Source organism: Cellulomonas sp. NPDC057328 (assembly GCF_042667215.1).
GTDB lineage: Bacteria > Actinomycetota > Actinomycetes > Actinomycetales > Cellulomonadaceae > Cellulomonas.
In genome coordinates, this window is the sequence record NZ_JBHUZW010000018.1 from 1 (window position 1) to 51,518 (window position 51,518).

The 51,518-nt window shown below is 76.2% G+C and carries 49 protein-coding genes and 1 rRNA gene; 17 read left to right on the plus strand and 33 right to left on the minus strand.

What is annotated here, in order from left to right:
- Positions 1 to 46: 46 nt before the first annotated feature.
- Positions 47 to 346 (minus strand): DUF4193 domain-containing protein, encoded by a 300-nt coding sequence (locus ACFUMH_RS05460; RefSeq protein WP_135973448.1) that lies wholly within the window; start codon positions 344 to 346, stop codon positions 47 to 49.
- 205 nt (positions 347 to 551) lie between these two features.
- A complete protein-coding gene (locus ACFUMH_RS05465) occupies positions 552 to 1,424 on the minus strand; it encodes an inositol monophosphatase family protein (protein ID WP_378201595.1) in 873 nt (290 codons plus the stop codon).
- A 164-nt stretch (positions 1,425 to 1,588) separates the two neighbouring features.
- Here ACFUMH_RS05465 and sepH point away from each other — a divergent pair, with 164 nt between their 5' ends.
- Positions 1,589 to 2,779, plus strand: a complete 1,191-nt coding sequence (gene sepH / locus ACFUMH_RS05470; protein WP_378201599.1) for a septation protein SepH — start codon at positions 1,589 to 1,591, stop codon at positions 2,777 to 2,779.
- Positions 2,780 to 2,852: 73 nt separating this feature from the next.
- On the opposite strand, the gene ACFUMH_RS05475 is transcribed toward sepH, so the two are convergent.
- From ACFUMH_RS05475 to ACFUMH_RS05490, 4 genes are read right to left on the minus strand one after another with little or no spacing between them, the layout of a single operon-like run.
- Positions 2,853 to 3,536: a thymidine kinase gene (locus ACFUMH_RS05475; protein ID WP_378201602.1), complete on the minus strand. Its 684-nt coding sequence runs from the start codon at positions 3,534 to 3,536 to the stop codon at positions 2,853 to 2,855.
- Between the two features lie 35 nt (positions 3,537 to 3,571).
- Positions 3,572 to 4,732: an alkaline phosphatase family protein gene (locus ACFUMH_RS05480; RefSeq protein ID WP_378201605.1), complete on the minus strand. Its 1,161-nt coding sequence runs from the start codon at positions 4,730 to 4,732 to the stop codon at positions 3,572 to 3,574.
- On the minus strand, positions 4,729 to 5,301 hold the full coding sequence (locus ACFUMH_RS05485; protein WP_378201608.1) for a DUF5998 family protein: 573 nt from the start codon (positions 5,299 to 5,301) through the stop codon (positions 4,729 to 4,731). Before ACFUMH_RS05485 ends, ACFUMH_RS05480 begins: the two co-directional genes overlap by 4 nt.
- 32 nt (positions 5,302 to 5,333) lie before the next feature.
- Positions 5,334 to 8,159, minus strand: a complete 2,826-nt coding sequence (locus tag ACFUMH_RS05490) for a GNAT family N-acetyltransferase (protein WP_378201611.1) — start codon at positions 8,157 to 8,159, stop codon at positions 5,334 to 5,336.
- Between the two features lie 131 nt (positions 8,160 to 8,290).
- Between ACFUMH_RS05490 and ACFUMH_RS05495 the strand changes: the two genes are divergently transcribed.
- The 4 genes from ACFUMH_RS05495 to ACFUMH_RS05510 all read left to right on the plus strand — a co-directional run bounded on the left by ACFUMH_RS05495 (position 8,291) and on the right by ACFUMH_RS05510 (position 12,661).
- The gene (locus ACFUMH_RS05495) at positions 8,291 to 10,777 is read left to right on the plus strand and encodes a DNA topoisomerase (ATP-hydrolyzing) subunit A (RefSeq protein WP_378201614.1); all 2,487 of its coding nucleotides are present in this window, start codon (positions 8,291 to 8,293) and stop codon (positions 10,775 to 10,777) included.
- Between the two features lie 32 nt (positions 10,778 to 10,809).
- Positions 10,810 to 11,271: a hypothetical protein gene (locus ACFUMH_RS05500; protein WP_378201616.1), complete on the plus strand. Its 462-nt coding sequence runs from the start codon at positions 10,810 to 10,812 to the stop codon at positions 11,269 to 11,271.
- Positions 11,272 to 11,354: 83 nt separating this feature from the next.
- Positions 11,355 to 11,816: a GatB/YqeY domain-containing protein gene (locus tag ACFUMH_RS05505; RefSeq protein ID WP_378201619.1), complete on the plus strand. Its 462-nt coding sequence runs from the start codon at positions 11,355 to 11,357 to the stop codon at positions 11,814 to 11,816.
- Between the two features lie 86 nt (positions 11,817 to 11,902).
- Positions 11,903 to 12,661, plus strand: coding sequence for a hypothetical protein (locus ACFUMH_RS05510; RefSeq protein WP_378201622.1), 759 nt, complete (start codon positions 11,903 to 11,905; stop codon positions 12,659 to 12,661).
- Between the two features lie 24 nt (positions 12,662 to 12,685).
- Here the strand turns inward: ACFUMH_RS05510 and glgA are convergent, their stop codons facing one another.
- Complete coding sequence (gene glgA / locus ACFUMH_RS05515; RefSeq protein WP_378201625.1) at positions 12,686 to 13,909, minus strand: glycogen synthase; 1,224 nt, start codon at positions 13,907 to 13,909, stop codon at positions 12,686 to 12,688.
- Between the two features lie 108 nt (positions 13,910 to 14,017).
- Here glgA and ACFUMH_RS05520 point away from each other — a divergent pair, with 108 nt between their 5' ends.
- Positions 14,018 to 15,259: a glucose-1-phosphate adenylyltransferase gene (locus ACFUMH_RS05520; protein WP_378201628.1), complete on the plus strand. Its 1,242-nt coding sequence runs from the start codon at positions 14,018 to 14,020 to the stop codon at positions 15,257 to 15,259.
- 78 nt (positions 15,260 to 15,337) lie between these two features.
- The gene (gene serB / locus ACFUMH_RS05525) at positions 15,338 to 16,009 is read left to right on the plus strand and encodes a phosphoserine phosphatase SerB (protein ID WP_378201631.1); all 672 of its coding nucleotides are present in this window, start codon (positions 15,338 to 15,340) and stop codon (positions 16,007 to 16,009) included.
- A gap of 46 nt (positions 16,010 to 16,055) precedes the next feature.
- On the opposite strand, the gene ACFUMH_RS05530 is transcribed toward serB, so the two are convergent.
- The 3 genes from ACFUMH_RS05530 to fabG all read right to left on the minus strand — a co-directional run bounded on the left by ACFUMH_RS05530 (position 16,056) and on the right by fabG (position 18,248).
- Entirely contained in the window at positions 16,056 to 16,574 is a 519-nt protein-coding gene (locus ACFUMH_RS05530) for a SixA phosphatase family protein (protein ID WP_378201634.1), read from the minus strand.
- A gap of 79 nt (positions 16,575 to 16,653) precedes the next feature.
- Positions 16,654 to 17,421 carry an enoyl-ACP reductase FabI gene (gene fabI, locus ACFUMH_RS05535; protein WP_378201637.1) on the minus strand — a complete coding sequence of 256 codons (768 nt, stop codon included), beginning with the start codon at positions 17,419 to 17,421 and terminating at the stop codon, positions 16,654 to 16,656.
- Positions 17,422 to 17,486: 65 nt separating this feature from the next.
- Entirely contained in the window at positions 17,487 to 18,248 is a 762-nt protein-coding gene (gene fabG / locus ACFUMH_RS05540; RefSeq protein WP_378201640.1) for a 3-oxoacyl-ACP reductase FabG, read from the minus strand.
- A gap of 112 nt (positions 18,249 to 18,360) precedes the next feature.
- On the opposite strand from fabG, the gene ACFUMH_RS05545 reads away from it, so the two are divergent.
- Genes ACFUMH_RS05545 through ACFUMH_RS05555 form a run of 3 tightly spaced genes read left to right on the plus strand, consistent with a single transcriptional unit; the run spans position 18,361 to position 19,948 of the window.
- On the plus strand, positions 18,361 to 18,696 hold the full coding sequence (locus ACFUMH_RS05545; RefSeq protein WP_378201643.1) for a DUF3099 domain-containing protein: 336 nt from the start codon (positions 18,361 to 18,363) through the stop codon (positions 18,694 to 18,696).
- Positions 18,696 to 18,929, plus strand: coding sequence for a hypothetical protein (locus tag ACFUMH_RS05550; protein ID WP_378201646.1), 234 nt, complete (start codon positions 18,696 to 18,698; stop codon positions 18,927 to 18,929). Before ACFUMH_RS05545 ends, ACFUMH_RS05550 begins: the two co-directional genes overlap by 1 nt.
- Positions 18,926 to 19,948: an SURF1 family protein gene (locus ACFUMH_RS05555; RefSeq protein WP_378201649.1), complete on the plus strand. Its 1,023-nt coding sequence runs from the start codon at positions 18,926 to 18,928 to the stop codon at positions 19,946 to 19,948. The genes ACFUMH_RS05550 and ACFUMH_RS05555 overlap by 4 nt, the downstream gene beginning before the upstream one ends.
- 18 nt (positions 19,949 to 19,966) lie before the next feature.
- Here ACFUMH_RS05555 and ACFUMH_RS05560 read toward each other — a convergent pair whose 3' ends face one another.
- Positions 19,967 to 21,565 carry an ABC-F family ATP-binding cassette domain-containing protein gene (locus ACFUMH_RS05560; protein WP_378201652.1) on the minus strand — a complete coding sequence of 533 codons (1,599 nt, stop codon included), beginning with the start codon at positions 21,563 to 21,565 and terminating at the stop codon, positions 19,967 to 19,969.
- Positions 21,566 to 21,726: 161 nt separating this feature from the next.
- On the opposite strand from ACFUMH_RS05560, the gene ACFUMH_RS05565 reads away from it, so the two are divergent.
- The 4 genes from ACFUMH_RS05565 to ACFUMH_RS05580 all read left to right on the plus strand — a co-directional run bounded on the left by ACFUMH_RS05565 (position 21,727) and on the right by ACFUMH_RS05580 (position 24,754).
- Positions 21,727 to 22,401: a biotin transporter BioY gene (locus tag ACFUMH_RS05565; RefSeq protein WP_378201655.1), complete on the plus strand. Its 675-nt coding sequence runs from the start codon at positions 21,727 to 21,729 to the stop codon at positions 22,399 to 22,401.
- A complete protein-coding gene (locus ACFUMH_RS05570) occupies positions 22,398 to 23,153 on the plus strand; it encodes an energy-coupling factor ABC transporter ATP-binding protein (protein ID WP_378201658.1) in 756 nt (251 codons plus the stop codon). Before ACFUMH_RS05565 ends, ACFUMH_RS05570 begins: the two co-directional genes overlap by 4 nt.
- Positions 23,150 to 23,806: an energy-coupling factor transporter transmembrane component T family protein gene (locus ACFUMH_RS05575; protein ID WP_378201660.1), complete on the plus strand. Its 657-nt coding sequence runs from the start codon at positions 23,150 to 23,152 to the stop codon at positions 23,804 to 23,806. The genes ACFUMH_RS05570 and ACFUMH_RS05575 overlap by 4 nt, the downstream gene beginning before the upstream one ends.
- A 72-nt stretch (positions 23,807 to 23,878) precedes the next feature.
- Complete coding sequence (locus ACFUMH_RS05580) at positions 23,879 to 24,754, plus strand: neutral zinc metallopeptidase (RefSeq protein WP_378201663.1); 876 nt, start codon at positions 23,879 to 23,881, stop codon at positions 24,752 to 24,754.
- 88 nt (positions 24,755 to 24,842) lie between these two features.
- Here ACFUMH_RS05580 and ACFUMH_RS05585 read toward each other — a convergent pair whose 3' ends face one another.
- From ACFUMH_RS05585 to ACFUMH_RS05625, 9 genes are all read right to left on the minus strand, one after another.
- Positions 24,843 to 25,208 (minus strand): metal-sulfur cluster assembly factor, encoded by a 366-nt coding sequence (locus ACFUMH_RS05585; protein WP_378201666.1) that lies wholly within the window; start codon positions 25,206 to 25,208, stop codon positions 24,843 to 24,845.
- Positions 25,205 to 25,693 carry a Fe-S cluster assembly sulfur transfer protein SufU gene (gene sufU, locus ACFUMH_RS05590; protein ID WP_378201669.1) on the minus strand — a complete coding sequence of 163 codons (489 nt, stop codon included), beginning with the start codon at positions 25,691 to 25,693 and terminating at the stop codon, positions 25,205 to 25,207. The genes ACFUMH_RS05585 and sufU overlap by 4 nt, the downstream gene beginning before the upstream one ends.
- Positions 25,693 to 27,012, minus strand: coding sequence for a SufS family cysteine desulfurase (locus ACFUMH_RS05595; RefSeq protein WP_378201672.1), 1,320 nt, complete (start codon positions 27,010 to 27,012; stop codon positions 25,693 to 25,695). The genes sufU and ACFUMH_RS05595 overlap by 1 nt, the downstream gene beginning before the upstream one ends.
- A 118-nt stretch (positions 27,013 to 27,130) precedes the next feature.
- Entirely contained in the window at positions 27,131 to 27,892 is a 762-nt protein-coding gene (gene sufC / locus ACFUMH_RS05600) for a Fe-S cluster assembly ATPase SufC (protein WP_378201675.1), read from the minus strand.
- A 20-nt stretch (positions 27,893 to 27,912) separates the two neighbouring features.
- A complete protein-coding gene (locus ACFUMH_RS05605) occupies positions 27,913 to 28,245 on the minus strand; it encodes a non-heme iron oxygenase ferredoxin subunit (RefSeq protein WP_378201678.1) in 333 nt (110 codons plus the stop codon).
- Entirely contained in the window at positions 28,242 to 29,537 is a 1,296-nt protein-coding gene (gene sufD, locus ACFUMH_RS05610) for a Fe-S cluster assembly protein SufD (RefSeq protein ID WP_378201681.1), read from the minus strand. Before sufD ends, ACFUMH_RS05605 begins: the two co-directional genes overlap by 4 nt.
- Positions 29,537 to 30,994: a Fe-S cluster assembly protein SufB gene (sufB, locus tag ACFUMH_RS05615; RefSeq protein WP_378201683.1), complete on the minus strand. Its 1,458-nt coding sequence runs from the start codon at positions 30,992 to 30,994 to the stop codon at positions 29,537 to 29,539. Before sufB ends, sufD begins: the two co-directional genes overlap by 1 nt.
- 71 nt (positions 30,995 to 31,065) lie before the next feature.
- Positions 31,066 to 31,821, minus strand: coding sequence for a helix-turn-helix transcriptional regulator (locus ACFUMH_RS05620; protein ID WP_378201687.1), 756 nt, complete (start codon positions 31,819 to 31,821; stop codon positions 31,066 to 31,068).
- A 234-nt stretch (positions 31,822 to 32,055) separates the two neighbouring features.
- Positions 32,056 to 32,658, minus strand: a complete 603-nt coding sequence (locus ACFUMH_RS05625; protein WP_378201690.1) for a hypothetical protein — start codon at positions 32,656 to 32,658, stop codon at positions 32,056 to 32,058.
- A gap of 235 nt (positions 32,659 to 32,893) precedes the next feature.
- Here ACFUMH_RS05625 and ACFUMH_RS05630 point away from each other — a divergent pair, with 235 nt between their 5' ends.
- From ACFUMH_RS05630 to ACFUMH_RS05640, 3 genes are all read left to right on the plus strand, one after another.
- Positions 32,894 to 33,841 (plus strand): ABC transporter ATP-binding protein, encoded by a 948-nt coding sequence (locus ACFUMH_RS05630; protein ID WP_378201693.1) that lies wholly within the window; start codon positions 32,894 to 32,896, stop codon positions 33,839 to 33,841.
- Entirely contained in the window at positions 33,838 to 34,623 is a 786-nt protein-coding gene (locus ACFUMH_RS05635) for an ABC transporter permease (protein WP_378201696.1), read from the plus strand. The genes ACFUMH_RS05630 and ACFUMH_RS05635 overlap by 4 nt, the downstream gene beginning before the upstream one ends.
- Before the next feature lie 129 nt (positions 34,624 to 34,752).
- Complete coding sequence (locus tag ACFUMH_RS05640; protein WP_378201699.1) at positions 34,753 to 35,826, plus strand: heme A synthase; 1,074 nt, start codon at positions 34,753 to 34,755, stop codon at positions 35,824 to 35,826.
- A gap of 125 nt (positions 35,827 to 35,951) precedes the next feature.
- On the opposite strand, the gene ACFUMH_RS05645 is transcribed toward ACFUMH_RS05640, so the two are convergent.
- From ACFUMH_RS05645 to rrf, 13 genes are all read right to left on the minus strand, one after another.
- Positions 35,952 to 36,572, minus strand: a complete 621-nt coding sequence (locus tag ACFUMH_RS05645) for an NUDIX domain-containing protein (protein ID WP_378201702.1) — start codon at positions 36,570 to 36,572, stop codon at positions 35,952 to 35,954.
- Positions 36,569 to 38,236: a CTP synthase gene (locus ACFUMH_RS05650; RefSeq protein WP_378201705.1), complete on the minus strand. Its 1,668-nt coding sequence runs from the start codon at positions 38,234 to 38,236 to the stop codon at positions 36,569 to 36,571. Before ACFUMH_RS05650 ends, ACFUMH_RS05645 begins: the two co-directional genes overlap by 4 nt.
- 111 nt (positions 38,237 to 38,347) lie before the next feature.
- Positions 38,348 to 40,090, minus strand: coding sequence for a murein biosynthesis integral membrane protein MurJ (gene murJ, locus ACFUMH_RS05655; RefSeq protein ID WP_378201708.1), 1,743 nt, complete (start codon positions 40,088 to 40,090; stop codon positions 38,348 to 38,350).
- Complete coding sequence (locus ACFUMH_RS05660; protein WP_378201711.1) at positions 40,087 to 40,998, minus strand: hypothetical protein; 912 nt, start codon at positions 40,996 to 40,998, stop codon at positions 40,087 to 40,089. Before ACFUMH_RS05660 ends, murJ begins: the two co-directional genes overlap by 4 nt.
- Complete coding sequence (locus tag ACFUMH_RS05665) at positions 40,995 to 42,041, minus strand: copper transporter (RefSeq protein ID WP_378201714.1); 1,047 nt, start codon at positions 42,039 to 42,041, stop codon at positions 40,995 to 40,997. The genes ACFUMH_RS05660 and ACFUMH_RS05665 overlap by 4 nt, the downstream gene beginning before the upstream one ends.
- A 154-nt stretch (positions 42,042 to 42,195) precedes the next feature.
- A complete protein-coding gene (gene steA, locus ACFUMH_RS05670) occupies positions 42,196 to 43,383 on the minus strand; it encodes a putative cytokinetic ring protein SteA (protein ID WP_378201717.1) in 1,188 nt (395 codons plus the stop codon).
- Positions 43,384 to 43,389: 6 nt separating this feature from the next.
- On the minus strand, positions 43,390 to 45,126 hold the full coding sequence (recN, locus tag ACFUMH_RS05675) for a DNA repair protein RecN (protein ID WP_378201720.1): 1,737 nt from the start codon (positions 45,124 to 45,126) through the stop codon (positions 43,390 to 43,392).
- Positions 45,123 to 45,986 (minus strand): NAD kinase, encoded by an 864-nt coding sequence (locus ACFUMH_RS05680; protein ID WP_378201722.1) that lies wholly within the window; start codon positions 45,984 to 45,986, stop codon positions 45,123 to 45,125. The genes recN and ACFUMH_RS05680 overlap by 4 nt, the downstream gene beginning before the upstream one ends.
- A complete protein-coding gene (locus ACFUMH_RS05685; protein WP_378201725.1) occupies positions 45,983 to 46,864 on the minus strand; it encodes a TlyA family RNA methyltransferase in 882 nt (293 codons plus the stop codon). The genes ACFUMH_RS05680 and ACFUMH_RS05685 overlap by 4 nt, the downstream gene beginning before the upstream one ends.
- Positions 46,861 to 47,205, minus strand: coding sequence for a hypothetical protein (locus ACFUMH_RS05690; RefSeq protein ID WP_378201728.1), 345 nt, complete (start codon positions 47,203 to 47,205; stop codon positions 46,861 to 46,863). The genes ACFUMH_RS05685 and ACFUMH_RS05690 overlap by 4 nt, the downstream gene beginning before the upstream one ends.
- Before the next feature lie 213 nt (positions 47,206 to 47,418).
- Positions 47,419 to 48,432: an HAD-IIA family hydrolase gene (locus tag ACFUMH_RS05695; RefSeq protein ID WP_378201731.1), complete on the minus strand. Its 1,014-nt coding sequence runs from the start codon at positions 48,430 to 48,432 to the stop codon at positions 47,419 to 47,421.
- Positions 48,429 to 49,484, minus strand: coding sequence for a hypothetical protein (locus ACFUMH_RS05700; protein ID WP_378201734.1), 1,056 nt, complete (start codon positions 49,482 to 49,484; stop codon positions 48,429 to 48,431). Before ACFUMH_RS05700 ends, ACFUMH_RS05695 begins: the two co-directional genes overlap by 4 nt.
- 1,738 nt (positions 49,485 to 51,222) lie before the next feature.
- Positions 51,223 to 51,339: ribosomal RNA gene (gene rrf, locus ACFUMH_RS05705) — 5S ribosomal RNA — on the minus strand.
- Between the last annotated feature and the right edge of the window lie 179 nt (positions 51,340 to 51,518).

A 51,518-nucleotide genomic window follows, 5' to 3' on the forward strand; every position in this document is an offset into this window, starting at 1 on the left:
GCCACCCCCTGCGGGGTGACCGGCCGTCGGTGGGTCGGGGTGCGGCTCAGGCGGCGCACTCCGAGCAGACGGGCTGGCCGTCACGCTCGTAGGCGAGCTGGCTGCGGTGGTGCACCAGGAAGCACTTGGAGCACGTGAACTCGTCGGCCTGGCGGGGCAGGACGCGGACGGAGAGCTCCTCGCCGGACAGATCGGCACCGGGCAGCTCGAAGCCCTCGGCGGCCTCCGTCTCGTCCTCGTCCACCACGCCCGAGTTCTTGTCGGAGCGCCGGGCCTGGAGCTCCTGCAGCGAGTCCTCGCTCAGGTCCTCCTCGGTCTTGCGCGGGGCGTCGTAGTCGGTTGCCATGTGCGGCGTCACACTCCGTCTTCTGCCGTGGGGTCGTGTACGGGGGATCAATGCCTCACGGCCGTTTTTTGTTCCCCGCGCGGACGGATTGTGCCCCACCCGGCGGGCCGACGCGAACACGGACACGTGACCATGTCGTCGCAGGTGACACGGGCCACAGCCGGGAGCGCGCCCACGGCGCCCGGCGGCGCGCGCCGCGCCGTCGTCAGGCGGTGTCGTCGCGGTCGGCGTCCAGCTCGGTGAGCAGGGCGACGAGGTCCGCGACGCGCTCCGCCGGGCCCGCGACGGTCATGTCCGGACCCGCCGGGCGGCCGCGCAGCCCGCGCACGTCGCCGCCCGCCTCGAGCACCACGAGCGACGCCGCCGCCATGTCCCACGGCTGCAGCCCGCGCTCGTAGTGCAGGTCCAGGCGACCGGCCGCCACGTCGCACAGGTCGAGCGCGGCGGAGCCCGCCCGGCGGATGTCGCGGACGCGCGGCAGGAGCTCGACGAGGACCCGTGCCTGCGTGCGCCGGCGCACGGCCACGTACCCGAAGCCCGTGCCCACGAGGCACTCCGCGAGGGGCGCCGGCGGGCCCAGCCGCAGCGGGCGGCCGTCCGCGTGGGCGCCGCGGCCGCGACCGGCGGTGTACGTGCGGTCCTGCGCCGGGGCGTGCACGCACCCGGCCAGGACGGTCCACGTCGCGGGGTCCGGCGCGGTCCCGGCGGCGTCCGCGGCGGGGTCGACGACGGCGGCGAGGCTCACCGCGTACGCCGGGATCCCGTACAGGTAGTTGACGGTGCCGTCGATGGGGTCGACCACCCACGTGACGCCCGACGTCCCCGCGCGGTACCCGTCCTCCTCGCCGAGCACGCCGTCGTCCGGCCGCAGCCGGGCGAGCGCGGTGCGCACCAGCTCCTCGCTCGCGAGGTCCATCGCCGTGACGACGTCGACGGCGCTCGACTTCGTCGCCGCCACGCGGACGTCGCCCGGCCGGCCCTCGTGCACGAGCGCGCCCGCCCGCAGCGCGACGTCCTGCGCGACCCGCACCAGCGCGTCGACCTGCTCGGGCGTGGCCGCCGTGCTCGCTGCGCTCATGCGTCCATCCTGCCGCAGCGGGCCGGCCCGGCCGCGCGGCACGAAAGGTGCGACGAGGGGTGTGACGCACGCCGTGCCGCGCCGGGTGGCGGCGCACCGGGCCGAGGTGCGCGCTCCCGCGCCGGATCGGTGGCAGGCTCGTCCCCGGAGCCCCGGGAGGTCGGATGGGTGAGCTGGAGCTGGTCGGTCTGCACGAGGACGGGGAGCACCTCGTCCTCGTCGCGCCCGACGGGCAGCGCTACCGCCTGCGCATCGACGAGCCGCTGCGTGCGGCGGTCCGCCGCGACCGCCCGCAGCTCGAGCAGCTGCGCGCGGAGCGGGCGGGGACGCTGAGCCCGCGCGAGATCCAGGCGCGGATCCGCGCCGGCGCGACCGCGCAGGAGGTCGCGGACGCCTCGGGCGTCCCCGTCGAGTCCGTGCGCCGCTACGAGGGTCCGGTGCTCGCCGAGCGCGAGTGGGTCGCCGAGCAGGCGCGCGCCACGCGCGTCGGCCGGGACGCCGGCGCGCCCGTGCTGGGCGACCTCGTCACGGACCGCCTCGCCGCGCGCGGGGTGGACCCGACGTCGCTGGCGTGGGACGCCGCGCGCGAGGGCACCGGCCCGTGGACGGTCGTCGCCCGGTTCGTCGTCGCGGACGCGCCGCGCGAGGCCCGGTGGACGTACGACCCCGTGGGACGCGCCGTCGTGGCGGTCGAGGACGAGGCGCGGTGGCTGTCGGAGACCGAGCTCGACGAGCCCGTGTCCCGACGTCACCTCGCCGCCGTGCGCGACGTCGTGTTCGACATCGACGCGATGTCCGCCGCCGCCGAGCCGCAGCCGGTGCCCGAGCAGCCGGAGCCGACGCACGTGCTGCTCGACGAGCTGCGCTCCCGCCGCGGCGTGCGGCAGCCGCTCGACGAGGTCGAGGACGACGAGGAGTTCGAGGGCTTCGGGCCGCAGCACGCCTTCGACTTCTCCGCCGTGGGCGTCGACGACGCGTCCGTGCCCGGCGCGCACCCGCTGGACGCCGACCCGGAGCGCGAGGCGGTCGTGCTGCCGCCGCCGCCCGCCGACCTGCCGGCGGAGCCGGCCGAGCCCGCGCCGCCGGTGCGAGCGGTGCCGGCGCCCTCCGAGCGGACGGCGCGGCAGCGGCCCACCCAGGCGGAGCAGCCCGCGCCGCAGCAGGCCGGCCCGGGCCCGGCAGGCGGCCCGGCAGGCGGCCCGGCAGGGCCGGCGCAGCCCGCCGCCCGGACGGGCGCCGAGCCGGCGTCCGGCACCGAGCCGACGGACCGCCCCGCGCCCGAGCGCCGCGCCCGGCGGACGCGGGCCAAGGTGCCGAGCTGGGACGAGATCGTCTTCGGCGCGAAGCCGGAGTAGCCGGCGGCCGCGCGGCGCCCGTCGGCCGGCGGCGCCCGTCAGCCGTCGGTACGCCGTCAGCCGTCGGCGCCCCTCAGCCGTCGGTACGCCCCGGCGCCGCCTCCTCGAAGAGCGCCTGCTCACCCGGACCCGCGACGGCGCGGGCGGTCGCCGCGGTCATCCGCCGCACGTGGTGCCGCCGGCAGAGCACCTCGTAGGCGACCTCCGCGGCGTGCTCGCGGTCGTCGGCCTCGACGTCCCCCACGACCACCTGCTCGCCCTCGACGACCATGACGCCGCCGACCGTGCGCGCGTTGTGGGTGGCCCGGGCACCGCACCAGCACAGCGCGCGGACCTGCAGCACCTCGACGCGGTCCGCCAGCTCGACGAGCCGCGCGGACCCGGGGAACAGCCGCGCCCGGAAGTCGGTGGTGATGCCGAAGGCGAAGACGTCGGCCGACAGCTCGTCGACCACGCGCGCGAGCTGCTCGACCTGCGCGGCGGTGTAGAACTGCGCCTCGTCGGCGATGAGGTAGTCCACCGGGCGGCCGCGCGTGCGGCGCGTGACGACCTCGGCCCAGAAGTCGGTGCGGTCGTCGACCTCCTCGGCCGCGCGGCGCAGGCCCAGGCGCGACGAGATGGTCGCGGTGCCCGCGCGGTCCTGCCGCGTGAACAGCACGCCGTCACGGCCCCGCGCGGCGTGGTTGTGGTGCATCTGGAGCGCGAGCGTCGACTTGCCGCAGTCCATCGTCCCGGAGAAGAAGACCAGCTCGGCCACGCGTCAGGCCCCTCCCGTCGTCGGTGCGTCCCCGCTCACGCGTGCACCAGCAGCGGCACGAGCATCTCGCGGGCGGTCAGCGAGCCGTGCACCCCCAGGAGCGCGATCGAGGCGGGCGTCTGCGTGCGCGAGTCGACGACGGTCGCGGCGCCGGTCATCGCGACGACGACGTCGCCGACGACGGGGCGCACGTGCTCCGCGACGGGCCCGAACCAGCCGTCCGCGACCGCGGCGTCGCGGGTCGTCACGACCGCGTCGGTACCGAGCGCGGTGCGCCACCGGTCGGCCACGCGGTCGGGGTCGGCGCCGGGGTCGAGGTGCAGGTGCAGGGCGCGCGGCTCCCCCGCGGTCAGGGCGACGTCGGCACCGAGCACGGGGTCGGTCGCGACGTCCCGGCGCAGCGCCGGGTCGACGTCGACCATGCCGTGGTCGGCGGTCACGACGAGGAGGGTGCCGCGCGGCAGCGACCGCGCCAGCCGGGCGAGCGCGGCGTCGAGCTCCGACAGCGCGTCGCCCCACTGCCACGAGCCCCAGCCGTGGTGGTGGCCGGCCTTGTCGACCTCGCCCCAGTACAGGTACGTCAGGCCCGGGGCCCGCAGCGACCGCACGGTCGCGTCGACGCGGTCGTCGAGCCGCTCCGCCGCGACGTACGCGGGCCCCCGCAGGGCGGCGTTCGTCAGACCGGAGCCGGCGAACCGCGCGGGCCCGACGCTCGCGACGGGCAGGCCGGCGGCGACGGCACCCTCGAGCACGGTGGGCTCCCGCTGCCAGGTGCGTGCGTCGGGCAGGTCGGTCCAGGAGACGAGGTTGCCGAGCCCGCCCGTCGCGGGGACGCGCACGGTGTACCCGAGCATGCCGGTGGCGCCGGGCGACGCGGCCGTGCCGAACGTGCCGAGCGCCGTCGCGGTGGTGGACGGGAACGTCGTGACCAGCGGCTCCGCGCCCGGGAGCAGCGACCGCAGGAACGGCGCGTGCCCGCCGCGCTCGACGAGGTTGAGGTGCCCGAGGCCGTCCACGAGGACGACGCACGCCCGCTCGACGGCCGGCAGGGCCAGCGCCTCGCGCGCGGCCGCTCCCCCGGCGACGTCGGTGCCGAGCGCCGCCACGACGGCGGGCAGGACGTGCGCGAGCGACCGCGTCCCCGACCCGGGGAGCACGAGCTCCTCGGCGTCGCGCGTGACGGGTCCGGCGCTCACCGGCGCGCCGACGCGGCCGACAGCGTGCGCCCGAAGGCGAGCGCGGCGCGCACGGCGTCGCGCCCCTCGGCCGCGGCGCTGACCCGGACGACGACGTCGTCGGGCGTGAGCGTGCCGGTCAGGCCGTGGTCGGCGTCGCACGACGGGTCCGGGCAGCTCGCGGGCTCGAGGTCGACGCGCTGGACGGCGCCCCAGCCGACGGCGAGCGTCAGCTCGGTCGGGCCGTCGCCCCGGCGGTGCTCCTGCGGGTTCGGCACGACGTGCGTGACGGCGACCGACCGCAGCTCGGAGAGCGGCACCGCCTCCGTGGTCGCGGACGCGCTGGCGGACGGGTGCTCCGAGTCGGCCGGGTGGTCGTCCACGTGCGCGACCACGAGCCGCGTCGGCGTCAGCGCCAGCACGGTGACGTGCCGCCGGACCTCCGAGGCGTCGAACGTGGTCTCGGGGTGCACGAGGTGGGCCACGACCTCCTCGCCGGCGAGCGCGAGGTCGAGGACGTCGCTCACGAGCTCGGGGTAGTAGCCGGCGCGGTGCAGGTCGTGCTGGAGGGTCGTCGACGGTGCGGGCACGGTCCCATCCTCCCACCCCCGGCGACGCCGTCTCACGTCCGGGCCAGCCGGCGCAGCGCGTCCGCACGGTCGGCGGGGGCCACCGACGCCGACGCGCCGAGCACCACGACGCCCGACGTCGACACGACGACGGGCGCGAGCTCCAGCGCGCGCAGGTCCGGCAGCGCGTCCGCGAGGACGGAGACGCGCGCGACGAGGTCCTCGACGGCGGCGACGTCGAGGCGCGGCAGCCCCCGGTAGCCGAACAGGCGCGGGGCCGCGCGCGGCGTGCGCACGATCTCCGTGACGTCGACGTCCGTGAGCGGCGGGACGCCGTACGCCACGTCGCCGAGCAGGTCGGTCGCGTCGCCCGACAGGCCGAAGCTGATGACGGGCCCGAACAGCGGGTCCTCGGCGGACCGCACGACGCACGGCACGCCGTGCGGCGCCATCGCCTGGACCTCGAGCGGCGGCACGCCCGGGCCGGGGTCGTGGTCGGCCGCGAGCGCGAGGATCCCCGCGACGTCGGCGCGCATCTCGGCGGCGTCGGCGACGTCGAGGCGGACGCCGCCGAGGTCCGCGCGGTGCCGCAGCGCCGGCACGGTCGTCTTGACGGCCACCGGCCAGCCCAGCCGCTCCGCCGCGGCGACGGCCTCGTCGGCGTCGTGCACGCGCACCGACGGCAGCACGTGCACGCCGACCGTGCCGAGCAGCTCCGCGACCGCCGCCGGCGACAGCGGCACGGGCCGGCCGTCCGTCGCGCGCCCGGCCGCGAGGTGCGCCGCGACGAGCCGCTCGGCGGCGCGCGTGTCGACGCCCTCGGGGCGCACGGGCCGCCCCCGGTCGGTGCCGCGCCACGCGGCGTACCGGGTCGCGTGGCCCAGCGCGAGCACGGCGTCCTCGGGGGCGCTGTACGCGGGCACGGTCCGCACGCGTCCGCTCGGGTCCGTGGCCGTGAGCTCCGGCGTGATGCCGTGCAGGTCCACCATGCACGCGACCGTCGTGCGGCCCGTCGCGGCGGCCGCACGGGCCACCTCGCGCGGCACCACGGGGTCGGGCGTGCCGAGCGTCGGCAGGCGCACGGCGACGACGACGTCGGTCTGCTCGTCCGCGTACAGCCGGTCGACGGTCGCGCGGACGTCGTCCGCGGGGGCGTCCTCGGCCAGCAGCTCCACGCGGCCCGTCACGACGAGCCCGGCGGCGGCGGCCGCCTCGGCGACGAGCGCGGCGACGCTGGCCGAGCTCGCGAGGATCGACGTGCGTCGCCCGCTCGGCAGCGGCTGGTGCGCCAGCACCTGCACGACGTCGAGCAGCTGGTGCTGGTTCTCGACGCGGATCACGCCCGACTGGCGCATCACCTCCTCGAGCGTGCGCCGCGGCGCCCGGGTGGGACGCACGGCGTGCCCGGGCGGCACCACCTGGCCGGAGCGCCCCGCGGTGACGACGACCACGGGCTTGTGCGTCGCGAGCCGGCGCGCGACGCGGGAGAACTTGCGCGGGTTCCCGATCGACTCCAGGTAGAGACCGACGACGTCCGTGCTGTCGTCCTCGCCCCAGAACTGCATGAGGTCGTTGCCGGACACGTCGGCGCGGTGGCCGGCCGAGACGAACTGCGCGAGGCCGAGCCCCCGGCGGTCCACGGCCGCCAGCAGCGGGACGGCCATGGGCGCGGACTGGCAGAACAGCCCGATGCGGCCCGCCCGCGGCGGGCGCTCGGCGAGCGACACGTCGAGCGTCGTCCCGTCGAGCCGGCTGACGATGCCGAACGACGCCGGCCCGACGAGCCGCATCCCCGCGCCGTGCACCACGCCGAGCAGCAGGCGCAGCCGGGCGAGCCCCTCGGGGCCGGCCTCGGCGAACCCCGACGACAGCAGCACCAGGCCGCGCACGCCGAGCGCGCCCAGGCGCCGCGCGACGTCGAGCACCTGCTCCGCCGGCAGCACGACGACCGCCAGCTCGACGGGCCCGGGCACGTCGTCGACCCGCCGGTGGAGGTGCACGCCGTCGCCGCTCCCGTCGTCCTCCCCCGGCCCGCCGTCGCCCACACCGACGGCGTGCACGACGACCGTGCCCTCGCGCGCGGCCGGCAGCAGGCCCGTCAGCACCCGCCGGGCGTGGGCCCCGTGCAGCCCCCGCGCCGGGTCGGGCCCCGGGCCCACGACGAGCACGGACCGCGCCGACAGCAGCGCGCGCATCGACCGCGCCTCGGCGCGGTGCTCCCGGTCCGCCATGACGGCGAGCGAGCGCTCGGTCGGGTCGATGTCGAACGTCACCTGCACGACGCCGTCCTCGGTGCGCTGCCGCACCTCGTACCCGGCGTCGCGGAACACGTGCAGCATGCGCCCGTTCTGCGGCAGCACCTCGGCGACGAACCGCCGCACACCGCGCTCGCGGGCCGCGGCGGCGAGGTGCTCGAGCAGCACGGAGGCGAGCCCCTTGCCCTGGTGGGCGTCGGCGATGTTGAACGCGACCTCGGCGGACTCGCCGTCGACGCGGTCGTAGCGCGCGACGCCGATGATCCGCTCGGGCGGGTCGCCCGCCGACGCCTCCTCGTCGGGCGCCACGTCCCCCGCACCGACGGCACCGGGCGCCGCCGTGACCGCGACGAGCGCGACGCGGTCGACGTGGTCGACCCGCACCAGCCGCTGCAGGTCGCGCTCCGGCAGCCGCTCGAGCGCGGCGAAGAAGCGCAGGAACGTCGACCGCTCCGACTGGGCGACGTGGAAGGCCTGCAGCGCGTCGGCGTCCTCCGGCCGGATCGGCCGCAGCCGCGTCGTCGACCCGTCGTGCAGGACGACGTCCGCCTCCCACGTGGCGGGGTACGGGCCGGTGCCCGGCTCCGCGGGCGCGTGGGGCGGACGGGGGACGACGTCGGCCATGCCGCCAGGCTAGCGGGGCGCCGGGCCCGCGCGCCGTCCGGGCGTGCCGTGGCCACGACGACCCCGCGTGCGCGCGAGAATGGGCGCCGCGGCGCCCGCCGCGTCCCCGCACCCGAGGAGCAGACCACCCCATGGCGCGTCGTCCCGCGACCCCCGACCTGCCGCCCGAGGACCTCGTCGAGAAGATCGTCGACATCGACGTCTCCACCGAGATGGAGGGGTCGTTCCTCGAGTACGCGTACTCGGTCATCTACTCGCGGGCGCTGCCGGACGCGCGGGACGGACTCAAGCCCGTGCAGCGGCGGATCGTCTACCAGATGGCCGACATGGGCCTGCGGCCCGACCGCCCGTACGTGAAGTCGGCGCGCGTCGTCGGCGAGGTCATGGGCAAGCTCCACCCCCACGGCGACGCGCCGATCTACGACGCGATGGTCCGCCTCGCGCAGGCGTTCTCGCTGCGCCTGCCGCTGGTCGACGGCCACGGCAACTTCGGCTCGCTCGACGACGGCCCGGCGGCCTCCCGGTACACCGAGGCGCGCATGGCACCGTCGGCGATGGCGATGACGCAGGGCCTCGACGAGGACGTCGTCGACCTCGTCCCCAACTACGACAGCAAGCTCACGCAGCCGGCCGTGCTGCCGGCGGCGATCCCGAACCTGCTGGTCAACGGCGCGACGGGCATCGCGGTCGGCATGGCCACCAACATGGCGCCGCACAACCTCGTCGAGGTCGTCGCGGCGGCCCGGCACCTCGTGCTGCACCCGGACGCCACGCTCGAGGACCTCATGCGGTTCGTCCCGGGGCCGGACCTGCCGACGGGCGGCAAGATCGTCGGCCTCGACGGCGTGCGCGACGCCTACCGCACGGGCCGCGGCGCGTTCCGCACCCGCGCGACGGCGCGCATCGAGAACGTGACGCCCAAGCGCAAGGGCATCGTGGTCACCGAGCTGCCCTACCTGGTCGGCCCCGAGAAGGTCATCGAGAAGATCAAGGAGGGCGTGCAGTCCAAGAAGCTCTCGGGCATCGCGGACGCCGTCGACCTCACCGACCGCCAGCACGGCCTGCGCCTCGTCATCGAGGTCAAGACCGGGTTCCTGCCGGAGGCCGTGCTCGAGCAGCTCTACCGCTACACGCCGATGGAGGACTCGTTCTCCATCAACAACGTCGCGCTCGTCGACGGGCAGCCGCGCACCCTCGGTCTGCGCGAGCTGCTGCAGGTCTGGGTCGGCCACCGCATCGACGTCGTGCGCCGCCGCTCGCGCTACCGGCTGCGCAAGCGGCAGGAGCGCCTGCACCTCGTCGAGGGCCTCCTCGTCGCGATCCTCGACATCGACGAGGTCATCCAGGTCATCCGCTCCTCGGACGACTCCGACGAGGCGCGCACCCGCCTGCGCTCGGTCTTCGACCTCTCCGAGCCGCAGGCCGAGTACATCCTCGAGCTGCGCCTGCGCCGCCTGACGCGGTTCTCGCGCATCGAGCTCGAGCGCGAGCAGCAGGAGCTCAAGGACGAGATCGCCCGGCTCGAGGCGCTGCTCGCCGACGACGCGCTGCTGCGCGGACTCGTCTCCGACGAGATGGCCGAGGTGGCCGCGACGTACGGCACGCCGCGCCGCACGATCCTGCTCGAGCACGCGGGCGGCGCGAGCGTCGCCGGCGCGGCGGCCTCCGCGCCCACGGGACGCGGCAAGGGCGCGGCACCGCTCGAGATCCCCGACTCGCCGTGCTGGGCGCTGCTGTCGGCGACCGGGCTGCTCGCCCGCACCGCCGACCACGGCGAGCCCGGCCGCGGCGACGGCTCGCAGCGCAGCCGGCACGACGTCGTGGCGTCGGCGGTCCCGACGACCGCCCGCGCCGAGGTGGGGGCGCTCACCTCACGCGGCCGCGTCGTGCGCGTGCCGGTGCTCGACCTGCCGTCGCTGCCGCCGACCGACGGCCCGCCCACGCTGTCGGGCGGCCTGCCCGTCGGCGAGGCGGTGACGCTGGAGAAGGACGAGCGCGTCGTGGCGCTCGTGCCGCTGACCGCGGACGCGGCGCCGCTCGCCCTCGCCACGGCGCAGGGCGTCGTCAAGCGCGTCACGCCCGGGGACGTGCCGGGCAACCGCGACGCGTGGGAGGTCGTGGCCCTCAAGGACGGCGACGAGGTCGTCGGCGGCGCCACCGCCCGCGACGAGGACGAGCTCGTCCTCGTGTCGACGGACACCTCGCTGCTGCACTTCCCCGCGGCGCACGTGCGCCCGCAGGGACGCGCCGCGGGCGGCATGGCGGGCATCAAGCTCGGCACGGGGGCGCGGGTCGTGGCCTTCTCGGTGGTCCGCCCCGAGGACGCCGACCCCGTGGTCGTCACCGTCGCGGGAGCCTCGACGGCACTGCCCGGCACGCAGACCGGCTCGGTCAAGGTGACCCCGTTCGCGCTGTACCCGGCGAAGGGGCGCGCGACCGGCGGCGTCCGCTCGCACCGGTTCCTCAAGGGCGAGGACGCGCTGATCCTCGCCCACGTCGGCGCCTCCCCCGCGCGCGCGACCGGCTCCGGCGGGCAGCCCGTGCCGCTGCCCGAGCCCGATCCGCGCCGCGACGGCTCGGGCGTCCCGCTGTCCGCACCGGTCCACGCGATCGGCTGACGCGTGGCCACCCGGGAGGCGGGGAGGTGGTGGTGACGGCACAGCAGTTCACGACGATCTCGCTGATCGAGGACCGCACGCTGCGTGAGTCCTCGGGCGGCGACTTCGGCGTGCCGGGGTCGGCGTGGGCCACCGTCGTGCAGGTCGCCGTCGGGAACCCGGCGCATTTCAGCTGGTGGTGGTGGCCCCGCCAGCCGGGCGAGTGGCGCGTCTCCCGCTTCCGGCACCGGGCGCGGTACGACTTCGACATCCTCGCCCGGGTGCGCTCCCCGCAGTTCGTGGAGACGAGCGCGCACTTCGTCTCCCCGGTGCACGGCCCCCGCGCGGTCGTCCTGGACGCATGGGACCGGGAGCGCGCGTACGCACTCGTCCGCGCGCAGGTCGACGGCGCCCGCGGTGCTGACGTCGTCTCGGCCCTGCGCGACCTGCAGCGCACGTGCTGGGTCCACATCCCGGACGACGACACGTGGTTCGACGTCCCGATGGAGGACTAAGCCGGGTTTCCGGGCGGCCATGCGATTCCACAGGAGCCGCATATCCGAGCGACGTCACCATGCCCGTCCGGCACGCTGGTGCCATGACCACGCTCGACCGGCTCGACGCCGACCTCACCGCCGCCATGAAGGCCCGCGACACCACCCGCACCGGCACGCTGCGCCAGGCGATCGGCGCCGTGCGCGCCGAGGCGAAGGCCGGCCCGGCCGCGCGGGACCTCTCCGAGGACGACGTGCTCGCCGTGCTGGCGCGCGAGGTGAAGAAGCGGCGCGAGTCCGCGCAGATCTACACCGACGCGGGCGCGGCCGACCGCGCCGCGACCGAGACCGCCGAGGCCGACCTCATCGCGACCTACCTGCCCGCCGCCCCGACCGGCGAGGAGCTCGCCGCGCTCGTGCGCACCGTCGTCGACGAGCTCGACGCGACGTCGCCGAAGGACATGGGCCGCGTGATGAAGGAGGTCTCCGCCCGGGCAGGCCGCGGCGCCGACGGCCGCACGCTCTCGACGCTCGTCCGCGAGGAGCTGGCGGCCCGCGCGTCCTGACGCCCCCGGGCGCTCCCACCCGCCGGTGACGCAGGGCACGGCGCGGTCGCGCGTCGACCGCGCCGCGCCCGTCCTACCGTGGTTGCGTGGCACCCGCGCTCCAGCTCCCCCGCTCCGTCCTGCTCGCCCTGTGGCTGACCGCCCCCGCCGACGCGCGCCGGGCGACCCTCGCCGTCCAGGGCGAGGACGAGCCGCACGCCGTGCACCGCGGCGACGACGACGTCGTCCCGCTCGTGCAGTGGCTCACCGACTCGGCGGCCGCGACGGAGGTGGGCGTTGCCCTGCCGGTGCCCGGCGAGCCCGTGGCGGTGCCGCCGCCGGCCTCCGGCCCGGCCATCGAGGTGGGCGAGTCGGTGCTGGTGGCGCGGGGCGACGCGACGGTCGTGGCCGTGCCGCGCGTCGAGCGGTTCGGTTCCGACCTCGAGCCGGGGCACCTCGTGCGCTGGCACGTCACCGCGGTGCCGGACTGGCGCCCGGCCGCGCACGCGCAGGTCGGCTCGCTGGAGGACGCCGAGCGCGCCCTGCGCGACGGCCTGCGCACGGCCACGGAGGCACTCGTCGACCTCGACGTGGCGCGCTGGAGCGCCGACGCGGCCGAGGAGATCGCGGTCGTCCGCGACGGCGCGCTCACGCCGTCCCGCATCCCGCCGGGCGTCGAGGCGCAGCGGCTGCGCGTGCTCACCAGCGCGGCACGCCTGCGCGCGATCGTCCGGCTCGCGACGCGGGACGACGGCGGCGCCGTGAACACGTGGCAGGCGGACCAGCGCGCGACCGCGCTGCGCGAGGTCGACCGGGTGGCGCGCCGCGCGATGGCGGCCGCGGCGACGCGGCTCGCCGGCGGCTGACGGCCCGGGGCGCGGTGGCGCGCGTCAGCCCCCGAGCACCGTCCGGTAGACATCGAGCGTGCGCTCGCCGATCGCGCGCCACGAGAAATGCTCCTCGACGCGCCGGCGCGAGGCGACGCCGAAGGCGGCCGCCCGCTCCCGGTCGGCGACCGCGTCGGCGAGCGCGGCGCCCAGGTCGGCGACGAACCGGTCCGGGTCGACGGGCGTCCCGGTGCCGTCCTGCACCTGCTCGATCGGCACGAGCCACCCCGTGACGCCGTCGTCGACGACCTCGGGGATGCCGCCGGTGGCGGTGCCGACGACCGGCAGGCCGACGGCCATGGCCTCGAGGTTGACGATGCCGAGCGGCTCGTAGACGGACGGGCAGACGAAGACGGTGCCGTGCGCGAGGACCGCGCACAGCTCCGCGCGGGGCAGCATCCGCTCGATCCAGACGACGCCGCCGCGCCGGGCCTGCAGCCCCTCGACGAGACCGGTCACCTCGGCCATGATCTCGGGCGTGTCCGGGGCGCCGGCGCACAGCACGAGCTGCACGTCCGCGGGCAGCGACTCGGCCGCGCGCAGCAGGTACGGCAGGCCCTTCTGCCGGGTGATCCGGCCGACGAACACGACCGCCGGACGGTCGGGGTCGATGCCGAGCCCCTCGACGACGGCGCGCGCCCGCGCGGTCGCCTCCTCGCCCTCGGGACGTCGCCACCCGTCGAGGTCGATGCCGTTGTGCACGACGTGCACGCGGTCCGGGTCGACCGCGGGGTACGCGCGCAGGATGTCGGCGCGCATGCCGGCGCTCACGGCGATGACGCCTGCGGCGGCCTCGTAGGCGGTGCGCTCGACCCACGACGACAGCGCGTACCCGCCGCCGAGCTGCTCGGCCTTCCACGGACGCAGCGGCTCGAGGCTGTGCGCGGTCACGACGTGCGGCACGCCGTACAGCAGCGACGCCAGGTGCCCGGCGAGGTTCGCGTACCAGGTGTGGGAGTGCACGAGGTCGGTGGCCGCACCACCGTCGCGGCCGATGCCGTCGACGATCGACAGGTCGACCCCCATCGTCGCGAGCGCCGGGTTCGCGCCCGCGAGCGCCTCGGGGACCGCGTAGCCGTGCGTACCCGGCTCCTCGACGGGCGCGTCGAACGCGTGCACGCGCACGTCCACGAGGTCGCGCAGCACGGCCGTCAGCCCGGCGACGTGGACGCCGGCGCCGCCGTACACGTGCGGCGGGTACTCGCGGGTCAGCAGGTCGACGCGCACGGGGAGCCTCCAGGTCGCGACCGGCCTGGTCAGCCGGTCCTGGACGACACGCTAGCGCCCACGCCGCGTCGCCTCGCTGCGAGCGCCGGACAGCCCTAGGTTGGGTCCATGCCAGCGCCGCGTGTCCTCGCCATCGTCCTCGCCGGAGGGGAGGGGAAGCGGCTCATGCCCCTGACCGCGCACCGGGCGAAGCCCGCGGTCCCCTTCGGCGGCATCTACCGCCTGATCGACTTCGCGCTGTCGAACGTCATCAACTCGCACTACCTGCACGTCATCGTGCTCACCCAGTACAAGTCCCACAGCCTCGACCGGCACGTGTCCCGCACGTGGCGCATGTCGCCGCTGCTGGGCAACTACGTCGCCGCGGTGCCGGCGCAGCAGCGCGTGGGCAAGCACTGGTACCTCGGCAGCGCCGACGCGATCTACCAGTGCCTCAACATCATCGACGACGAGCGGCCCGACATCGTCGTCGTGGTCGGCGCCGACCACGTCTACCGCATGGACTTCTCGCAGATGGTCGACTCGCACATCGAGTCGGGCGCGGAGCTGACGGTGGCGGGCATCCGCCAGCCGATCGGCATGGCCGACCAGTTCGGCGTCATCGAGACGGAGCCGTCCGACCCCACGCGCATCGCGGCGTTCCGGGAGAAGCCGTCCGACCCCACGCCGGTGCCGGGCTCCCCCACCGAGATCCTCGCGTCGATGGGCAACTACGTGGCCGACGCGGACGCGCTGGTGCGCGCGGTGACGGCCGACGCGGAGGACGTGAACTCCCGGCACGACATGGGCGGCGACATCGTCCCGTGGTTCGTCGAGCGCGGGACCGCGGGCGTCTACGACTTCATCCGCAACGACGTGCCCGGCTCGACCGACCGCGACCGCGACTACTGGCGCGACGTCGGCACGATCGACTCGTACTACGACGCCAACCAGGACCTGATCTCGATCGAGCCGGTCTTCAACCTCTACAACGAGGAGTGGCCGCTCTTCACGGGCTACACGGGCCTGCCGCCGGCGAAGTTCGTGCACGCGGGCGCCGGCCGCCTCGGGCACGCCGCGGACTCGATCGTCTCCCCCGGCGTCCTGGTGTCCGGCGCGACGGTGTCGTCGTCGGTCCTGTCCCCCGGCGTGCGGCTGCACTCGTGGGCGCAGGTGACGGACTCGGTGCTCATGGACGGCGTCGAGGTGTCGCGCTACGCGCAGGTGCACCGCGCGATCCTCGACAAGAACGTCATCGTCCCCGAGCGGGCGCGTGTCGGCCTGGACCACGAGCACGACCGTGCGCGCGGGTTCACGGTGACCGAGAGCGGCATCACCGTGGTGCCCAAGGGCTCGATCATCGACGACTGAGCCGCGCCGGACGACCGAGCCGCACCGCCTGACGGACGCACCGCCGCGTCCGCCCGGTGCCGCACTACCCTGCCGGGCGTGGACAGCACCCCCGCACGCGCCGACGTCGCGACCGACTCCCGCCGGCTCGTCGTCATGGACGTCGACTCGACGCTCATCACCGGTGAGGTCGTCGAGATGCTGGCGGCACGGGCAGGCTCGCTGCCGCTCGTCGCCGCGGTCACCGAGCGGGCGATGCGCGGGGAGATCGACTTCGCCCAGTCGCTGCGCGAGCGCGTCGCCACGCTCGCGGGCCTGCCGGTCGCGGTGTTCGACGAGGTGCTGGCGGAGGCCGAGCTGACGCCCGGCGCCGTCGAGCTGGTCGCGGCGCTGCAGGAGCGCGGGTGGCCGGTGGGGCTGGTGTCCGGCGGCTTCGTCGAGGTCGTGCGTCCGCTGGCGGCGCGGCTGGCCATCACGCGCGTGCACGCGAACCGGCTCGAGGTCGCCGACGGCGTGCTGACGGGCCGCGTCGACGGCCCGGTGGTGGACCGCGCGGCGAAGGCCGCGACGCTGGCGGCGTGGGCGGCGGAGCTCGGGCTGCCGATGAGCCGGACCGTCGCGATCGGCGACGGCGCGAACGACCTCGACATGCTGGCCGCCGCCGCGACGGGCATCGCGTTCAACGCCAAGCCGGTCGTGGCGGCCGCGGCGGACGCGGCCGTCGACGGCCGCCTCGACGCCGTGCTGGCGCTGGAGCCCTTCGCGGGCTGACCCGGCTCCGTGCTGACCCGCCCGGCTCGGGGCTGACCCGCCGGGCTCAGCCGGTGGCGAGGTGCACGAGCCGCAGCGCGCCGGGCGCCGTGGCGTCCCACCCGCCGTCGAGCTCGAGGACGGACCACGAGGCGGTCGGCACACCGCGCTGCACGCGGGCCAGGACCTCGGCGTCGGAGCCGTCACCGGCCAACGTGGCTGCCGCGTGCGACATCGTCGGCTCGTGCCCGACCACGAGGACGGTCGTCGCGTCGGCGGGCACCGCCTGGACGGCCGCGGCGAGGTCGCCCGTCGTCGCGTCGTACAGGTCGTCGGTCACGGTCACGACGGCGTCGGGCGCACCGGCGGCCGCCAGGGCCGTGCGGGCGATCTCCCAGGTCTGCCGGGTGCGCAGCGCGGACGAGCACAGCACGTGCGTGGGCGCCAGGCCGGCGGCGGCGAGCGCGGCACCGGCGGCGGACGCCTGGCGCCGGCCGGCGAGCGCGAGGGGGCGCTCGTGGTCGGGCAGCACGCCGGCGGGCTCGGCCTTCGCGTGCCGCAGCAGCACGAGTCGGTGGGATGTCACCGCACCAGCGTCCCACCGCGGACGACCCGCGCGGCACGGTGTCCGCGCGGGTCGTGCGTGACGTGCGTGACGTCCCCCGTCACAGGCCCATCGCGTGGACGCCGCCGTCGACGTGGACGATCTCGCCCGTCGTCGCCGGGAACCAGTCCGACAGCAGGGCCGCGACCGCACGCGCGGTGGGCTCCGGGTCCGTCACGTCCCAGCCGAGGGGCGCACGGTCGGGCCAGCCGCCCTCCATCGACTCGAAGCCGGGGATCGACTTCGCGGCGGTGGTGCGGATCGGCCCGGCCGAGACGAGGTTGACGCGGATGCCCTGCGGCCCGAGGTCGCGGGCGAGGTACCGGGCCGTCGACTCGAACGCCGCCTTCGCGACGCCCATCCAGTCGTACACCGGCCACGCGTACCGCGCGTCGAACGTGAGGCCGACGACCGAGCCGCCCGGACCCATGAGCGGCAGTGCCGCGACGGCGAGCGACTTCAGCGAGTACGCGCTGATCTGCACGGCGGTCGCGACGTCGTCCCACTCCCCGGCGAGGAAGTTCCCGCCCATGACGGACTGCGGCGCGAAGCCGATCGAGTGCACGACGCCGTCGAGGTGGTCGGCGTGCTCGCGCACCCGGTCCGCGAGCGCGGCGAGGTCGTCGGCCGACGTGACGTCGAGCTCGACGACGGGTGCGGGCTTCGGCAGGCGGCGCGCGATCGCCTGCGTCAGGCGCATCTGGCGCCCGAACGACGACAGGACGACCTGCGCGCCCTGCTCCTGCGCGAGCCGCGCGACGTGGAACGCGATCGAGCCGTCCGTGAGGACGCCGGTGACCAGGAGCGTCTTGCCCTCGAGCAGTGCCATGGGGATGCCTTCCGTGCGGGGAGATCGGGATGCCGGCCGCGGGGCCGGCGCGGTGCCGGGGTGCGTCAGTGACCCATGCCGAGGCCGCCGTCGACGGGCACGACCGCGCCCGAGACGTACGCGGCCGCGTCGGACGCGAGGAACTCGACGACGCGCGCGACCTCCTCGGCGTGGCCGAACCGGCCGGCGGGGATCGACGCGAGGTACGCGTCCTGGCGGTCCTGCGGGAGCGCCTTCGTCATGTCGGTGTCGATGAAGCCGGGGGCGACGACGTTCGCGGTGATGTTCCGGCCGCCCAGCTCCCGCGTGATCGAGCGGGCCATGCCGACGAGCGCGGACTTCGACGCCGCGTAGTTGACCTGCCCCGGCGACCCGTACAGCCCGACGACGGACGAGATCAGCACGATGCGGCCGCGGCGCAGCCGGATCATGCCCTTGCTGGCGCGCCGCACGACGCGGAACGAGCCGGTCAGGTTGACGTCGAGGACGTCCGTGAACTCCTCGTCGGTCATGCGCATCAGCAGCTGGTCGCGCGTGACGCCGGCGTTGGCGACGACGACCTCCACGGGGCCCTGGGCCGCCTCGACCTCGGTGAACGCGGCGTCGACCGCGGCGGTGTCGCGCACGTCCGCGCGCACCTCCAGGACGCCGTCGGGTGCGCCGCCGGACCGGACGATCGTGGCCACCGCGTCGCCGTTCGCGAGGAAGCGCTCGGCGATGGCCCGCCCGATGCCGCGGTTGGCGCCCGTCACCAGGACGCTGCGCGGGGCGCGGACCGGCGCGGCGGTACCGGGGGTGGGCGTGGGCTCGGGTGTCGTCGCAGGCACGGGTCACGACGCTAGCCGACGGCGTGCGCCGCGCACGGGGTGCGGGCGCGCACGAGTTGCCCCTCACACGTTGTGGGAGACCCACAACGACGTGCGGCGCCTACCATGGGGTGTGAGCACCCGACGCCGTCGCGACCTCCCGCAGGAGGAGGTGCACCGCATCACGTCCGCGCCCGAGCCGCTGGCCGACGACCTCGCCCGCCGGCAGCGCCGCTACCTGTGGCAGATGGGCATCCGGGTGGTGTGCTTCCTCGCGGCGGGGCTGCTGTGGGCGCACGTGCCGTTCGCCGTGTCGATCACGCTGGTGGCGGCCGCGGTCGTCCTGCCCTACGTGGCCGTGCTCCTGGCCAACGCCGGGCGCGAGCGGCGGGTCGAGGGCGACGTGTACATGACGCCGCGCGAGCTGGGTGCCGGACCGCGGGGCGGCGGCGAGCTGGGCGGGTCGTGATGACCGCGCCCGTGCCCGATGCCGTCGACGAGCTGGTCTGCAGCGCGCGCGGGTGCCGCGCGGACGCGACGTGGGGCGTCCTGTGGAACAACCCGCGGCTGCACACGCCCGAGCGGCGCAAGGTGTGGCTCGCGTGCGACGAGCACCGCGAGCACCTGCGTCAGTACCTCGAGGTGCGCGGGTTCCTGCAGGACGTCGTCCCCGTCGCCGACCTCGAGCGGGCGGCCCCGTGAGCGGCGCGCCCGCGCGCACCCCGGCCGCCACCGGCCTCCCCGACATCGGCCCCGTCCGCCCGGGCCGGCCGCCCGGCGAGCCGTCGGACGCCCGCGCCGACGCACGCCGGCGCGCCCTCGGGCTGCTGGCGCTGGCCGTCGCGGTGGCGGTGGTGTGCACGCTGCTCGGCCGGTGGCAGTGGTACCGGCACGTGCACCGTGCGGAGGCGATCGCGGTCGTCGAGGCGAGCTACGCCGCGGCGCCGGTGGACCTGGCCGACCTCGTCGCCGACCCCGACGCCCCGCTGCCCACCGACGACACGTGGCGCGCGGCGACCGTGACCGGTCGCTACCTCCCCGACGCGACGGTCCTGCTGCGCAACCGCCCCGTCAACGGCACGCCCGCGTACCACGCCCTCGTTCCTCTGCTCGTCACCGACGCGGCACCCGACGGCTTCGGCACACCGGTCGACGCGGGGCGCGTCCTCGTGGTGGACCGCGGCTGGGTGCCCACGGGCGACGACGGGTCGGTGGGCGTCGACGTCCCCGCGCCCCCGCCGGGCGACGTCCGCGTCACCGTGCGCCTGCGGCCGGGCGAGGCCCCGAGCGACCGCGACGCCCCCGCCGGGCAGGTGCAGGCGATCGCGCCGGCGCAGGTCCTCGCGGCCGGCGGCGACGCCGTGCCCGCCGACGCCGCCCCGTACGCGGCGTACGGCGCGCTCGTCGAGGAGCTGCCGGCGGCCGCGGAGGCGCTCGGTCCGCTCGCGGCGCCGAGCACCGACCCGGGCTCGCACCTGTCCTACGCGTTCCAGTGGTGGGTGTTCGCGCTGGGCGGCCTCGTCGCGTTCTCGGTCGCGGCGCGGCGCGAGTGGCGGGACGGCGCCACGACCCCGGGTACGGCACCGGGCGCGTCCCCGGCCGGCACCGACCCGGCCGCGCCCGGTCCGACCCGCCGCCGACGCGCGCCGGGCCGCGACGAGCTCGACGAGGACGCGGAGATCGACGCGCAGCTGGCCGGCCGCGCCGGGCGGCCGGCCTGAGCCGTCCCGTGCGGGCCGTCAGGCCAGCGCGATGAGATCCAGGTAGTCGGGGCCCCAGAGGTCCTCGTCGCCGTCGGGCAGCAGCAGCACGCGCTCCGGCTCGAGCGCCGCGACCGCGCCCTCGTCGTGGCTGACGAGCACGACGGCACCCTTGTAGCCGCGCAGCGCGGCGAGGATCTCCTCCCGCGAGGCGGGGTCGAGGTTGTTCGTCGGCTCGTCGAGCAGCAGGACGTTCGCGCTGGACACGACGAGGGCCGCGAGCGCGAGCCGCGTCTTCTCCCCGCCCGACAGCACGCGCGCCGGCTTGTCGGCGTCGTCCCCGGAGAACAGGAACGAGCCGAGCACCGAGCGCACCTGCGTGTCGGTGAGGTCGGGCGCCGCGGTGCGCAGGTTCTCCACGACCGTGCGGTCGAGGTCGAGGGTCTCGTGCTCCTGCGCGTAGTAGCCGAGCTTGAGGCCGTGCCCGGGCTTCACCTCGCCGGTGTCGGGCGTCTCCAGGCCGCCGAGCATGCGCAGCAGCGTCGTCTTCCCCGCGCCGTTGAGCCCGAGGACGACGACCTTGCTCCCGCGGTCGATCGCGAGGCTGACGTCGGTGAAGACCTCCTGCGAGCCGTACGACTTCGACAGGCCCTCGGCCGTGATGGGCGTGCGCCCGCTAGGCGCGGGGTCGGGGAACCGCAGCTTCGCGACCTTGTCGGACACGCGCGCCGCCTCCAGCCCGGAGAGCATGCGCTCGGCACGGCGTGCCATGTTCTGCGCCGCGACGGCCTTGGTCGCCTTCGCGCGCATCTTGTCGGCCTGGGCGATGAGCGCCGCGGCCTTCTTCTCGGCGTTGGCGCGCTCGCGCCGGCGGCGCTTCTCGTCCGTCTCGCGCTGCAGCAGGTACGCGTCCCAGCCCAGGTTGTACTGGTCGAGCTGCGACCGGTTCGCGTCCAGGTGGTAGACCTTGTTGACCGTGGCCCGCAGCAGCTCGACGTCGTGGCTGATGACGAGGAACCCGCCCGGGTAGGCCTTGAGGTAGTCGCGCAGCCAGACGATCGAGTCGGCGTCGAGGTGGTTCGTCGGCTCGTCGAGCAGCAGCGTCTCCGCGCCGGAGAACAGGATGCGCGCGAGCTCGACGCGGCGGCGCTGGCCGCCGGACAGCGTGCCGAGCGGCTGCCCGAGCACGCGCTCGTCGAGGCCGAGCGCCGCGGTGATGCGGTGGGCCTCCGACTCGGCCGCGTACCCGCCGGCGGCGGTGAACCGCGCCTCGAGCTTCGTGTACCGCTCCATCGCGCGGTCGCGCGTCGCGTCGTCGGCGGACGCCATGGCGCCCTCCGTCTCGCGCATCGCGGCGAGCACGGCGTCGAGGCCGCGCGCCGAGAGCACGCGGTCCATCGAGAGCTGCGCGAGGTCGCCGGACGCGGGGTCCTGCGGCAGGTAGCCGACGTCCCCGCCGAGCGAGATCGTGCCGCCCGTGGGCTGGGTCTCCCCCGCGAGCGTCTTGGTCAGCGTGGTCTTGCCGGCGCCGTTGCGGCCGACGAGACCGATCCGGTCGCCGGCGGCGATGCGGAAGGTCGTGGGTTCGAGCAGGACGCGTGCGCCCACGCGGAGCTCGACGGCCGAGGCGGTGATCACTGTGGTTTCCTCCGACGACGCCGGGAGGGTTCTGGAGCCCGGCACAAACGCCCGACAGTCTACCGAGCCGCTAGCGTGACGAGCGGCTCAGGGGTGCGCCGGCGGCCGGCGCACGCGCCGGGGTGCCGCGCGACCCCGACACTCCCCGCGGAAGGCGACCCATGTCCAGCGCTTTCGACGACACGACCACCCGACCGGGCGCGCCCGCTGACGGCCCTGACGCCCCGGCGTCGGCGCTGCCCGCGCCCCGCACCCGCCGCCGCCGGGCGACCGACGTCGCTCTCGTCGCGACCTTCGCCGCCTTCGTCGCGGCGTGCGCACTCGTCCCGCCGATCCCCACGGGCTCGGGCGTGCCGATCACGCTGCAGACGTTCGGCGTGATCCTCGCCGGCCTCGTGCTCGGCCCGCTGCGCGGCTTCCTCGCGGTGACGCTCTACCTGGTCGTCGGCCTCGCGGGTGTGCCGGTCTTCGCCGAGCTGACGGGCGGGCTCGGCGTCCTGGGCAAGCCTTCGGTCGGCTACCTGCTCTCCTTCCCGCTCGCCGCGGCCGTCGCCGGTCTGCTGGCGCGCGTCGCGCTCCGCGCGCCCCTGCGGTGGCGCTGGGCCGCCCTCGCCGCTGCCGGGCTCGGCGCGTCGTTCCTCACCGTGCACCCGTCCGGCATCGCGGGGCTCATGTGGCGCCTCGGCGTCGACCTGCCCGCCGCCTTCGCGATCGACGTCGTCTACTGGCCCGGCGACGTCGTCAAGAACCTGCTCGCCGGCGCGGTCACCGTGGCCGTGCTGCGGGCCTACCCCGACCTGCGTCGCGACGTGCCGGCCCGCGCACCCCGCCCGTGATCGAGCTCCAGGACGTCGAGGTCACGGCCTGGACGTCCGACGCCGACGGCGGCGACCGCGTCGTGCGGCTGCTCGGGCCGGTGTCGCTGCGGCTGGCGGAGCGGCGTGTCGCCGTCGTCGGCGCCAACGGCTCGGGCAAGTCCACGCTCGCGCGGCTGCTCAACGGGCTCGTCCTGCCGTCGGCCGGGCACGTGCGCGTCGACGGGCTCGACACGGCGCACGACGGCGCGGCGGTGCGGCGGCGCGTCGGCTTCGTCTTCACCGACCCCGACGCCCAGATCGTCATGCCGACACCGGTGGAGGACGTCGCGCTCTCGCTGCGCCGCACCGTGCCCGACGCGGCGGAGCGCACCGCGCGGGCGCTCGACGTGCTCGCCCGGTTCGGCCTCGCGGAGCGCGCCCACGTGCCGGTGCACTCCCTGTCGGGCGGCCAGCGCCAGCTGCTGGCGCTCGCCGCCGTCCTCGCCACCGAGCCGGCCGTCCTCGTGTGCGACGAGCCGACCACGCTGCTCGACCTGCGCTGGCGCACGCGCGTCGACGCGCTCCTCGCGTCGCTCGAGCAGCAGGTGGTCGTCGTCACGCACGACCTGGAGGCGGCCGCGCACGCCGAGCGGGTGCTGGTCGTCGACGGCGGGGCCGTCGTGGCCGACGGCCCGCCCGGGCCCGGGCTGGCGCACTACCGCGCGCTCATGACCGGTCCCGCGCCGGGCGCGGACGCGGGCCACGCACCGGCGCACGGGACGCGCGCGTGAGACGCCGCGGGGGCGACCGCGCCGGGCGGCCGGTGCGTGCGCCGTGGGCGGGCCCGCTCGGCCTGCACCACCCCGGCCACAGCGTGCTGCACCGCGCGCCCGTGCCGGCGAAGCTCGCCGCCCTCGCCGTCACCAGCGTCGCGGTCGTCCTCGTGCGGGGCGTCCCGGCGGCCGTCGTGGGCCTCGCCGTCGTCCTCGGCGCCACCGCGCTGGCGCGCGTCCCGTGGCACCGCACCACGCGCGGCCTCCTGCCCGTCGTGCTCACGGCGGTCGTGCTCGGCGCGTACCAGGCGTGGGTCGGCGACCCGGCGCGCGGCGTCGAGGCGGCGCTGGACCTGCTGACGCTCGTGCTGGCGGGCACCCTCGTCACCGCCACCACCCGCGCGGACGCCCTGCTCGCCGCCGTCACGCGCGCCGCCCGGCCGCTGCGGCACGTCGGCCTGCCGCCCGAGACGGTCGGGCTCGCCGTCGGCCTCTTCCTGCGCAGCGTGCCCCTGCTGGTGCACACCGTCACCGAGACGCGCGACGCCGCCCGCGCACGCGGGCTCGGTCGCGATCCCCGGGCGCTCGTCGTGCCTGCCGCCGTCCGCATGGTCGGCCACGCGCGGACGACGGGCGACGCCCTCGCGGCGCGCGGGCTCGGCGACGACTGACACGTCGGACGCCCGACCAGGACCGCCGGCCCTCGCCGGGCGGCCGCGCACGCCCCGGTCTACCGTGACGCCGTGACGTTCAGCGAGGGTGGCCAGTTCGAGGGCGGACGCGTCCGCCGACGGTCCGGCGGGCGCGCCGCCGCAGCGGGTGGCGGCGGTCTGGTCGGCGTGATCGCGCTGGCGATCTTCCTGTTCACGGGCCAGGACGTGTCCCCGCTGCTCGGGGGTGGCACCGGGGGTGGCCAGGGTCAGGTGGAGGACGTCGGCGCGTGCACCGTCGAGCAGGCGAACACCGACCCGACGTGCCGGTTCTCCGCGACCGTGCAGTCGCTCGACGCCTTCTGGTCCGCCACGCTGCCCGCGACCGGCGCGACGTTCGCGCAGCCGGCCGGTGAGGTCTTCGAGGGCGCCACGCAGACCGCCTGCGGCGCGGCGTCGGCGTCGACCGGCCCGTTCTACTGCCCGCCCGACCAGACGATCTACCTCGACCTCGGCTTCTTCCAGCTCCTGCAGTCGCAGTACGGCGCGCAGGGCGGACCGCTCGCGGAGATGTACGTCTACGCGCACGAGTACGGGCACCACGTCCAGAACCTGACCGGCGTCTTCGACCGCGCCGACCGCAGCGGCGGCGGTGCCGAGTCCGACTCCGTGCGCGTCGAGCTCCAGGCCGACTGCTACGCCGGCATGTGGGCCGGCGACGCCGCGACACGCGTCGACCCCGACCGCGGCGTCACGTTCCTCGAGCCCATCACCGAGGAGGAGCTCGCGCAGGCCCTCGACGCGGCTGCCGCCGTCGGCGACGACCACATCCAGCAGCAGTCGGGCGGCGGCGTGGACCCGCACACGTGGACGCACGGCTCCAGCGAGCAGCGGCAGCGCTGGTTCACCGTGGGCTACGAGCGGGGCTCGGTCGAGGCGTGCGACACGTTCGCCGCCACCACGCTCTGACGCGGGCACCTCGTACGGCCCGGCACACGCCGACGGCCCGGTCCCCTCGCGGGGCCGGGCCGTCGTCCCGTGCTCGGACGGTGGTGCGTCAGATGTTGAAGCCGAGGGCCCGCATCTGCTCGCGACCGTCGTCCGTGATCTTCTCGGGGCCCCACGGCGGCATCCACACCCAGTTGATGCGGAAGCCGTCGACGAGCCCGTCGAGCGCCTGCGCCGACTGGTCCTCGATGACGTCCGTCAGCGGGCATGCCGCGGACGTGAGCGTCATGTCGATGACGGCCGTGCTGCCCTCGAGCGCGATGCCGTAGACGAGGCCGAGGTCGACGACGTTGATGCCGAGCTCGGGGTCGATGACGTCGCGCAGGGCCTCCTCGAGGTCGGCGACGTTGGCCGGGGCGGCACCGGGCGCGGGAACCGCGGCGGGTGCCGGCGTGGTGGTCTCTTCGGTGGTCATGCGTCCTCCCGGGCGCGTGCGCCGGACGTGATGAGGGCGTCGGACAGGGCGGTCCACCCCAGCAGCGCGCACTTCACGCGTGCCGAGAACCGCCCGACGCCCGTGAAGGCGGTGGCGTCGCCGAGGAGGTCCTCGGCGTGCTCGTCGTCGAGCCCGGCGCCCTTGGACTGCATGAGCGCGCGGAACGTGGCGGCGAGCTCGTCGACGCCCGTGAGGTCCTGGTCGACGACGAGGTCGTGCAGCACGGAGACGGAGGCCTGCGAGATGCTGCAGCCCTGCCCCTCCCAGCGCACGTCGCGCACGACGCCGGCGTCGTCGAGGTCGACCTGCAGGGTCACCTCGTCACCGCACGTGGGGTTCACCTGGTGCGACTCCCCCGTGCGTGCCGCGGCGTCGACCGCGTCGCCGAGGCCCCGCCCGTGCGGGTACTTCGCGTGGTCCAGGATGACCTGCTGGTACAGCTGCTCCATCGATCCGGTGCTCATCACGCTCCCTCCGCACCGAAGAACGCTCGGACCCCCGCCAGTGCTTCCCGGAACGCGGAGACGTCCTCGGCGGTCGTGTAGACGCCCGCCGACGCGCGTGTCGTGGCCGCGACGCCGAAGCGCCGGTGCAGCGGCTGCGCGCAGTGGTGGCCGACGCGGACGGCGACGCCCGCGTCGTCGAGCACCTGCCCGACGTCGTGCGCGTGCACGCCGTCGACGACGAACGCGACGTTCGCGAGCCGGTCCACCGTGTCCGTCGGGCCGATCACCCGCACGCCGGGGACGGACGCGACGGCGTCGAGCAGCAGCCCCGCCATCTCCGTCTCGTGCGCGTGCACCGCCTCCATGCCGAGCTCGCCGAGGTACTGCGCGGCGGCGCCGAGGGCGACGGCCTGCGACACCATCTGCGTGCCGGCCTCGAACCGCTGCGGCGGCGGCGCGTACGTCGTCGTCTCCATGGTGACGACCTCGACCATCGACCCGCCGGTGCTCACGGGCGGCATCGCCTCGAGCAGCTCGCGCCGCCCGTACAGCGCGCCGACGCCCGTGGGGCCGTACATCTTGTGCCCGGAGAACGCGGCGAAGTCCACGCCGAGGCCCGCCAGGTCGACGGGCATGTGCGGCACCGACTGGCAGGCGTCGAGCACCGTGAGGGCCCCGACCTCGCGGGCGCGGGCGACGAACCGGTCCACCGGGGTCACGGCGCCCGTCACGTTCGACGCGTGCGAGAACGCCAGCACGCGCGTACGTGCGGTGACGACCGTGTCGAGGTCCTCGACCCGCAGCCGGCCGTCGTCGGTCACGCCGATCCAGCGCAGCGTCGCCCCGGTGCGGGCCGCGAGCTCCTGCCACGGCACGAGGTTCGCGTGGTGCTCGAGCTCGGTGACGACGATCTCGTCGCCGGGGCCGAGCGCGAACCGCCGCGCCGCCTCGCCGCCGCGACCCAGGGTCGCGTTCGACATCGCGTACGCGACGAGGTTGAGGGCGGCCGTCGCGTTCGACGTCCAGACGACCTCGCCGGGCGTGGCACCGACGAAGCCGGCGACGCGCGCGCGGGCGTCCTCGAACGCCTCGGTGGCCTCCTCGGCGAGCTGGTGCGCGCCGCGGTGCACGGCGGCGTTGCGCTGCAGGTAGAAGTCCTGCTCCGCGTCGAGGACGACGTCGGGCTTCTGGGACGTCGCGCCGGAGTCCAGGTAGACCAGCGGACGCCCGTCGCGGAGCGTCCGCGCGAGCAGCGGGAAGTCGGCGCGGACCGCGGCGAGCTCCGCCGCGGACAGCCGGCCGGCGGGTGCGGCGACCGGCTCGAGCGTGCTGGTCATGGGGTGTCCTCCCGGACGGCGGGACGTGGGCGGCCGGCGACCGGCCGCGGGACCGCACCGCTGGTGCGGGTCGTGCGGTGCCGGGACGCGGTTCGCGCCGCGTCCCGGCACCGGGTGCTCACGCCTGCGCGGACGTGAGGAAGCGGTCGTAGCCCTCGTTCTCGAGGCGCTCGGCGAGCTCCGGGCCGCCCTGCTCGGCGATCCGGCCGTCGACGAAGACGTGCACGAAGTCCGGCTTGATGTAGCGCAGGATGCGCGTGTAGTGCGTGATCAGCAGCATGCCGACGTCGGTCGTCTCGCGGACGCGGTTGACGCCCTCCGACACGATCCGCAGCGCGTCGACGTCGAGACCGGAGTCGGTCTCGTCGAGGATCGCGATACGCGGCTTGAGCAGCTCCATCTGGAGGATCTCGTGGCGCTTCTTCTCGCCGCCCGAGAAGCCCTCGTTGACCGAGCGCTCGGCGAACGTGGCGTCCATGCGCAGCGCGTCCATGGCGCCCCGCACGTCCTTGACCCACGTACGCAGCGGCGGGGCCTCGCCGTCGATCGCCGTCTTGGCGGTGCGCAGGAAGTTCGACACCGACACGCCCGGCACCTCGACGGGGTACTGCATCGCGAGGAACATGCCCGCGCGGGCACGCTCGTCGACGCTCATCTCGAGCACGTCCTCGCCGTCCAGCAGGACGGTGCCGGAGGTGATCTGGTACTTCGGGTGGCCGGCGAGCGAGTACGCCAGCGTGGACTTGCCGGACCCGTTTGGGCCCATGATCGCGTGGGTCTCGCCGCTGTTCACGGTGAGGTCGACGCCGCGCAGGATGGGCTTGGCGCCCTCCTTCGTCTCGACGCTGACGTGCAGGTCGCGGATCTCCAGGGTGGACATCGCAGGGACTCCTCGGGGGTTCAGAGCGGGGCGTCGACGTCGACGAGCACACGCTCGCCGTCGACGGTCACGGGGTAGACGGGGACGGGGCGGACGGCCGGCGGCGACAGCGGCTTGCCGCTGCGCAGGTCGAAGCGCGACCCGTGCAGCCAGCACTCGACCGTGCAGTCCTCGACCTCGCCCTCGGAGAGGGAGACGGCGCCGTGCGAGCACACGTCGCTGATGGCGTGCCACTCGCCGGACTCGTCGCGCACGACGGCGACCTCGACGGGTCCCGCCTCGCCCTCGAGCTCGACGCGCAGCGTGCCGGCGACGGGCACGTCGGCGGTGTAGCAGGCGAGCTGCGCGCTCATGCGCGCTCCGCCGGGGCGACCGCCTCGGACTCCTCGACCCGCGGCGTGCCGAGGATCTCGCTCATCGACTTCTCGAGCTCGGCCTCGATCGACGCGATGAGGCGCTCCTCGACCTCCGGCACGCCGATCTCGTGGATGAGCTCGGCGAAGAAGCCGCGCACGACGAGCCGACGCGCGTCCGCCTCGGGGATGCCCCGGGCGCGCAGGTAGAACAGCTGCTCGTCGTCGAACCGGCCGGTGGCGCTCGCGTGCCCGGCGCCCTCGATGACGCCCGTCTCGATCTCGAGGTTCGGCACCGAGTCCGCGCGCGCGCCGTCCGTGAGGACGAGGTTGCGGTTGAGCTCGTAGGTGTCCGTGCCCTCGGCGGCCGCGCGGATGAGCACGTCGCCCACCCACACGGTGTGCGCGCCGGCACCCTGCAGCGCGCCCTTGTACGTCACGCGCGACACGCAGCTGGGCACCGCGTGGTCGACGAACAGGCGGTGCTCCTGGTGCTGGTCGGCGTCCGCGAAGTACGCGCCGAGCATCGTGACCGACGCGCCCTCGCCGACGAACTCGGCGTCCGGCGTGACGCGCACGACGTCGCCGCCGAGCGTGACGACGATGTGCTTGACCGACGCGTCGCGGCCGATCCGCAGGCGGTGGCTCGACGTGTGGACGGTGCCCTCGGACCAGTCCTGCACCGACACGACGGTCAGGTGCGCCCCGTCCTCCGCGACGATCTCGACCGTCTCGGTGAGGTTCGCGTGCCCGACGTGGTCGATGACGACGACGCCCTGCGACAGCGGCTCGGCGTGCACGACCAGGTGCGTGGCCGTCGGCTCCTCGGCGACGTCGCCCGTCGCGGCGCCCTCGACGACGATCGACGTCACCTTGGTCGACACCGACTCGCGCGGCAGCGTGAGGACGGTCGCGCGCTCGAACGACGCCCACGCGGTGGCCGCGGCCCGGTCGCCGGGCCGGCCGGCCCGGCCCAGGCGCACGTCGTCGCGGTCGACGATCTCGACCCGCGCCTCGGGCGACTCGACGACGGTCGTGAGGACGCCGTGGCCGGACAGGACGCCGTCGGTCGCGGCACCGAACAGCGGCGCGATCCGGTCGACGGGGGCGAACCGCCACTCCTCCTCCCGGCCCGTGGGGACCGGGAAGTCGGCGACGTCGAAGCTCGTCCTGCGCGCGGCGCGGGACGACTCCGGCACGGTGCCGACGCCGTGGGAGTGGGCGCCGTCCGCGACGGCGCGCGAGTGGTCGGTCGAGAGGCCGGTGGCGCCCTCGTTGGTGGTGGTCGTCATCAGCCGACGGATCCTTCCATCTGCAGCTCGATGAGGCGGTTGAGCTCGAGCGCGTACTCCATGGGCAGCTCGCGCGCGATGGGCTCGACGAACCCGCGCACGATCATGGCCATCGCCTCGGTCTCCGCCATGCCCCGGGACATCAGGTAGAACAGCTGGTCCTCGCTGACGCGCGAGACCGTCGCCTCGTGACCCATCGACACGTCGTCCTCGCGGACGTCGACGTACGGGTAGGTGTCCGAGCGCGAGATCTGGTCGACCAGCAGCGCGTCGCACAGCACGTTCGACGCGGAGTGCGAGGCGCCCTCGAGGATCTGCACGAGCCCGCGGTACGACGTGCGGCCACCGCCGCGCGCGACCGACTTCGAGACGATCGAGCTCGACGTGTGCGGTGCTGCGTGGACCATCTTCGAGCCGGCGTCCTGGTGCTGGCCCTCGCCTGCGAACGCGATCGACAGCGTCTCGCCGCGCGCGTGCTCGCCCATGAGGTAGATGGCCGGGTACTTCATCGTGACCTTGGAGCCGATGTTGCCGTCGACCCACTCCATCGTCCCGCCCTCGGCGACCGTGGCGCGCTTGGTCACGAGGTTGTAGACGTTGTTCGACCAGTTCTGGATGGTCGTGTAGCGCACGCGCGCGTTCTTCTTCACGACGATCTCGACGACGGCCGAGTGCAGCGAGTCGGACTGGTAGATCGGGGCCGTGCAGCCCTCGACGTAGTGCACGTACGAGCCCTCGTCCGCGATGATCAGCGTCCGCTCGAACTGGCCCATGTTCTCCGTGTTGATGCGGAAGTAGGCCTGCAGCGGGATCTCGACGTGCACGCCCGGCGGCACGTAGACGAAGGAGCCGCCCGACCACGTGGCGGTGTTGAGCGACGCGAACTTGTTGTCGCCCGGGGGGATCACCGAGCCGAAGTACTGCTCGAAGATCTCCGGGTGCTCGCGCAGGCCCGTGTCGGTGTCGAGGAAGATGACGCCCTGCTCCTCGAGCGACTCCTGGATCTGGTGGTACACGACCTCGGACTCGTACTGCGCGGCGACGCCCGCGACGAGGCGCTGCTTCTCCGCCTCCGGGATGCCGAGGCGGTCGTACGTGTTCTTGATGTCCTCGGGCAGGTCCTCCCAGCTGGTGGCCTGCTTCTCCGTGGACCGCACGAAGTACTTGATGTTGTCGAAGTCGATGCCCGACAGGTCCGCGCCCCACCAGGGCATCGGCTTCTTGTCGAACATGCGCAGCGCCTTGAGGCGCGTCTTCAGCATCCACTCGGGCTCGTTCTTGAGCCGCGAGATGTCACGCACGACGTCCTCGGACACGCCGCGGCGCGCGCTCGCGCCCGCGACGTCCGGGTCGTGCCAGCCGTAGGTGTAGTTGCCGAGGGAGGCGATGGCCTCGTCCTGGCTCAGCGGCTCGGTCGCCGCCGGCCGGGTGGCCGTCTCGTCCGTGGGTGCGCTCATGGTGTCGGTCCTTCCGTCGAGTGCACGTGCGGGGTCAAGGGTGGGGTTCGGGGCGGGTGCGGCGGCCGGGGTCACGGGCCGCCGCTCGGGGGTCTGCGGGTCGGGACGCTCGTGGTGCACACGTGCCCGCCGGAGGTCAGGGTGGACAGCCGCTGGACGTGCACGCCCAGCAGCCGGCCGAACGCGCGGGTCTCGGCCTCGCACAGCTGGGGGAACTCCGCGGCCACCTCCTGCACGGGGCAGTGGCCCTGGCAGAGCTGCAGCGCGCCGGTGCCGGGCACCGGACGCGCCGACGCCGCGTAGCCGTCGCGCGCGAGGGCGTCGGCGAGGGCGTGCGTGCGCGCGGTGACGTCGTCGCCCGCGGCGGCGACCGCCTCGGCGTGCCGCGTCTCGAGCTCGCGGACGCGCTGCTCGGCGAAGCGCTCGACGGCCTCGGGCCCGGCGGCGTCCGCCAGGAACCGCAGGGCGTCGGCGGCGATCTCGGCGTAGCGCTGCGACAGCGTGCCCTGGCCGTGGCCGGTGACGACGTAGCGGCGGGCGGGGCGTCCGCGGCCGCGGGCACCGCCGGGGCCGACGTGCACGGTGACCTGGCCGGCGTGCTCGAGGGCGGCGAGGTGGCGCCGGACGCCGGCCGCGGCGAGGTCGAGCGCCGTGGCGACGTCGGCCGCGCTGACGGGCCCGTCCGTGGCGACGATCTGCAGGACGCGGCGGCGCGTGCCCGCGTCGTGGTCGGCGGCGTCGGGGACCGGCGCGAGGACCGCGTGGGCGGACGGCGGGGCCGGCGTGGGCACCGGGGCGGGCGCGGCGACGGGCAGCAGGCTGCTCACTGCTCACCTCCGCGGGTCTCGACCGACGCGCCCGGTCGTCGGTCGACGCCGGGCGGGGCGTGCCCACGTCGAGGACGCAGGCTCCTGATATCGGCAACATCCTTGTTGCCGAAATCCATCCCTGCAAGCAAGGACACCCTTGGTGAGCCGTGCCTCACACCGGTCCCGCACCGGTCCCGCACCGGTCTCGCACCGGTCCCGCACCGGTCTCGCACCGGTCTTGCACCGCGCTCCTCACACCGCGCTGCGCGCCATCCCCGCCTGCCGCCGCCGCGCGGCCTCGAGCGCCTGCCGGCTCGACGCCACCTGGTCCGCCGGCGCCCGCTCGCGCTGCCGGCGCTCGAGCGCGGCCCCGAACAGGACCGCCGCCTCCGCGTAGCGGCCCTCGTCGTACCGGACCTTGCCCTGGTGCTGGTCGGCGAACCCCAGGACGGTCGCGCAGTCGCGCCGCACCGCCTCGTCGCCGACCGCCGCCGCGTCCGCGGCCGTGGCCTCCGCCGCGCGCCGCACCGCGTCCACGACAGCGTCGGCGTCGGCGTGCCGACGCTGCCAGTGCAGCACGTGCGCGAGCCGCAGCATCGGCCGGTACGCCGCGGGCCGCAGGGCCTGCTCCGCACCGGGCAGCGCGGCGGGCGACGCGGGGCCGCCGTGCCGCACGACGTCGGCCCACGCGAGCGTCTCCGCCGACCCGAGCGCCCCGAGGATCCGCAGCCACGCGACCCGCTCGCCGTCGGCGGCCACACCCCGGGCCTCGAGCGCCTCGACGTGCGCCCAGACGGCCGTCACGTCGCCGGGCACCTCCCGCAGCGAGTCGGGGTCGATGCGGTACGTGGGCACGGGCTCTCCCGTCGTCGTCGGCTGGGGGGACGGCGCCCGCGGGCGCCGCCGCGTCACCCTAGAGGGCACGGAAGTCGCCTCGCGCGCGTCGTCCATCTGGGGGACATCCCGGACGAGTGCGACGGCCGCGGGAGGGCCACGGGCCCGGGGTCGGACCGCCGTCGGGCCGGTGCACGGCGGTGCCGTGCCCGCACCCGCCGTCCCGCGACCGGCCGACGACCTAGACTCGCCCACCGTGCCGCACTCCCCCGCCGTCGAGGTCCGCGGGCTCGTCAAGAGCTACGACGGCCGCACCGTGGTCGACGGCCTCGACCTCACCGCCGAGGCCGGGCGCGTCACCGCGGTCCTCGGACCCAACGGCGCGGGCAAGACCACGACCGTCGAGTGCTGCGAGGGGCTGCGCTCCCCCGACGCCGGCCGCGTGCGCGTGCTCGGCCTCGACCCCGTCGCGGACGGCGCCGCGCTCCGGCCCCGCGTCGGCGTGATGCTGCAGGACGGCGGCCTGCCGTCGGGCGTGCGCGCGCGGGAGGTCCTCGACCACGTGGCACGCATGTACGCCCACCCGGCGAGCACGGACGCGCTCGCCGAGCGGCTGGGCCTCGGCGCGTTCGCCCGGACGACGGTGCGCCGCCTGTCCGGCGGCCAGCGCCAGCGCCTGGCCCTCGCGGTCGCCGTCGTGGGGCGCCCGCGCGTCGTGTTCCTCGACGAGCCGAGCGCCGGGATGGACCCGCAGGCGCGGCTGGCGGTGTGGGAGCTCGTGCGCGAGCTGCGCGACGAGGGCGTGGCCGTGATCCTCACCACGCACCTCATGGAGGAGGCGGAGGACCTCGCGGACCACGTCGTCGTCGTCGACCACGGCCGCGTGCTCGCCGAGGGCACGGTCGCGGACCTGCTGGCCGGTGCGCGCGCGGACGGCGCGCCGGACGACCCGCGGACGACGCTCGTCGTGCGGACCGAGCGGCCCGTCGACGCCGCGGACCTGCACCGGGCGCTCGGCGACGCCCTCGCGGTCGAGCAGCGGTCGGCCACGTCCCTCGCCGTCACCGGTGCCGTCGGGCCCCGGACGCTGGCGGACGTCACGGCGTGGCTGGCGGCGCACGACGTCCTCGCCACGCGCCTCGACCTCGGGCGCCGCACGCTCGAGGACGTCTTCCTCGACCTGACGGGACGGACCCTGCGATGACCGACCCCACGGCCGCAGCCCCGCCGCCGGCGGGCGGCCTCGCGGCTCCCCCGGCGCGTCGCGTGCTCGCGCAGGCCGGGCTGGAGACCCGGACGATCCTGCGCAACGGCGAGCAGCTGCTCGTGACCGTCGTCATCCCGGTGCTGGCGCTGGTCGGCCTCGTGCGGGGCACGTTCGTGGAGATCGACACCGCCGGTGCGTCGCGCGTCGACTTCCTCACCCCCGGGTTGCTCGCGCTCGCCGTGATGACGGCGTCCTTCACGTCGCAGGCGATCGCGACGGCGTTCGACCGCCGCAACGGCGTGCTGCGGCTCATGGCCACGACGCCGCTCGGGCGCGGCGGCCTGCTCGCCGGCAAGGTGCTGGGCGTCCTCGCGGTCGAGCTCGTGCAGGTCGTGCTCATCGGCGCCGTGGCGGCCCTGCTCGGGTGGCGGCCGGACCTCGCCGGCGTCGCGCTCGCGCTCGTCGGGCTCGTGCTCGGCACGGGGGCGTTCACGGCGCTCGCCCTCGTCGTCGCGGGGACGCTGCGGGCCGAGGCCGTGCTCGCGCTCGCGAACCTGCTCCTGCTGGTGCTGGCCCTCGGCGGCGGGGTCGTCGTGCCGGCGGCCGACCTGCCGGCGCCGGTCGCCGCCGTCGCCGCCTGGCTGCCGTCGGGCGCGCTGGGCGACGTCCTGCGGGCGACGCTCCTCGACGGCACGCTGCCGCTCGTGCCGGTGCTGGTGCTCGCGGGCTGGACCGTCGGCCTCGGCGCGCTCGCCGCCCGCGTGTTCCGCTGGCACTGACGTCTCTCCGCTGCGTCCGCCGGTGCCGCGGTGACGGCCGCCGCGGGCCGCGCAGGGGACGCCGGCCGCCGGGTGTGACCCCCGCCTCGCTGTGCCGGTGACGCGCACCGCGACGCCTACCCTGGACGCGTGAGCACGACCTCCGCCACGCCCTCCTCGGCCACGCCTCCCGTCGCCCCGCCGCCGTCCGCGCTCGCGCGCCTGCGCCCGCGCTGGACGGTCCCGGCCGTGGTCGCGAACCTCGCGGCCCAGGTGGTCATCGTCGTCACCGGCGGCGCCGTGCGGCTCACGGGCTCCGGGCTCGGCTGCTCGACGTGGCCGGAGTGCGAGCCCGGGCAGTTCGCGCCGGTGTTCCACGAGGCCATGTCGATCCACACGGCCGTGGAGTTCGGCAACCGCACCCTGACCGGCGTGCTCGTCGTCGTCGCGGCGCTCGTCGCGCTGCTCGCCGGGCTCGACCGCAGCCGCTCGCGGTCGTACCGCGCGTGGGCGTGGGCGCCGATCGTGGGCGTGGCGGTGCAGGCCGTGATCGGCGGCATCACGGTGCTCGTGCACCTGCACCCTGCGGTCGTCGGGTCGCACTTCCTCATCTCGATGGCGCTCGTCGCCGCGTCCGCGTGGCTGCTGGTGCGCACGCGCGAGGGCGACGGCGCGCCGGTGCGCGTCGCGGACCGCACGACGCGCACGCTCGCCACGGTGCTCGGCGCCGTCGGCGCGGTCGTCCTCGTGCTCGGGGTCGTCGTCACGGGGGCGGGGCCGCACTCCGGCGACGAGGAGGTCGGCTACCGGTTCGCCGTCGACCCCTACACCACCGCCCGCGTGCACGCGCTGTCCGTCTGGGCGTTCGTCGCGGTGCTCGCCGTGGTGCTCGTGCGGCTGGCCCGGTCCGGTCGGGCGACCACCGTCCCGACGTACGCGACGACCGACGGCACCCCGCAGCCGGCCCGCGGCACGGCGCCCCTGCCGGCGGGCACCGCCTCCCTCGCCGGCCTCGGCCGCGCGCGGCGCGCCGGGCTCGTGCTGCTCGTCGTCACCCTGGCGCAGGGCGGCATCGGGTACGTCCAGCTCTTCACGGGCCTGCCCGTCGCGCTGGTCAACCTGCACATGCTCGGCGCCGCCGTGCTGACCGCGGCCCTCGCCCTGTTCCTCGGCACGCTGCGGGTGCGCCGTGCCGCGCCGGCGGACGTCACGACGTCCGCCTGAGGGGCCGCCGCAGCGCGCAGCAGGATTCGCCGCACGCACATCGCACGCCGGCACAACGACGGCCGCTCCCCGACGCGGGGAGCGGCCGTCGTGACGTCGTGCCGGTGTCAGCCGTGGGGCGCCCGTCAGCCCTCGGCGCGGACCTCGGTGAGGGTCGACCAGCCGGCTGCGCGCGCGGCCGCCGCGGCGAGCACGCCCGTGACCGTCGTGGGGCAGCGCAGCCGCCCCTCGAGCACGGCCGTGACCGCGTCGTCGAGCGGAACCCACACCGGCACGATGTCGGCCTCCTCCTCGGCGCGCGCGTAGCGGCGCTCGTCCGGCACCGGGCGCAGGTCGCGGGCGAGGAAGATCGTGATCCGCTCGTCGTTGCCGCCGGGGCTGCTGAAGAACTCCGCGAGGCGCCACCAGCGGCCCGCCTCGAGGTCGGCCTCCTCGGCGAGCTCGCGCGCCGCCGCGACGACGCGCTCCTCGCCGGGGACGTCGAGCAGCCCCGCGGGCGGCTCCCACAGCACGTGCCGCACGGGGTGCCGGTACTGCGACTGCAGGAGCACCCGGTCGTCGTCGTCCAGGGCGAGGACGGCGACGGCGCCCGGGTGCGCGACGTACTCCCGCACCGCGGGGCCGTCACCGAGCTCGACCGTGTCCCGCACGACGTCCCAGATACGTCCGGCGAAGACGGTCTCGCGCGCGACGACGTCCCGCTCCTGCGCGACGTCGACGAGCTGCGCCGGGTCGGGCGCGCTCACGCGCCGGCCCGCGCCGCGAGCGCCGCACCGACGAGGCCCGCGAAGAGCGGGTGCGAGCGGGTCGGGCGCGACTTGAACTCGGGGTGCGCCTGCGTCGCGACGTAGTACGGGTGCGTCTCGCGCGGCAGCTCGACGAACTCGACGAGCGACGTGTCGGGCGACACGCCGGAGATGACGAGGCCCGCCTCCTCGAGCTTGTCGCGGTAGGCGTTGTTCACCTCGTACCGGTGCCGGTGCCGCTCCGAGACGTGCTCGCTGCCGTACGCCTCCGCGACGACGGACCCGGGGACGAGCGTCGCGTCGTACGCGCCGAGGCGCATGGTGCCGCCCAGGTCCCCCTGCCCGCCGACGATCGCGAGCTGCTCCTCCATCGTCGCGATCACGGGGTGCGGCGAGTCGGGCTCGAACTCCGTGGACGACGCCTCGTCGAGCCCGACGACGTTCCGCGCGTACTCGATGACCATGCACTGCAGGCCGAGGCAGAGGCCGAGCGTCGGCACCTTCTGCTCGCGCGCCCAGCGCAGCGCGCCGAGCTTGCCCTCGATGCCCCGGACCCCGAACCCGCCGGGCACGAGCACGGCGTCGACGCCGCCGAGCGCCTCCTGCGCGCCCTCGGGCGTCGCGCAGTCGTCGGACGTGACCCAGCGCAGCGTCACCTTGGCGTCGTGGTGGAAGCCGCCGGCGCGCAGCGCCTCGGTGACCGAGAGGTACGCGTCGGGCAGGTCGATGTACTTGCCGACGAGCGCGATCTCGACCTGGTGCGCGGGCTGGTGCACACGCCGCAGCAGGTCCTCCCAGCCGCTCCACTCGACGTCCCGGAACGGCAGGCCGAGGCGTTGCACGACGTACGCGTCGAGGCCCTCGCTGTGCAGCACGCGCGGGATGTCGTAGATGCTCGGGGCGTCCTTGGCGGTGACGACGCCCTGCTGGTCGACGTCGCACATGAGCGCGATCTTGCGCTTCGTCGACTCGGGCACGTCGCGGTCCGCGCGCAGGACGATGGCGTCCGGCTGGATGCCGATGCTGCGCAGCTGGGCCACGGAGTGCTGCGTCGGCTTCGTCTTGAGCTCGCCCGAGGGGCCGATGTACGGCACGAGCGACACGTGCAGGAAGAAGCAGTTGTCACGGCCGAGGTCGTGGCGCACCTGGCGCGCCGCCTCGAGGAACGGCAGGGACTCGATGTCGCCGACCGTGCCGCCGATCTCGGTGATGATCACGTCGACGTCGTCGCCCGCCTGGGAGCGCATGCGCGCCTTGATCTCGTCCGTGATGTGCGGGATGACCTGGACCGTGTCGCCGAGGTACTCGCCGCGGCGCTCCTTGGCGATCACCTGCGAGTACACCTGGCCGGTGGTCACGTTCGCCGAGCCGACGAGGTCGACGTCGAGGAAGCGCTCGTAGTGGCCGACGTCGAGGTCTGTCTCGGCGCCGTCCTCGGTGACGAAGACCTCGCCGTGCTGGAACGGGTTCATCGTGCCCGGGTCCACGTTGATGTACGGGTCGAGCTTCTGCATCGTGACCCGCAGGCCGCGCGAGCGGAGGAGGCGGCCGAGGCTGCTCGCCGTCAGGCCCTTGCCGAGGGAGGACGCCACGCCCCCGGTGACGAAGATGTGCCGGGTCGAGATGTCCGACCGCCCGGAGAGTCGGTACGCGCGCTCTGTCACGGGCTTCCACCCTACCGGACGCGGGGCGCGCCGCCGCAGACCGCGCCGCGCGCCGGACGTGTCCCCGCGCACCCCCGCCCGTCCGCACCGCCGGCGCGACGTGGCCCGAGGTCACCGGTCGCGCGTGCCCCGTCCCTCGTCGCGGGTGTCGCCCGCCGCCGCGTCGCCCGCGCGCGGGTCGACCACGACGGCCTCGTCGACGCCCGGCACCGGCACCGCGACGGCCGGGGCCGCGGTGGACGCACGCTCGGCCCTCAGCACGTCGGTGACCGTGCCACGGTCCAGCAGTGCGACGGCCGCGGCCACGACGACCGCGGCGAGCACCGCACCACCGGCGGCGCCGCCGACCGCGGACCACGCGCCGTCGCCCGCGAGGAGCAGGACGGAGTCGGCGACCCAGCGCCCGGCGGCCGCGCCCACCGCACCGGCCAGCAGGGCCACCACGGAGGTGCGCACCAGGCCGGTCAGCGCACCGGGGCCGGCCGCCCTGCGCAGCGCCACCAGCGCCGCCACGGCCCCGGCCGTCATGCCGAGCGTCGTCGCGGCGCCCACCGCGGCCAGCACGTGCTCGCTGCCCAGTGCGACGACCACGACGAGCACGACCGCGGCCAGCGAGACGGTGCACCAGCCGACGACGTTCGCCACGACGGCCGCCCGGGAGCGCTCGAGCGCGTACAGGCAGCGCGAGACGTGGAACAGCACCCCCACGCCCACCACGCCGGGGGCCATGGGCACCAGCGCCGAGGTGAGCCCCTCCGCCACACCGGGGTTCTCGGCGAGAGAGGCGAACACCTGCGCCACCGCGGGACCTCCCGCGAGGACCGCCGCACCGCCGAGGACGCCCGCCACCAGCACGCCGCGCGTCGTGACCGCGGCCAACCGGGCGAAGGCGTCCCGCTGGGCGGCCGCGGCGTGCGCGGCCACCCGCGGGAACGTCGAGGTGGCCAGCGGCACGACCAGCACCGCGTACGGCAGCAGGTACACCTGCTGCGCGAAGACGAAGGCCGTGTAGCCCTCACCACCGCCCGGCGCGTAGCCGAGCACCAGCCGCAGGACGAGGAAGACGGCGACCTGCTGCGCCGCGACGGACCCGATCCCGGCCAGCGCCAGGGCGCGGAAGCGCCCGCCGGCGTCCCCGCCGAACCGCAGCGTCGGGCGCAGCCGCACCCCGAGCCGGTGCACCGGCACGAGCATCGGCAGGCACATCGCCGCCACCCCCGCGGTGGTGCCCCACGCCAGCACCTCGAGCGCTCCCGCCGCGAGCGCCGCGGGGTCGTCCGTCTCGCCCTGGGCCAGCGCCCCGTAGCCGACGTACGCGGCGATCACCACGAGCGTGTTGAGCACCGGCGCGAACGCGGGCCAGAAGAAGCGCCGGTGCGCCTGCAGCACCCCGTACAGCAGCACGGCGAGCCCGTACAACGGCACCTGCACGGCGAACACGAGGGTGAAGAAGCGGATGAGGGCGACGGACGTCGCGTCGGGCCCGCCGAGGAACGCGGCGAGCGGCTCGGCGAACGCCGCGAGCAGCACGCCGAGCGGCACGAGGACGAGGAGCGTCCAGCCGAGCGCGGCCGACGCGATCCGGTCGACGCCCGCCCGGTCCGCCCGTGCGAGCGGCGCGGCCAGCATGGGCACGACCGCGCCGGCGAGCGCGCCGCCCGCGGCCGTCTCGAAGAGGATGTTCGGCAGCGTGTTGGCGGCCGTGTAGGCGTCGCCGACCCGGTCGGCGCCGACCGTGTCGGCGAGCACGAGAAACCGGCCGAGCCCCAGCACGCGCGAGAGCAGCGTGACGACGGTGATCATCGCCGCCGCACCGAGGAGCCCGTGGACGGCGCGGCGCGCGCCCGGGCTCATGCGCCTGCGGTGCCCGGCCGTGCGGCGTCGGCGCCCGGCGTCGGGCGCGCACCCGAGGCCACCGCGGGGCGACGGCCCAACCGGTCGAGCTCGCGCAGCACCGGCGTGCGCTCGATGACGCGCGTGAAGCTGATGCGCTCGCTCGCGACCGTGAGCGCGACCACCGCGGCGAGCGCGGCGAGGCGCACCGGCCGCGGCGCGCCGAGGACCAGCGCCGTGCCGAGCGCCGCGCCGACCGCGTTCGCACCGCCGTCGCCGAGCATGTCGGACTCGGCGAGGTCCTGCTCCACGGCTGCGCCGCCGGCACCGAGGACCGCGGCGGCGACGCCCCCGCCCGCGCCCGTCAGCGCGAGCGGCGCGGCCACCAGGCCCGCCGCCTTCAGCGCGCGCCCCGGCCGCAGGTCGAGGAGGTTGACCAGGTTCGCCGTGCCGGCGACGAGGGCGCCCGAGGCGAGCGTGTCGGCCGCGCGCGCGACGGGGTGCGCGGCGTGCCCGCCCGCCGGTCGCGCGACCGCCGCCGCGGCGAGGGCGGTGGCGCCGATGCCCAGCACCTTGAGACCACCGGTCGTCAGGCGCCCGTGCGCGAGCGCGCCGAGGTGCCCGCGCAGCCCCTTGGTGCGCGTGGTGGTGTCCTCCCGCAGGTCGTCGACGAGGCCGAAGCCCGCCGCCCCGGCGACGGCGACCCCGGCCGCCAGCGCGCCGCGCGCCGAGGGGGCGCCGACGAGGGCGCCCGCCAGCAGCCCCGCCCCGACGGCGGGCCCCTCGAGCATGCTCACGGGCTCGCCGCGGTGGTTCGTGCGGGTCCACGCGGCCGGTCCCCCGGGCGGGCTCGTGTCGAGCACGCCGCGGACGACGGCCGTCGTCAGGGCCGCGACGGCGGCGGCCGCGAGCCGACGACCCGCGGTCATCCCTCGCCCTCCGCGCCGGCGTCACCGGCGTCCCCGTCGGCCGCGGGCGCGTCGGGCGTGGTCGGCGTGCGGTCGACGGGCGGCAGCTGCACCGCCGGGGGCAGCGGCTCGAGGTCGTCGCCGTAGCCGTAGTGGCCGTTCTCCCCCGCGATGCGGGCGGCCAGCGCGAGCGGCACGACGACCTGCCCCGTCACGTCCTCCGTGCGGGACACGGTGGTGACGCGCTCGGCGCGGTCGGCGTCGCCGAGGACCGCCGACGTCAGCGACTCGGGGGTGCGGCGGCCGTCGGCGAGCACGGCACCGGCGGACAGGCGCTGGGCGGCGTCCAGCACCGCGAGCTCGGCCTCCTGCGTCGTCGCGCCGGCGTCCGCGCTGGGCGACGGCTCCGGGTCCTGCGCGGGCGGCGCGGCGACGACCACGACGGCGTCGGCCGGTGCGGTCACGTCGCCGGCGACCGACAGCAGGGGGTTGTCCCCCGACGACAGCAGCTCGAGGAGCGTCGCCGCGTTCTCGGACACGGTGTCGGGCGCGGCACCGTCCGCGCCGACGAGGCCCTGCACGAGCGCGTCGGCGAGCTCGGCCTCGGTGCCGGCGTCCGCCGGCGGCGCCGTCTCGAGGTACGACACGAGCGTGCCCGCCAGCGCCTGACGGTAGGTCCGCAGGCCGGGGTCGGTCCACGCGTCGGTGAGCGTGACGGTCGCGGAGACGGACGCGCCGGCCTGGCCGAGGCGCTCGCCGATCGCCGTCACCTGCTCCTCGGGCACCTCGTCGAGCAGGACGAGCGCGACGCGACGGTCGGTGAGCGCGCCGGCCAGCATGCGCTGGCCCGCGGCGGACACGACCGCCTCGGCCGCGGCCTCGTCGGTCCCGGCCTCGTCGAGCTGGGCACGCAGGTCCTCCTTCTCCGCGCGCAGCTGCTCCACCTGGCCGGTGAGGGTGTCGCCGATCGTCTCCTTGAGCGGCCCGGCGCCGAGGGCGATGCCGACGGCCAGCGCGAGGAAGACGGAGATCAGGGAGACGATGTGGTACCGGAAGTCGATCACAGGGTGAGCTCTCGGTCGGTGGCGCCGGGGTGTGCGGCGCGGGGGGCGGGGGGCGTCGGGTGGCGGCGCGCGGACGCCGCGGCCGTGCGGCCGGCGGGTGCGGTGCGCGCGGGGCGTCGCGCGGGCGGACGCGCGGCGGGCCGGCCGGCCGGGGTCACGGCGACCCGCCGACGAGCGAGCCGAACCATGACACGACGTCGTCGAGGCGCGCTCCCAGCAGGCCGATGAGCGTCTGACCGGCGGCCGTGGAGGCCAGCGCGACGCCCAGGGCGAGCAGGCCGGCGAGCACGAGCAGCGTCAGCTGCACGTTGGAGATGCGGTGCTGGTAGAGCCGCGAGACGCCCTTGGCGTCGACGAGCTTGCCGCCCACGCGCAGGCGCGTGAGGAACGTGCTCGCCATGCCGGCGCGGCCCTTGTCGAGGAACTCGACGAGCGTGGCGTGCGTGCCGACCGCGACGATGAGCTCCGCGCCCTTGTCGTCGGCCAGCAGCATCGCGACGTCCTCGCTCGTGCCCGTCGCCGGGAACACGACGTGCGGGACGCCGAGCTGCTCGACGCGTGCGAGGCCCGGCGCCCGGCCGTCGCGGTACGCGTGCACGACGATCTCCGCGCCGCACTGCAGGGAGCGGTCGGACACGGAGTCCATGTCGCCGACGATCATGTCCGGGCGCCAGCCCGCCTCGAGGATCGCGTCCGCGCCGCCGTCCACCCCGATGAGCACCGGGCGGTACTCGCGGATGTAGGACCGCAGCGTGACGAGGTCCTCCTTGTAGTGGTACCCGCGCACGACGATGAGCACCTGACGGCCCTCGAGGCGCGTGTCGATGTCCGGCACACCGACGCCGTCGAGCAGCAGGTCCCGCTCCCGCCGCAGGTAGTCCATCGTGTTGGCGGCGAAGGACTCGAGCTGCACGGAGAGCCCGGCGCGCGCCTCCTCCATCGTCGCCGCGACGGACTCGGGCGTCTGGACGACGCCCTCGGCGACGAGCGTCTCGCCGTCGAGGACGGCTCCCTCGACGACGCGCAGCGTGTGCCCTTCGGTCACGGCCATGACGTCCGCGCCCAGGTCGTCCACGAGCGGGATGCCCGCTGACACGAGGATCTCGGGCCCGAGGTTGGGGTACCGCCCCGACGTCGACGGGGACGCGTTGAGGACCGCGGCGGGCTGGCAGCGCACGAGCGCCTCGGCCGAGACGCGGTCGAGGTCGAGGTGGTCGATCACCGCGACGTCGCCGGGCCGCAGCCGCTTGGTCAGGGACTTCGTACGACGGTCGACGCGTGCCGGCCCGACCACCTCACCGGTGTCGGGCTCGCTCGTACGCCTGCGCAGGGAGACTCTCATCGTGGGTCATCGTCCCACGGACTGGGCCAGCAGCTCCGCCGCGTGCGCGCGCGCCGTCTCCGAGTCGTCCTGCCCGGACAGCATGCGGGCGAGCTCGCGCACGCGGTCCTCGTCCTCGACGGTGCGCACGTCGGACTCCGTCACGACGTCGACGCCGTCCGCGACCGACTTGGTGACGACGAGGTGCTGGTCGGCGAACGCCGCGACCTGCGCCAGGTGCGTCACGACGAGGACCTGGGTACCCGTCGCGAGCCGCGCCAGCCGGCGCCCGACCTCGGTCGCCGCGCGCCCTCCGACGCCGGCGTCGACCTCGTCGAACACGAACGTGCCGGGCGTCGCCGCGCCGGAGCCCTCCGCCGTCGCCAGGGCCACCTCGAGCGCGAGCATGACGCGCGAGAGCTCGCCGCCGGAGGCGCCCTTGCCGAGGGGCCGCGCCGGCGCGCCGGCGTGCGGCACGAGCAGCATCTCCACCGCGTCCGCGCCGTGGGCGGCGGGCTCGTCGGCCGGCCGGACGTCGACGACGAGGCGCGCCCCGGCCATCGCGAGGCCCGCCAGCTCCTCGCTGACGGCGTCCGCGAGCCGGCCCGCCGCGTCGGTGCGAGCCGCCGTGAGCGTCGCCCGCAGGTCGCGCAGGTCCGCGTCGAGCGCCTCCCGGCGCTCGGTCAGCACGGCGATCCGCTCCTCACCGCCCTCGAGGTCCAGCAGCCGCGTGGACGACTCCTCCGCCCACCGCAGGACCGCGGCGACGTCCTCGCCGTACGAGCGCGTGAGGCCGGCGAGCTCGGCGCGTCGCCGCTGCACGGCGTCGAGCCGCGCGGGGTCCGCCTGGAGGTCCTGCACGTACGCCGCGAGGTCCGCGGCCACGTCCGCGAGCAGGTAGCCGGCCTCGGCGACGCGCGTCGCGAGCCCCGCGAGGGCGGGGTCGTGGGCACCGACCTGCTCGAGGCGGCGTCGGGCGTCCTCCACGAGGAGCGTCGCCGCCGCCGTCTCACCGGCGGTGTCGTCGTCGCCGACCAGGGCGACGTGGGCGCCCGCCGCCGCGGCACGCAGGTCCTCGGCGTTGCCGAGCCGCTCGGCCTCGGCCGCGAGGTCCGCGTCCTCCCCCGGCTGCGGCGCGACGCGCTCGACCTCCGCCAGGCCCAGCCGGAGCAGCTCCGCCTCGCGGGCGCGCTCCTGGGCGCGCGCGACGAGGTCGTCCAGCTCCGCCTGCACGCGCGCGCGCTCGGCCCAGGCCGTGCGGTGCCGGGCCAGCACGGCGGCGTGCTCGGCGCCGGCGAACGCGTCGAGGGCCGCCCGCTGGCGCGCGGGCGAGCGCAGGCGGACCTGGTCCGCCTGGCCGTGCACGGTCACGAGCTCCTCGGCGATCTCCGCCAGCACGCCCTGCGGCACGGAGCGCCCCCCGAGGTGGGCGCGCGAGCGGCCCGCGGCGCCGTCGGTGCTCGCGGTGACCGTGCGGAGCACGACGAGGCTGCCGTCGTCGTCGGCCTCGGCGCCCGCCTCGCGGGCACGCTCGAGCGCGGGGGACGACGTGGGCAGCACGACACGGCCCTCGACCGCGGCGGCGCGGGCGCCCGTGCGGACCGTCGCCGGGTCGGCGCGGCCGCCCAGCAGCAGCGACAGCGCCGTGAGCACCATCGTCTTGCCGGCGCCCGTCTCACCCGTCAGCACCGTCAGCCCCGGCCCGAGCCGCACGTGCGCGCGGCCGATGACGCCGAGGTCGTCGATCCGGATCTCCTCGATCACCGTGCACCGTCCTCGCGGGCTCCCCGCCAGCCGACGACCGGCAGGTCGAACTTCTGCACCAGCCGTGTCGTGAACGGCGCCGGGTTGAGGCGCGCGAACCGCACGGGCGTGTCGCTGACGCGGACCTCGAGACGGGCGCCCCGGTCCAGCTCGAGCTGGCGGCGCCCGTCGCACGTCACGACGGCCGTCGACGACGAGCGCTCGATCAGCTCGATCGCGAGCACGCTGCGCGGGCCGAGCACCAGCGGGCGCGCGAACAGCGAGTGCGCCGCGAGCGGCACCAGCACCGTCCCGACGACGTCCGGCCACAGCACCGGACCGCCGGCCGAGAACGCGTGCGCGGTCGAGCCTGTCGCCGTCGCCGCGACGAGGCCGTCGCAGCCGAACGCCGACAGCGGCCGGCCGTCCACCTCGACGACGACCTCGATCATGCGCGCCGGGTCGGTCTTCTCCAGCGCCGCCTCGTTGAGCGCCCAGCCCGACTCGGTGCGGCCGTCGGCGTGCACGACCCGCACGTCCAGCGTCGCCCGCTCCTCGATGTCGTGGTCCCCCGACGTCAGCCGCGCGACCGCGGTGTCCACGTCGTCGGGCTCGATCTCGGCGAGGAACCCGACGTGCCCGAGGTTGACCCCGAGCAGCGGCACGTCCGTCCCGCGGGTCAGCTCCGCCGCGCGCAGGATCGTGCCGTCCCCGCCGAGCACGACCGCGAGCTCGAACGGCGGCAGGTCCGCCGGCGTGTCGTCCTCCGACGCGGCGACGGCCTCGACGCCCGCACGCTGCAGTGCACGCAGCACGTCGTCCGCGGCCGTCAGCGCCTCGGGCCGCCCGCTGTGGCGGACGACCAGCGCACGCCGCGTCACCGGGCGACCCCGGCCCGCGTCCCGGCGGACCCGCGGGTACCGCCGGCCGCACCGTCGCCCGCCGCGTCGACCGCCGCGTCGACGAGCGCCGTCACGGCCGCGTCCTCCTGCGGCCCCGCGCCCTCGCCCGGCGCGACGAGGCGCAGCACGAACTCGACGTTGCCGTGGGTGCCCGGCAGGGTGCTCGGCCGCACGTCGACGACGCGGGCGCCCAGCCCGCGGGCGGTCGTGCACACGTCCAGGACGGCGGCACGCCACAGGGCGGGGTCGCGCACCACGCCGTTCGCCCCGAGCCGGTCGCGCCCGACCTCGAACTGCGGCTTCACGAGCAGCACGAGGTCCGCAGAGGGCGCCGCGACCGCCAGGAGGGGCGCCAGCACGAGACGCAGGGAGATGAAGGACAGGTCGCCGACGACCAGCGTCGGCGCCGGCACGACGTCACCGGCGCGCAGGTCACGGACGTTCACGCCCTCGCGGACCTCGACGCGCGCGTCCGCGCGCAGCGCCGGCACGATCTGGTCGTGGCCGACGTCGACCGCCACCACGTGCCCGGCCCCGCGTCGCAGCAGGACGTCCGTGAACCCGCCGGTGCTCGCGCCCGCGTCGAGGCACGTCCGCCCCCGCACGTCGAGGTCCGGCCACGCGGCGAGGGCGTCGGCCAGCTTGCGGGCCGCGCGCGACGCCCAGCCCGGGTCCGCGGGGTCGTCCGTCACGGCGACGTCGTCGGTGGCGTCGACCGCCGTCGCCGGCCGGCGGGCGGGGACGCCGTCGACGCGCACGCGGCCGTCCACGACGAGCCGGGCGGCCTGGGTGCGCGACCGGGCGAGCCCGCGGCGGACGAGCTCGGCGTCGAGGCGCGCCGTCATCGTCGCGGTCATCCCTCGGCGTCCGCGAGGCGGTCCTGGAGCGCGCCGTGCACCGCCTCGAACGCCGTCAGCTGCGCACGCAGGTCGAGCTCCGCCACGTCCCGCAGCCGGCCGAGCGCCTCGTCGACCGCGGCGTCGCCCGTCGCCGTCGCGTCGTCGGACGCGGGGGCCGGTCGGACGTCGGCGGGCGTCGGGGCGACCGGAGGCCCGGGGACCGGGGCGGTGCGGGTGCCGTGCGCGGGGACGCCCTGCGTGGTGGCGGCGTGCGTGGTGGCGGCGTGCGTGGTGGCGGCGTGCGCCAGGGCGGCCGGTGAGGGGACGGCCGACGACGCGCCGGGCGTGCTGTCGCTCATGTGCGGTCCTTCCCTTCGTCGACGGGTCGCGGCGGCCGGCGTGGCCGCGCGTCGCCCGGCACCCGTCAGGCCGCGGGTGCCGGCGGACGTGCCGCGCCCGACGCGCGGGCGCGCCGGGCGTCCCCACGCTACCCGGCGACCGTCCGCGACGGCGGGCACGACCCACAGGAGGGCGCGTGCCCGCCACCGCGGGTCGGGGGCGCGACGGGTACGTCAGAGCTCGGGCACGCTCGACGGGTCGAGCGGGAGACCGCGGTCCGCGGTGTCCCATGCGGCGGCGCAGGCCGCACGCACGAGGTCCAGACGGCCGTCCGCGCCCGGCGCCGGACGCAGCTCGAGCGCGGCCGCCGTGACGCGCGCCGCCGCGCCGCGGCACACCCACCAGCCGTCCTCCGGCGCGGGCGCCGGGTGCGGCTCGAGCAGCGACAGCAGGTCGGCGCCGATGAAGTGCGGGCGCTCCCCCGGCAGGGCCAGGACGTCGTCGCGCGCGCTGCTCACCCCGGTGAGGACGTGCAGCCCGGGGATGTCCCCGGAACGCGCGCCCGCCAGGTCGGTGTCGAGCCGGTCGCCGATCACCAGCGGCGCACGCGCGCCGGCGCGTTCCACGGCCAGGCGGTACATCGTCGGCGACGGCTTGCCCGCGCTCGCCGGCTCGACGCCCGTCGCCGCGCGCACCGCGCCCACGAGCGACCCGTTGCCCGGCGCGAAGCCGCGTGCCGTCGGCAGGCTCAGGTCGAGGTTCGACGCGACGTGCCACGCGCCGCGCTGCACGGCGTACGCCGCCTCGGCGAGCTGCGCCCAGCCGAGCTCGGGCGCGAAGCCCTGCACGACCGCCACCGGCTCCTCGTCCGCCGACGTCACGACCTCGTAGCCCTTCGCGCGCACCGCCGTCAGCAGGCCGGCACCGCCGACCACGAGGACCCGCGCCCCGGCGGGCACGCGCGTCACCAGCAGCTCCGCGGCCGCCTGCGCAGCCGTCATCACCTCGTGCGGCTGCGTGGGGATGCCGAGGCCGACGAGCTGGTCCGCGACCTGCTCGGGCTCGCGCGAGGCGTTGTTCGTGACGAACACGAGCCGCATGCCGGCGCCCCGGGCCCCCTCGAGCCCTTGCGCGGCACCGTCGATCGGCTCGTGCCCGCGGTACGCCACGCCGTCGAGGTCGACGAGCGCGAGGTCGTAGCGCGCCGCGAGCGGCTCCTGCGACGCCAGCAGTCCTGCACCCGTCACCGTGCCTCCTCGTCGTCCGCGAGCTCGCCGCCCGTCGTGCCGGCGCCCGGCGCCTCGCCGTCGTCCGCCGTGTCGTCCGTGGCCGCTGCTCCTGCAGCGGCCGCCTCGTCGGTGGCCCCCGCGCCGCTCGCGGCCTCGTCGGTCACGCCCTCCGCAGCGGACGTCTCCTCGACGTCGGGGTCGTCGACCTCCGCCGGCTCGTCCTCGTCCTCGTCGTCCTCGTCGTCCTCGTCGTCCTCGTCGTCAGCGTCGGCGTCGTCCGCTCGAGCGGCGTCGTCCGAGGCGGCGTCGTCCACCTCCGCGGTGCCGACCTCCTCGGCGTCGGCGACCTCGGCGGGCTCCTCAGGTGCGTCGGCCGTCTCAAGTGCGTCGTCCTCGAGGTCGTACACGAGGACCTCCTCGTCGACCTCCACGAGCCCGGCCGCCTCCTCGAGCTCGCGCTCGGAGTACGGCGCGAGCTCCGCCTCCGCGTCGGCGTGCCGTCCGGCGGCCTCGAGGGCGGCAGCGCGCGCCTGGGCGACGCGGACGGCGAGCACACCGCTCGCACCGCGCACGAGGTCGGTGGCCAGCGCCGCGACCGCGGCCTCGGCCTGCCCCATGTCGAGGCGTGCCCCGCTGACGACCATCGCGAGCTCCACCCGCGTGGCCGCCGGGAGCGCCTCGGCCTCCGGCTCGTTGGCGAGCGCGATCGCACGCTCGGGCCGCCCGAGCCCACGCTCGGCGTCGGCCATCACCGCGAGGTGCTCGGACGAGCCGTTGAGGCGCCGCACCGTGCGCAGCTCGCGCAGCGCCTCCGCGTAGCGGCCGGTCCGGTAGGCGGCCAGCCCCGCAGCCTCGCGCACCACGTCGACCCGCCCCGCGCGGCGCACCGCCGCCGCGGCGTGCTCGTACGCACGCTCGGGGTCGACGTCGAGCAGCCGCCCCACCATGACGAGGTGTCGCCCGACACGCTCGGCGTTGTCCTTGCTCAGGGTCCGCAGCGGCCCGCGTGCCTCGCGGTCCAGCTGCGCGAACGTCACGTCCTCGGGGATCTCCGGCTCCGGGACGCGCACGCGGTCCGGCTCGTGCCGGTCGGCCGAGCGCGGCGCGCGGTCGCCCCCGGCCACCCGCGGGTGGCCGGTCGGACGGCCGCCCTCGGTGCGGCGGTCACCCGAGCGTGCGCCGCCGTCCGGACGGCCCGCGCCGCGCTCGCCCGACGAACGGCCGGTCGGGCGGTCGCCGGACCGCGCGGCGCCGTGGCGCTCGCCGGCCGCCGGCCCACCGCGCCGCTCGGCGTCGTGGCGCCCCGTCGTCCCGCGCGCATCCGCACGCCCCGCCGAGGGACGGTCCCCGTAGGAGCGGTCCCCGTAGGAGCGATCCCCGGAGGGCCGCTCACCGTACGACCGCTCGCCACCTCGACGGGGCCCCGCACCGGCGTCACCGCGTCGTGCGTCGAACCCCCGCGTCGGCCGCTCGTCATGGCGGCCCGCGCCGCGCCGGTCGTCCGGACGCTGCTCGCGACGCGGCGCCTGGCCGCGCTCGTCGGGTGCGCCCCACGACGGACGGTCGGCGGAGCGGTCGCGGCCGGCACGGTCGTCGCTCCGGCGCGGCGCTCCCGGCCGGCGCTCGCCACCCGGGCCGCGCTCGTCGCGAGCGGCGCCGCCGATACCGCGGTCCTCCCTGGGACGAGCCGGACGATCGGCGGACCGGTCACCCCAGCTGCCGCGCGCGCCCCTGTCGTCCCGCGCGGGACGACCGGCGCCTCGGGCGTCGTCACGGCCGGGCCCCGACCATCCACCCGAGGAGCGCGGCGCACCCGCACGGTCGGTGGGACGACCACCGGACGCACCCCACCGAGGCGCCTGCTCACGGCGCTGCGACGGCCCACCGGCGTCCGCGCCCCATGTCCGTGCAGGGCGCGCTCCACGGCTCTCGCGCTGCTCGCGGTCACCGGCACCAGCCCGGTCGTCGCGTCGGCCGGCACGGTCGTCCGGTCGGTCCCAGGGCCGGCCGGTGCCGCCGGCACCGCGGCCGCGATCCGGCGACGCGCTCGGCGACCACGGTCGCCCGGCGCTCCGCGGCGCGCCGCGCCGGTCGTCGTCCCGGCCGGCGGACGACCAGGAACCGCGCTGCCCCCGCGGGTCCTCACGGCGCTCGCCACCCTGCGCTCCGCGGTACCCGCCCGCGTCGCGTCCCGCACCGGGGCGCGACGACCCGGCAGGACGAGCGTCGCCGTCCCGGCGCTGCCACGTCGACCGACCGGCACCCGGCGCGCGGTCGTCGCGGCCGCCGGCGGACGTGCGCGGACGTCCCGTGCCGCCCGTCGACCCTGCACCGAAGGGACGCCCACCGGAGCTCCCAGCGCGGCCGCCACGCGGGCGCTCGTCGCGCGGTCCTGCGCTTCGGCCCTCGTACGCGCCGCGGCGGTCGTCACCGCCGTACCCACCGCGCGCGTCGCGCGCGCCACCGGCACCTCGGGAGCCGCCGCGGGCGTCCCCTGAAGCACCGCTGCCACCGCTCCACGGGCGGGCCGATCCGCCGCCCTGTCGATCCTGGCGGGGGCGTCGCTCGTCCGAGCCGTCGCTGTTCATGGTGTAACTCCTCGTCGTACGTCGACGCCCATGGTCTCATCACCGCGGACAGCGGGTGGGCGGTGCTGCGCCGCAGGGTGCGCGCGCGGCTGGAGCTCTGGACGAAGCGGCGGTCCTCCTCGCCTCGGCGTCGTCCGGGAAATGCATGAAAATGTCTTAGAACTAGCGCGTGAACGCACGAAGGCCCACCCGTTGTCGGGTGGGCCTTCGTGGAATGGTTGTCCGGCGGCGTCCTACTCTCCCACACCCTGGCGAGTGCAGTACCATCGGCGCTGAAGGGCTTAGCTTCCGGGTTCGGAATGGGACCGGGCGTTTCCCCTTCGCTATGACCGCCGTAACACTGTCGAGATTGTCAATCAGGCATGGTGGCCCGTTGGTTTCTCGGGAACCGCACAGTGGACGCGTAGCAAAGAATGATGTGAGTCAAGTTGTCGGCTTATTAGTACCGGTCAGCTGCGGCAGTCTTTCGTCCTGCCTTCCACATCCGGCCTATCTACCCAGTGGTCTAGCTGGGAG

Coding starts and splice junctions, on each gene's coding strand:
- ACFUMH_RS05595 (WP_378201672.1), bottom strand. CDS start 27,012: ATGACCAGCACGCTCGAGCCGGTCGCCGCACCCGCCGGCCGGCTGTCC.
- ACFUMH_RS05465 (WP_378201595.1), bottom strand. CDS start 1,424: ATGAGCGCAGCGAGCACGGCGGCCACGCCCGAGCAGGTCGACGCGCTG.
- fabI (WP_378201637.1), bottom strand. CDS start 17,421: ATGGCACTGCTCGAGGGCAAGACGCTCCTGGTCACCGGCGTCCTCACG.
- ACFUMH_RS05550 (WP_378201646.1), top strand. CDS start 18,696: ATGACCGCGCCCGTGCCCGATGCCGTCGACGAGCTGGTCTGCAGCGCG.
- ACFUMH_RS05605 (WP_378201678.1), bottom strand. CDS start 28,245: ATGAGCGCGCAGCTCGCCTGCTACACCGCCGACGTGCCCGTCGCCGGC.
- ACFUMH_RS05585 (WP_378201666.1), bottom strand. CDS start 25,208: ATGACCACCGAAGAGACCACCACGCCGGCACCCGCCGCGGTTCCCGCG.
- ACFUMH_RS05660 (WP_378201711.1), bottom strand. CDS start 40,998: ATGACCGCGGGTCGTCGGCTCGCGGCCGCCGCCGTCGCGGCCCTGACG.
- sepH (WP_378201599.1), top strand. CDS start 1,589: ATGGGTGAGCTGGAGCTGGTCGGTCTGCACGAGGACGGGGAGCACCTC.
- ACFUMH_RS05520 (WP_378201628.1), top strand. CDS start 14,018: ATGCCAGCGCCGCGTGTCCTCGCCATCGTCCTCGCCGGAGGGGAGGGG.
- ACFUMH_RS05460 (WP_135973448.1), bottom strand. CDS start 346: ATGGCAACCGACTACGACGCCCCGCGCAAGACCGAGGAGGACCTGAGC.
- murJ (WP_378201708.1), bottom strand. CDS start 40,090: ATGAGCCCGGGCGCGCGCCGCGCCGTCCACGGGCTCCTCGGTGCGGCG.
- sufD (WP_378201681.1), bottom strand. CDS start 29,537: ATGACGACCACCACCAACGAGGGCGCCACCGGCCTCTCGACCGACCAC.
- ACFUMH_RS05685 (WP_378201725.1), bottom strand. CDS start 46,864: ATGACCGCGACGATGACGGCGCGCCTCGACGCCGAGCTCGTCCGCCGC.
- sufB (WP_378201683.1), bottom strand. CDS start 30,994: ATGAGCGCACCCACGGACGAGACGGCCACCCGGCCGGCGGCGACCGAG.
- steA (WP_378201717.1), bottom strand. CDS start 43,383: ATGAGAGTCTCCCTGCGCAGGCGTACGAGCGAGCCCGACACCGGTGAG.
- ACFUMH_RS05490 (WP_378201611.1), bottom strand. CDS start 8,159: ATGGCCGACGTCGTCCCCCGTCCGCCCCACGCGCCCGCGGAGCCGGGC.
- ACFUMH_RS05495 (WP_378201614.1), top strand. CDS start 8,291: ATGGCGCGTCGTCCCGCGACCCCCGACCTGCCGCCCGAGGACCTCGTC.
- sufC (WP_378201675.1), bottom strand. CDS start 27,892: ATGTCCACCCTGGAGATCCGCGACCTGCACGTCAGCGTCGAGACGAAG.
- ACFUMH_RS05505 (WP_378201619.1), top strand. CDS start 11,355: ATGACCACGCTCGACCGGCTCGACGCCGACCTCACCGCCGCCATGAAG.
- ACFUMH_RS05635 (WP_378201696.1), top strand. CDS start 33,838: ATGACCGACCCCACGGCCGCAGCCCCGCCGCCGGCGGGCGGCCTCGCG.
- ACFUMH_RS05690 (WP_378201728.1), bottom strand. CDS start 47,205: ATGAGCGACAGCACGCCCGGCGCGTCGTCGGCCGTCCCCTCACCGGCC.
- sufU (WP_378201669.1), bottom strand. CDS start 25,693: ATGAGCACCGGATCGATGGAGCAGCTGTACCAGCAGGTCATCCTGGAC.
- ACFUMH_RS05565 (WP_378201655.1), top strand. CDS start 21,727: ATGTCCAGCGCTTTCGACGACACGACCACCCGACCGGGCGCGCCCGCT.